Raw genomic sequence first — 57,293 nt, forward strand, 5'->3', positions numbered from 1 at the left:
GGCGCAGCCGCTCGTACTCCTCGACCGAGATCATCACCACGCGCGGACGGCCGCGGCTGGTGACGGCCACGGGCTGGGTGAGCGCCTTGTCCTGGTAGAGCGCGAAGCGGCGCTGCACCTCGGCCGCAGGCACGGCGAGCGGTTCAGCCATGAGAAATGCTCCTACTGAGCAATACCATATAATGCATATTACTCGATAAAGTCAAGTTTTATGTGTAATGCAGTTAACATGATCAAGCCACGGGGTGATGCAAACCATCAAACGACCGGACACTGTTGGCGAAATCGGCAGCTTGGTGGGTCAGCCCGCGTTGCAAGGTGTTTCCTGTCCGGAGACCGCCGATGTCGCTCCGCCCGCAGCTGCCGATCCCACCCGTGCCCGAGGACACCGCCCGCGTGGCCCGCGCCGCATGCCGGGTCGGTACCCCCTGCCTTGTCCTGCGCGATCAACTCGGGACGGTGCATCAGGCCGCCCACATCCTGGGCAACCACCAGGAAGAGGACGCCGCCAAGGTCCGGCGGCGCTGGGATGGCCTGCTGGCCGCCATGGCCCGCCACCATGCGCGCGCCGGCCGCCTGGCGCAGGCCGTGGACCACTTCCGCAAGGTCGCCCGCAGCTACCGGCCCGGACTGTTCCACTGCTACACCGTCGCGGACGTGCCGCGCACCAACAACGCCCTCGAGCAGTTGTTCGCATCCCAGCGCTACCATGAACGCCGCGCAACGGGACGCCGGGGCGCCTCGCCTGCCGCCGTGCTGCGCGGCGAGGTCCGGTTGATCGCGGCAACCGCGACACGGCTGCATCCACCCACATCGCGCACACTTGGCTAGGCCAGCCGAGAGCGATGGCGTGACCTCCGCCGCCAACTCGAGCCGCGACGCCAGGCACGTACCCTGCGCACCCGGTTCCGGCGCAACCCAGGCGCCTACCTCGCCGATCTCGAACAGCAGGCATGCCAGTCAACTTTGCCAGCCTAGAAAAAAACACCACGCCTGCGCCTCGTGAGCGACAGCGAGACCTCATCGATCATCACCGGCCCCAGGCCTGCTCCATCCGAAGGGGGTGCCAAGTGACCGGGTTGCCGCGCAGCACCTACTACTACCGGTCGCAGGAAGGATCCGCCGCACCGACGGATGGCGAACTGGAGGAGATCATCGGCAATGTGCAGGATGAGCTGCCCGGATACGGATACCGCAGAGTGACGCATGAACTCAGGTGCCGCGACCATCATATCAACCATAAGCGTGTTGCACGTGTCATGCGGGCGAAGGGCATGGGCATCAAGCCGCGGCGGCGCCATGTGCGCACCACCAACAGCAAGCATGACAGCCCGATCTTCCCGAAGCTGTACCGCAACGTCGTGCCTGCGCAGCCGAACCGGGTATGGGTCGGCGACTTCACTTACATCCGCCTCGCTCTGGGGTTCTGCTACCTGGCTGCCATCCTGGACGCGTGCTTGGCGCTGGCTGCTCTGCGATCGGCAGTGGAGACCCGCCATCCTCCTTCGGGATGCATCTTTCATACGGACCGAGGAGGGCAGTATGCGAGTGATGCCTATCGTCGGGCGCTGGCCAAAGCCGGACTGCGCGGCTCGATGAGCTCCGTCGGTAATCCGTATCACAATGCACAGGCCGAGAGCTTCATGAAGACACTGAAGGTCGAGGACATCTACATCGGCGGCTACGAGACGTTCCAGGACGTGGCGGAGCGTCCGCCAAGGTTCATCGAGGAGGTCTATAACGCCAAGCGCCTCCACTCGGCGCTTGGCTACCAGTCACCCGACGAGTTTGAACGCCAACTGGTCCCGCATGTGGCTCAGTTCTGACCCAGGGTGTCCAGCCCCAGGGGTTCACTCCACCTCCCTGCTCAGCTCTCAACGCAAATCAACAGACGTGCAATTTGGCGAGGTTCGCATCGACCGCTCCAGTGGCCCCCAAGTAGTAAGCATCCTGCTCGGCAGTGCAGGTTGCAATGTGATCTCCGTCAGCGACTGAGAGCAACAGCTTTGATGCTGTCTGCGGCCTCGAGACTTTCGCAACCAATGCTGGGATGTACGTCACACGGAAGCACCAATCGTCATTGCGAATGAGCAGCCTACCTGGCTCAGAGGTTCGTCGAGCAACGGCCCACCGTTTACATCGATTTGTTACGGCGCTCCTAGAAGTATTGCGCAGTTTTGCCATAATACCGAACGAATTCAAATAATTGAACCATATTGCGCATGGTCTACTCTCGTCCTGATCCGGGGCCAAAGCTTCGCGCTTCCATCGGCGGTAAACTCTCTCCCCGAAGAGATGTTGTCCGCTCTGCCGGGCGCTCAGCAGCGCGACCTGTTGCGTCTCGCCTGGTACTCGCCTCCAGACGACATGAAGGAGACAGGCTTATGCACGTACAAGCCATGATCAGCACGCACCCGCATGTGCAGGGTAGCACCAATGACGCGCTCATTCGCTGTATCGAAGAGTGCTATTCTTGTGCGCAAACATGCACCTCGTGCGCTGATGCCTGCCTCGGCGAGAAGATAGTAGAGCAGCTGACCCAGTGTATCCGTCTCAACCTGGACTGCGCCGATGTTTGCGCGGCGACCGGATCTATCGCCACGCGGCGGACTGGCTCCAACGAAGCGGTTATAAAGCATATGCTTATGGCTTGTGAGATGGCCTGCCGCCTTTGCGGTGAGGAATGCGCGCGCCACGCGAGCCATCATGAGCATTGCCGGATCTGTGCCGAGTCATGCGCCCGCTGTGCGCAGGCGTGCCAGGCGGCGGCCAGCAGCATCGCCGGATAACGGCTCGTCTAGCCGCGCAGAATGGCCCTCGGGCGGAGTAACGGCCGTGGCACACGACGCTGGCGAAGCAGCGGCTCAGGTACGCTGATCCAGCGGGAGGCGTGCTCCCGAGACACGCTCGCGGATCATCCTGCGCGGCACAAGGCGTCTATCCAGAACAGCGGGCCTGCCGCGTCTGAATGTGTCCACCCCATTCGGCGAGTGCAGGTGCGCTGTCTTCTGAGGAAGAAGCCATATTATTCTGCCGGCGAGCAACGCGCCAGAGAGAGAGAGAGAGAGAGTGTCGGCGCCGAGTGCAACAACTAAACCCGCCGTAGTCTTGCTGCCCTAATTCCAGCACGCGTTGCCTCGGCCATAGAGGCATACCGGCCGATCAAGCGTTCATTGAAGGAGGTTATGCGCAGTGTCCCACAAGGTTAGCCACTCCCGGAAATGGCATGAGATGCAGGCCGCAGATCTTGCCAGCGAGTACCTCGGCCAGGTCGGCCTGGCTTTCGACTTCCGAGCTGGAGAGAGGGAATATAGGGTCTCTATTGGCGGCGGACAGCCCAACGCCATCGGCGGCACCAATGCCCTCGACCACACATGGGGCCTCGGCGGAGACGACACGCTGGGCGGCAGCGCGGAGAACGATCTCCTCTACGGCGACGAGGGCAGCGACCTGCTGTCAGGCAACGACGGTCAGGACAGGCTGGACGGCGGAGCAGGCGGCGACACACTCTACGGCGGTGCCGACGGGGACAACTTGCTTGGTCGTGGGGGGGACGATTATCTCGACGAGGGTCCTGGCCATAGCAACGTAGATGGCGGAGAAGGCAACGACACGCTTGTCGGCGGCTTGGGACCCGACGCCTTCGTTGTCAGTCCGACGAGCGGTGATGATATCATCAAGGACTTCACCGCTGGCCCTGGGATGTTCGATCACATCGCGCTGATGGATCTGCGGTGGGAAGAACTTGCTTTCGCGGACACTGCGACCGGCGTTCGGGTCAGCTGGGAGGGCGGTTCCGTGTTGCTCGAGGGCGCCGACAAGGCGGACCTTGCGCAAGACGACTTTATGTTTGCCAACGCTCCGGACCTGCCGCCTGGTGTGCGCGATCCTGACGGCCCTGCGCCTGAGCGGCCGACGCCGAGCGTGGCGGGGCCCGAAGTCGAAGGTAGGGCGCCGGGGGCCTCTTTCGACGAGGCCGCCGACCGCGCAATCCGTACCGATAGTTTGGGCTTCAACTTCGACAAGTATGCGGTCTTTGTTGGCTCGAATGAAGCTAACTCGTTCAGCGGCAGTGCGGCTTGGGACAACGTCTTCGGCCGTGGTGGTAGGGACGTGATCTCCGGGGCCGAGGGCGACGATATCCTGTACGGCGACGGCGGCAGAGACATGCTGAACGGCGGCCCAGGTGCGGACCGCCTGAACGGCGGCAAGGGAAAGGACAGCCTCGTTGGCGCCGACCAAGCTGACGAGTTGATGGGCAGTGACGGTGACGACGTGCTCGACGAGGGCGCTGGCCACGGAATGCTTGAGGGCGGCCGCGGTGACGATTTGCTCACCGGCGGGTCCGGCGCAGACGCCTTCATTGTCTCGCAGGAGAGCGGCAACGACGTTATGACAGACTTCGAGGCTACTGGCCTAGCGCAGGGCGCCTTTGACCACATCGCCTTCCTCGACATCTTGCCCGAGCAGGTGATCGTCCACGACACCGATCAGGGTACCCTTGTTGCCTGGAACGTGGATGATGATAATCAGGTGGACGGCTCAATTCTGCTGGCCGGCATCGCGAAAGCCGACCTACGACAGAGCGACTTTATGTTTGTCGAAGAACCCGGCTTCGTTGAGGGCGTTAACGACTTCGGCTCCTGGTACATCTTCCCTGGGTCCACGGGTCCGATTGCCTGAAGCCCTCCGGCGTCGCCCCGATCAGCACCAGCATGCACTCGGCCTGCGACTCCATCCTGGCCTGCAGGTAGACGCCATCCGCGCGGATGTAGACGTAGCGCCGGGCCGACAGGTCGCGCCGCTTCCAGCGCGCATAGTCCGCCTCCCACTCGTCCCGCAGCCGCGCGATCGCTGAGGGCGACAGGTTCGGGGCGTCGCGGCCCAGCAAGGCCCCAAGCGCTTCCTGGAAGTCGCCCATCGAGACCCCGCGCTGGTAAAGGATCGGCAGCAACGCGTCCAAGCTCCGGCTCCGCCGCGCGCAGCGCGGCGGAAGGGCCGAGGTGAAGCGGATCCGTTCGCCGCCCGCCGTCTCGCCGGCGCCGCGGTCGCGCAGCTTCACCCGGCGCACGGCGACCGAGCCAATGCCGGTCTGCACCAGACGCTCTGGGCCATGCCCGTGCCGCACCAGGCGCTCGCGCCCATCCGGCAGCCGCTCCACCCTTCATCTCGGCCAGGAAGGCCTCCGCCTCGGCCTCGATGGCCTGGGCCAAAAGCCGGCGGGCGCCGCTTCTCAGGACCGCTGTCAGCGGATCGTCGATCGTCTCCGGCTGCCGCAGGGGGACGACAGTGGTACTGCTCATCTTGGCGTATCGCTCTTTCAGGAGGTTCAGGCAGGCTTGTCACCCAACTCGATACGCCGCCTTTCTCACACCGCCGTCACCCAGTTTCGGCGATAGCCCCACCGGTGCCGGCCTGCAGGCTAGTGCCGCTTGGCCTCTATAGGAGCTTCAACGCGGATGAGTGCTGGCAGCCTCCGCCGGAGACATAAAATGACACAAAACGGGCCGCGTTTGGTTTCGTTGGTCGATCTGGAACAGGGCCGACTCCCCTGGGCCAGTGTCTGCTCGTGCCGGTCTGCAGCACGGGGCGCACCGGGTTGTTCTGCAGATGGGAGGGCAGATCGATGTTCCACCACGCCAAGGAGCTGCAGTTCAATGCGCGCGTGACGCGTCCCGATCCGCGCTTTGCCCGCCTGCTGCTCGAGCAGTTCGGCGGCGGCAATGGCGAGCTGAAGGCAGCGATGCAGTATTTCGTGCAGGCCTTCGCCGCACGCCGACCTTATCCTGACAAGTACGACCTGCTGATGGACATCGCGACCGAGGAGCTATCTCATCTGGAGATCGTCGGTGCCACCATCACCATGCTGCTCGATGGCGTGAACGGCGAGCTGAAGGACGCGGCGGGCGTCGAGCCTATCTCGGCGCTGAAGGGGGCCGCCGAGGCGAACCCGATCACAAAGCTCATGAGCGGCGGCGCGGGCGAGAAGGAGGGGCTGATTCACGAGGCGCTGTTCAACCCGCAGTTCCTCGTAATGACTGGCGGCAGCCCGGCGCTGACCAATAGCCAGGGCGTGCCGTGGCAGGGCTCTTATGTGAACGCCAACGGCGACCTGACGGTGGACCTGCGTTCCGACATCGCCGCCGAGAGCCGGGCGAAGATCGTCTACGAATACCTGATGAAGTTCACAGACGACCCGGGCGTGCGCGATACTTTGGGCTTCCTGATGACGCGCGAGATCGCGCACTTCCAGATGTTCCAGGCCGCGCTGGACACCATCCAGCCGAACTTTCCGCCCGGCGTCCTGCAAGGCGACCCGCGTCACACCCACACCTACTTCAACATGTCGAATGGCGCGGATGCGCGCGGGCCCTGGAATCAGGGCCAGGGTCCCTGGGGCCAGGGCGAGCACTGGACCTACGTAGAGGATCCGCAACAACACGTACTGGAGACCAAGGGCGAGGTCGAGCACAAGCCCGAGGGTACGACGCACACCGTGGCGGAGATTCAGAAGAAGGAGGCCGAGCTCAGCCGCATCCGCAGCGGCGAGGTGAAGGCAGCGACGCCCTCGGGCGCGCAGCAATGGTCGGAGTACCCGCAGACCAGCCTCGCCGCGCCAGGCAGCGAGCCGGCGTAGCGGGCCCCGGATGCGGCCCTTGCCCGACCTATGGGCGGCGAAACGCGACGGAACGGCGCGCCGGTCCCCTGCCGTTTCCTGCTCGCTGGGTCGCCTTTGCGATCGGCTTTTTGCAGCCCCAGGTACCGCGTCAACACGCGCACGCGATCAAGCTTCGTTTCGGGGCTCCTGGGCCAATTCCGTGCTTAATCTTTATGTCGCCTGTACTAGCTGTGCCTCTTAGCTGGATCGGAGTGGTACCATGCCGGATGGGCACGGTCATGCCTAGGCGCCATGCGCGTTGGGGGGTTGGGGGGGGGGGGGGGGGGCCGGGGCCCCCCCCCGCCCCCCACCCGGAGCGGCGCCTCGCGCTCCGTCCGCCAACACCAACGCGCCATCTGAGCAAAACACCGTCTATGCATCAGCCATTTGCCGAGATACGGGCCTGCTTTGACGTTTGGCCGCACTGCCGCCGCGCCAACCTCAGCACGCGCACGGCCTGTCGCCTTCCGTACCTCCGGACGGCCGCGTCGGCCACATCTGCACGGCCCAAGCGCAATTGGCTCGCCGCGCCTCTCGACAGCCGGTGGCGCACGGTGGCTCACGCGCACCTGCAACGCTGCAGCGGGGTGGGGTGAACCGGATGGCCCAGAAAGACGTCGTTCTCCTCACCGGCGGCAGCGGTTTTATCGGGGGCGCGCTGATCCCCCGGCTTGCCGGCGCAGGTTTCCATGTCGTGGCACTCGACCGCGCCGGTCCGCCGCACCCGCCGCCACCGGCCGAGGCGGTAGACGCGGACCTCACCTCGGACGAAAGCATCGCCGCGGCGCTGCAGCGGGTGCGCGAGAGGCACGGGGGGCGCATCGCCGCCGTCGTCCACCTCGCCGCCTACTACGACCTCTCCGGCGAGCCGAGCCCGCTCTACAACAAGGTGACGGTGCAGGGCACCGCGCGGCTGCTGCGCGGCCTGCGTGACCTCGATTTGGAGGTGGAGCAGTTCGTCTTCTCCAGCACCATGCTCGTGCACGCACCGACCGAGCCGGGGCGGCCCATCACCGAGGACGCGCCGCTCGACCCGCGCTGGGCCTACCCGGAGTCAAAAGTGCGCACCGAGGCGCTGCTGCGTGCCGAGCACGGGACTATTCCGGTGGTCCTACTGCGCATCGCCGGCGTCTACGACGACCGCTGCCACAACGCCTTCCTGGCGCAGCAGATCGCCCGCATCTACGAGCACCAGCTGGTCTCGCGCGTGTTCCCAGGCGAGAGCGAGCATGGGCAGGCCTTCCTGCATCTCGACGACTTGGCCGAGGCGGTGCTGCGCGTCGTCCAGCGCCGCCGTGACCTGCCGCCCGAGCTGCCACTGCTGGTCGGCGAGCCGGAGACGCTCGGTTACAACGACGTCCAGCGCATTGTGGGCGAGACGCTGCACGACGAGCCCTGGCCGACGGCTGAGGTCCCGAAGCCGCTCGCCAAAGCCGGCGCCTGGGTACAGACCGAGGTGCTGGGCGAGGAGGGCTTCATCCGGCCCTGGATGATCGACTACGCCGACGACCACTACGAGATCAACGTCGGCCGGGCCCGAGCGCTGCTCGGCTGGTCGCCCCGCCGCAGGTTGCGCGAGGCGCTACCCGGCATGGTGCGCGCCCTGCGGGCGGACCCCACGGGCTGGTACCGCGAGAACAGGCTCGATCCCGCGGTCGTCGCGCAGGTGCCGGCACGGCGTGATCAGGCCGCCACACAGTCCGAGGCCGCACCCACCGAGGACACCGCCTCCGTGCACGCCGCGATGGGCCATGCTTCGGTGCCGGATCACGCTGCCACGGGCCACGCAAGCATGGACCACGCCGCGATGGGGCACGGGACCATGGAGGACCATGGCGGCACGATGGACGTCGAGCGCCGGCAGACGCGGTGGGCCCACTTCACCAACATCGCTCTCGGCGCTTGGCTGCTCAGCAGCCCGCTGGTCTTTGGCATCGAACAGGCCGACGAGGTGCCGGCCGCGGTCGCGCGCATCACCGCCGAGCGCGGCCTGCCCTCGATCGAGTGGCGTAGCGCCGCGCTGGCCTGGAGCGACGGCATCAGCGGCCTGCTGATCATGCTCTTCGCCGCGCTCTCGCTCTCCGCGCGCTTCGCCTGGGCGCAGTGGGCGAACACGGCGGTCGGCATCTGGCTGCTCTTCGCGCCGCTGCTGTTCTGGGCGCCGAGCGCGGCGATCTACGCCAACGACACGCTGGTCGGCTCCTTGGTCATTGCCTTCGCCGTGCTGGTGCCGATGATGCCCGGCATGAGCATGGCGGGGATGATGGATCCGGCCGGCATCCCACCGGGCTGGACCTACTCGCCTTCGACCTGGGCACAGCGGACGCCAGTGCTGGCCATGGGGCTGCTCGGCTTCGTCATCTCGCGCTACCTCACCGCCTACCAACTCGGCCACGTCGAGGCGGTCTGGGACCCGTTCTTCTCCGGCGAGGAGGGGCTGAACGGCACCGAGACGATCATCACCTCCGATGTCTCCAAGGCCTGGCCGATCCCGGACGGCGGCCTCGGCGCCATCGCCTACGTCCTCGAAATCCTGATGGCGGCGATGGGGGACAACAAGCGCTGGCGCACCATGCCCTGGATGGTCACCTTCTTCGGCATCCTGGTCGTCCCCCTCGGCGTCGTTAGCATCTACTTCGTCATCATCCAGCCGATTGTCATCGGCACCTGGTGCAGCCTGTGCCTGCTGGCCGCGTTGGCGATGCTGCTGATGATCCCTTTCGCGCTCGACGAGTTGGTGGCCATGGGCCAGTTCCTGCGCTGGAGCCACTGCACGGGACGGCCGCTGCTGCGCACCTTCCTGATGGGCGACGCGATGAAGGGCGGCCGGGCCGACGATGCGGACGACCTCGCCACCCCGGGCACCGCCTGGCGCGACCTGGTGCGCGGTGTCACCCTGCCCTGGACCCTGGCGGCGAGCGCGCTGGTTGGCCTCTGGCTGATGTTCACCCGGGCTATCTTGGGCAACGCCGGCGCGATGGCCAACAGCGACCACGTGGTGGGTGCGCTCGCGATCACGGTGGTGATCATCGCCACTGCCGAGGTCGCCCGGCCGCTGCGCTTCGTCAATGTCCTGTTCGGTGCCTGGCTGCTGGTCACGCCCTGGCTCCTGGAGGGCGTGGCCTCACCCGCCGCCGCCTGGGCCAGCGTCGCGGCAGGCGTGCTGCTGATCGGGCTCAGTCTGCCGCGCGGGCCGCGCACCGACGAGCACTACGCCGGCTGGGACCGGTACGTGGTTTAAGGCCCGAGGGAGAGATGGAGATGACCGAGGCGCATCGGCCCTTGTCCGGCCAGAAGGCCATCGTCACCGGGGCGAGCTCCGGCATCGGCGCCGGTATCGCCCGCGCCTTTGCACGGGCCGGCGCTGCGGTGGGGATCAACTACCGCTCCGGCCGCGACGCGGCGGACGCCATCGTCGAGGAGATCCACCGCGAGGGCGGTGAGGCAATCGCGCTCGGCGCCGATGTCTCGGACGAGGCGCAGGTGCAGGCGATGTTCGGCGCCTTCCTCGCCGCCTTCGGCCGGCTCGACGTCCTTGTTGCCAACTCCGGCATCCAGCAGGACGCGGCCTTCGCGGAAATGACCGCCGCGCAGTGGCACCACGTGATCGACGTCAACCTCACCGGCCAGTTCCTCTGCGCACGGGAAGCCGTGCGTGCCTTCCAGGCCCAGGAGGTGGCGCCCGGTGGCCCCTCGCGCGCGGCAGGCAAGATCGTCTGCATGAGCTCGGTGCACGACGTGATCCCCTGGGCGGGCCATGCCAACTACGCCGCCTCCAAGGGCGGCGTGGCGCTGCTCGTGAAGACCCTGGCGCAGGAGCTCGCAGAGAAGCGGATCCGCGTGAACGCGATCTCCCCCGGGGCCATCCGCACACCCATCAACCGCGAGGCATGGGAGACGGCGGAGGCTGAGGCAAAGCTGCTGGCGCTGATCCCCTATGGCCGCATCGGCGAACCGCAGGACGTGGCGGAGGCCGCGGTCTGGCTCGCCTCCGACTCCTCGGACTACGTGGTCGGCACGACGCTCTACGTGGATGGCGGTATGACCCTCTACGCCGCCTTCCGCGACAACGGCTAACGGCGGAGGAAATGAGGCTTGGCGGCACGCATCGAGGATTATGCCCTGATCGGCGACTGCGAGACGGCGGCGCTGGTGGCGCGCAACGGCTCGATCGACTGGCTGTGCTGGCCGCGCTTCGACAGCCCCGCCTGCTTCGCCGCCCTGCTTGGCGGGCCGGAGCACGGGCGCTGGCTGATCGCCCCGTCCGACCCGGCCCCGCACGTGACGCGCCGCTACCGCCCCGGCACGCTGATTCTTGAAACAGAATTCGAGACAACCGAGGGCGCCGTCACGCTTGTCGACTTTATGCCGCTGCGCGGCCAGGCCTCGGACCTGATCCGGCTTATCGTCGGCCGCCGCGGGCGCGTAGCGATGCGCACCGAGCTAATGCTCCGCTTCGGCTACGGTGCGGACGTGCCCTGGGTGACGCGGCTGCCGGAGGGGGGCGGCCTGCGCGCGGTCGCCGGCCCGGACATGGTCGAGCTGCACACGCCGGTGCCGCTGCACGGCGAGGATCTGGTTACCCGGGGCGAGTTCGCGGTGGAGGCGGGACAGGTTGTGCCCTTCGTGCTCACCTACGGCCCCTCCCACCTGCCTGCGCCCCCGCCCGCAGATCCCGATGCGGCCCTCGCGGACACCGAGGTGTTCTGGACCGGGTGGTCCGCGCGCTGCGGGCACACCGGCGACTGGCACGAGGCGGTGCTGCGCTCGCACATCACCCTCAAGGCGCTGACCTACGCGCCCACGGGGGGCATAGTCGCCGCGCCGACGACCTCGCTGCCCGAGTGGATCGGCGGGCCGCGCAATTGGGACTACCGCTTTTGCTGGCTGCGCGACGCCACCCTCGCGCTGATCTCCCTCATCGACGCGGGCTACCTCGAGGAGGCGCGGGCCTGGCGCGAATGGCTGCTGCGGGCCGCGGCCGGAAGCCCCTCGCAGACACAGATCATGTACGGCTTGGCCGGCGAGCGGTACCTGGGCGAGCGAGAGCTGGGCTGGCTACCGGGCTACGAGCGCTCGCTCCCCGTGCGTGTCGGCAACGCCGCCCACGCCCAGTTCCAGCTCGACGTCTACGGCGAGGTGGCCGATGCGCTGCACCAGGGGCGGCGCGCGGGGCTCGCCCCGAGCGCGGCAGGCTGGGCGCTGGAGCGGGCGCTGACCGAGCAGGTCGCCGCCGTATGGGACCGGCCAGACGAGGGCATCTGGGAGGTGCGCGGCGACCGCCGGCACTTCGTCCACTCGAAGATCATGGCCTGGGTGGCCCTCGACCGTGCCGTGCGCGGGGTGGAGGAGTTCGGACTGGACGGCCCGGTGGATCGCTGGCGCGCGCTGCGGCGGACTATCCACGAGGAGGTCTGCCGGCGGGGCTTCGACCCGGAGCTGAACAGCTTCGTCCAGTCCTACGGTGCCAAGACGCTCGACGCGAGCCTGCTGCTGATCCCGCAGGTGGGTTTCCTGCCGCCCGGCGACCCGCGCGTGCGCGGCACGGTGGAAGCGGTCGGGCGGCGCCTGATGGCCGATGGGCTGGTGCTGCGCTACGACACGGCCGAAGCGGGGGACGGGCTGCCGCCCGGCGAGGGCGCCTTCCTTGCCTGCAGCTTTTGGTACGCCGACGCGCTGGCCCTGCTCGGCCGCCGCGCCGAGGCGCGGGCGCTGTTCGAGCGCCTGCTTGGGCTGCGCAACGATGTCGGGCTGCTGGCCGAGGAGTACGACCCGCGCGCAGGACGCCAGCTCGGCAACTTCCCGCAGGCCTTCAGCCACCTTGCGCTGGCGAACACCGCGCGCAACCTCTCGGCGTCGGCGCAGCCGGCGGTCCAGCGCTCCGGTGACGGCCGAGGCCGGGACGACGGAGCGCTGACCGGCAGCCGCCGCATGGTCCGCCCAGGAAGGGGGCCGGGATGGCTTGGCTGATCCAGGCGGCCGGCCTGGCGTTGGTGGCGCTCGCGCTAGCCGACATCTTCCTCACCGTCCTCTATGCGCGCAGCGGGGTCGGCTTGCTGACGCTGCGGCTGAACCGGGGCACGTGGCGGCTCTTCCGGTGGGTGGCAGGCCTCGTCCTCGCCAGGCGCAACCGCGTCCTGTCCTTCGCCGGGCCGACCCTTGTGGCGCTCACCGTCGTGGTCTGGGTGGCGCTGCTGACCGTCGGCTTCGCGCTCGTGGTCTGGCCCCGGCTCGGGACCGGCATCCAGGCCAGCAGCGGGCCGACGCCAACCGACTTCGTGACCGCCCTCTACTACAGCGGCTACAACCTCACGACGCTCGGGCTCGGCGACCTCGCACCGCAAACCGCGTTCTTCCGCTTGCTGACGGTGCTAGAGGCCGCGGTCGGCTTCTCGGTGCTCACGCTGAGCCTCACCTATCTCGCCTCCGTCTACGGCGCCCTCGCGCGCCGCAACGCCTTCGCGCTTCTGCTACACCATCAGTCGGGGGGGACGGCCGACGCCGCCGAACTCCTCGAGCGGCTCGGACCGGGCGGCGACTTCACGGGGGCTCGGCAGGAGATTTCCCGGTTTGCAGCCGAACTGCTTGCCCTGCTTGAGGCGCACCACGCCTATCCGGTGCTGCACTACTTCCGGCGGAACGAGCCGGCCTACGCTATGGCGCGCATCGCCCTGACAGCGCTCGACGCGGCAAGCCTCGCCCGCACCGTCCTCGACAAAAAGCGCCACCACGCGTTCGCCGCCTCCGCCGCCGTCGAGGCCCTCTGGGGCGGCGGTCTCCGCCTCCTCCGGGAAACCGCGCGCGACTTCCTGCCTTCCGGGGCCGCCGCCGCGGGCGGCCATTCGGCGCTGGAGACTGATGAGCGCCGTTGGCGCCTCCGCTACGAGGCCGCGATACGGCGGATGGCAGCGACCGGCATCGGAGTTGCTGCCAACGCCGAATCTTACGTCGCGCTGCGGCGCTGGTGGGACGCGCAGGTCCGCGCCTTCGCGACCGACATGGCATACAGCTGGTCGGAGATCGCGCCGCACGAGGACGAGGGCGCCGCACCGGACGAGACGCGGTAGCAGCCTGCCGGAGCTGCTGCCGCCTCCCGGGGGGCTCGTGCCCGTTGCCGCCCGGAGGCGCGATGGGCGGCGGATCCGGTGTCTCCACGACGGGCACGGGTGTCTGTCCCCAAGGGGCGTAGGGGGACCACGCAGGCTGCCGAGAGTGGGCACGGCAGGCTCCTGGCCATTTTGCTGCTGCGCGTCCGTGGGCGACGGCTGCGAATGGATGGTGGCTTTGGGCTGCGGCACGGGTCTACTTCCTGTCTGGTCAGACGGCCGACTTCCAGCGCTCACCCCAGTTGTCAAAAATCCTCAACCGGGGTTCATATATTCGTTGGCAAATCATTTCCTTAGGAAGGCTGATTGTAAGAGGGGCAGAACCTGTGGCGTTCATGCGGTTTGGCAGCGCTCGTGGATCAGGTTCGGTAGATACGGGATGGCGTGCTGACCGGTGATGCCGAGCCGGGCCCCGAGATAGTACCAGAAGCTAAGGCCGAGCCTGGTGCAGGTATTGGCAAGACCGAGGAAGGCGTCACGGCAGTCACGGCCCTAGTTGCTGCGGGTGCCGCCGCTGACCTTGCGCCGGGTGACCTGGGCGCGGATGTCGTTCTCCGATCCATTGGTGTGCAGTGGGATCTCAGGGCGGTCTAGCACGCGCAGCAACTCCGCCCTGTTGGCGTACAGGCGCTCGAGCAATCGGTCGAGCACGACGAAGCCGGTGTTCCGCCTGAACAGCCGGTCGAAACGGGCGCGCAACTCGGCGCGACGGCGCCGACTGGGCTCCCGCCGGTAGGCCTTCAGGGCCGCAGCAGTCCTGTCAGCCGTGGGCCCGGTACCTGGTCATGCGATGTCGGGGATGCGCAGATCCTTTGCTTCATGCCGGTTCGGAGCTATATTTCGGCTATGTCGCTCCGCCTCGCCAGGCTGGTCATCGCTGCCATCACGATTTGCGCCCTCCTCGGTACTGGTCTGGTGCAGAATCTGCCATCCGCGAAGGCGGATGCGACGCGTACAGCCATGACGGCGGATACGACGCAGATGGCCATGAAGGCTGATGCGATGCGTATGGCTATGACGACTGACCAGGGCAGTCGGGACGGTGCCTCCGTGCCGTGTCATGACACCTCGGCGCCTCCGTGCAATGACCAGGTGCCCAACTGTGTGATTGACCTGGGCTGCATCTTCACGGTCGCTCTCCCCGCGTTTCCCACGCGCACGGCCGAGCGTTTGGTCTGGGACCGGATAGCCTACTGGATCATGTCTGGCCTCCCTGAGGGCATCTCGCCCGAACCTTTCATCGGTCCCCCTATCCACTTCGTCTGAGCCGAGCTGCGTGCGCGCCCTCTGAGTGAGCCGCGGCTTACACCCGCCCAACCGTGCACCCATTGCTCTGAGGCCGACCGCCTCGGCACTGCGGCTGCGACCGGAAGCGAGCGGGATTCCTCCGGACGAACCCCGCCGCTCGCCCACGGACGCGGGCGGCCTACGGAATGGGATACACCGATGCTCTCCAATTTCCTGCGCGTTGCAGTGCTAGGCACGAGCACAGCGCTCGCGACCGCTTTCCTTGCTCCCGGCGCCTTCTCCGCCGCCAGCGACTACCGCTTCGAGCTGGCCAATGCCCGGTCCGCCGGGCCAGGCAAGACGGACGTCACCGTCCGTCTCGTCCGCGCGTCGGACGGCAGGCCGGTGCCGGACGCCGTCATCTTCCAGACCAGGGCCGACATGGCGCCCGCGGGCATGCCCACCATGACGGGCAACGTCACCCCGCAGGCGGGTCAGCAGCCGGGCTCCTACCGGTTCCAGGTCGACACGGGCATGGCCGGAAACTGGGCGCTGACCCTGAGCGCCAAGGTCCAGGGTGAGCCGGAGACCGTGCGCGCCACGGTCACCTTCAGCGCGGCGCGATAAGATGCCGCACCAAGCCTGGGGGGGCTCCGCGCCCCCACGGCGTGCCGGGCGCAAGCCTGGCGCGGCCCTCGCGCTCGGCCTGACGCTCGCGCTCCTGACTGGGCCCGGCTACGGCCAGCCCACTTCGGCGCAGCGAACCCCGGGGGGAGCACTCCCCGGGGCCACGCTGGAGAGCGTCCTCGGCATCGCACGCCAACTCAGCCCCGAAATTACCGCCCGCACGCTCGACACCGCGGCTGCCCAAGCGCGGGTGCAGATCGCGGGGGCGTTCCCCGATCCGACGGTCCGGGTGATGTCGGACGAAATGCCCCGAAGCTCGGGGCCTCGGCAGAACATGATGATCTACAGCTTCGAGCAGGAGATCCCGCTCTGGGGCAGGCGCGACCTGCGGCGAGAGGTCGCCCGTGCCGAAGTCGGGCAAATGACGGCGCAGGCCCAGGCCGCAGAGGCCGAGTTGGTTGAGCGGGTCAAGGTCGCTTTCGCCCGGTACTACACGTCCCATCAGGCCGTCCGCCGGGCATCGCAGCAGCGCCGGGCGGTGCAGGGCATCGCTCAGGTCGCTCGCGAACGCTACGCCCAGGGCCGCGGGGAGCAGCAGGAGGTCTTCCGGGCCGAGGTCGAGGCCACGCGCGTAGCGGCCGAGATCCTTCGCCTCGATGCATCGCTCAGGAGCGCGCGGGGCCAGCTGAATGCGCTGCTGAACCGCCCCGCCGCCGCGCCGCTCGCGCCACCCGAACGGCTGCCGCCGCTCCCCGACGCCCGCGCGTTGGAGGTTACACGGTTGGTGGACCGCGCACGGCGTGCCAACCCGGCGCTGGCCGCTGACGCCGCAGCCGTCCAGGGAGCCGAGACCAGCCGGGCTCTGACGGAGAGAAACTGGTACCCGGACGTCACCTTTGGCGCCGCAGCCATCGACCGGGGGAGCTACGGACCGACCGGCTACCAGGCCTGGATCGGCATGAAGGTCCCGCTCCAGTGGGGCCTCCGCGAGGCGCAGCAGCGGGAGGCGAGGGCGCAGGCCGGGGCCGCCCGGGCGCGCCTCGAGGCCCGCGAACAGCAGATCCGGGGCGACCTGGCGGACGCCGTCGCGGGCACCGAGGGAAGTCGCCGGACCCTGGAGCTCATCCGCCGCCAACTCCTGCCGCAGACCGAGGCGCTCGTGCGCTCCGGGGTGGCCGGGTACGGCTTCGGCAGGGTGGATCTCGCTACCATCCTGCGGGCGCAGAACGACCTGACCGAGTCCCGCCTACAGCTTTTGTCCGCCGAGTTCGACGGACAGCGCCAGCGAGCGATGATCGAGCGCCTGGTTGGGGGTGACCTTTGACCGGGCGCCGGATTCTTCTGGCGACAGGAGTTGCCCTTGCAACGGTCACTGCCGGGGCGGGCGGACACTGGCTGGCCACCAGCCATCCGTCCGCGACTGTCTTCGCGCTCGCCGCGGCGCAGACGTCGTCCGCCGGGCGCCAGCCGCTCTATTACCGGGACCCCTCCGGCGGGTCGGACTTCTCCCTGGCGCCTAAGAAGGACGCGCAGGGACGCGATTACATCCCGGTCTACGACGAGGACGAGCAGGCGCCACCCGCGCCCGCATCGGCCTCCGCACCGGGACCGGCGCGGCAGCCGCTCTACTACCAAGACCCGTCCGGCAAGCCCGAGTACTCCGCCGCCTCAAGGAAAACCGCCGACGGGCGCGACTTCGTCCCGGTCTACGAGGACATCGGCGCGCCGTCCCAACCAGCGGCGGCGTCCGCCCCGGCCTCCCCGGGGGGGCGTGGCCGTATCCTCTACTACCGACACCCGATGGGCCTGCCGGACACTTCGCCGGTGCCCAAAAAGGACTCGATGGGCATGGACTACATCCCTGTCTACGAGGATGAGGCAAACCAGCCCGCCGGGACCGTCACCGTCAGCCCCGAACGCGTACAGATGCTCGGCGTCCGCACCGAGGCGGCGACCGAACGAACAATGACCCGCTCCATCCGGGCGGTCGGCACCATCGCCGTCGACGAGCGGCGCCTCGTGGTCGTTGCCCCGCGCTTCGAAGGTTGGATCCAGCGGCTGCTGGTCAACGAGACCGGGCAGCCGGTGCGCCGCGGCCAGCCGTTGTTCGAGGTCTACAGCCCCGATCTGGCGCTCGCTGAGCAGGAGTACGTCATCGCCCGTCGGATGGGCGGGGGCCTGGCCGCAGCCGCCCTGGAGCGGTTGCGCAACTTCGACCTGCCCGCGGACGAGATCGCCCGTCTCCAGCGCACCGGCACAGTTGGCCGCGCGCTGACGCTGACCTCGCCCATGGACGGCGTGGTCCTGGAGAAGGCCGCGCTGCAGGGCATGCGCTTCGCGCCCGGCGAGATGCTCTTCCGCATCGGCGACCTTTCGACCGTCTGGCTGCTCGCCGACGTCTTCGAGCAGGACCTGGGCCTCGTCGGGCCGGGACAGGAGGCCAGCATCGCCATGACGGCCTACCCGGACCGGCGGTTCACCGGGAAGGTCACCTTCGTCTACCCGACGGTGAACGCGGCCACCCGCACGGCCCGGGTGCGGATCGAAATCCCCAACCCGGACGGGCTGCTCAAGCCGGACATGTACGCGACCGTGGAGATCGCGGCCCCCGTCGGCACCGCGCCCACGGTCGCCGTGCCGGACTCCGCGGTGCTCGACAGCGGCACGCGTCAGGTCGTGCTCGTGGAGCGCGCCCCGGGCCGCTACGAGCCTCGCTCGGTTCAACTGGGCCGCCGGGCCGACGGCCAGGTCGAGATCAGGCAAGGAATCAAGGCGGGCGAACGCGTGGTCGTCGGCGCCAACTTCCTCATCGACGCGGAGAGCAACTTGCGGGCCGCACTGCAGTCCTTCGCGGCGCCCCCACCGCCCGCCCCGGGCCAGGAGCAACCCCGATGATCGCCCGTGTCATCCGCTGGTCGGCGGCAAACCCCTTCCTGGTGCTGCTCGCCACGCTGTTCGTCATCGGGACCGGGATCTGGGCGGTGCGCAACACGCCGCTCGACGCCGTCCCGGACCTCTCCGACGTGCAGGTCATCGTCTACACGGACTACCCGGGGCAGGCACCACAGGTGGTGGAGGACCAGGTCACCTATCCTTTGACCACGGCCCTCCTGACGGTCCCGCGGTCGAAGACGGTGCGCGGCTTCTCCTTCTTCGGGTCGTCTTTCGTCTATGTGGTGTTCGAAGACGGCACCGACCTTTACTGGGCCCGCAGCCGAGTGCTCGAATACCTCAGCCAAGCCGCGCGGCGCCTTCCCGAAGGGGTGACGCCATCGCTGGGGCCGGACGCGACCGGCGTGGGCTGGGTCTACCAGTATGTTGTCACCGGGGCGCAGCGGACGCTGGCGGAGCTGCGGTCGATCCAGGACTGGTTCCTGCGCTACCAGCTGGCCCGGGCCGAGGGCGTGGCCGAGGTGGCCAGCGTCGGCGGTTTCGTCCAGCAATACCAGGTCGTCGTCGACCCGCAGCGTCTCCAGGCCTACCGCATTCCCCTCTCACGGGTGACCGAGGCCATCCGGGGCAGCAACCGTGACGTGGGCGGCCGTTCGATCGAGATGTCGGAGACGGAGTACCTTGTCCGCGGGCACGGCTACCTGCGGGGCATCGCGGACATCGAGCAGATCGTCCTGACCATGCAGAACGGCGTGCCCGTGCTGCTGCGCGACGTCGCCCGGGTCGAGCTCGGCCCCGAGGAGCGCCGAGGAATCGCCGAGCTGAACGGCGAGGGCGAGGTGGTCAGCGGCATCGTGCTCCAGCGCGAGGGGCAGAACGCGCTCACCGTCATTGAGAGCGTCAAGCGGCGGATCGCCGAGATCGGGGGCAGCCTTCCAGAAGGGGTGACCGTCTCCTCGGTCTACGACCGCTCGGCTCTGATCGAGCGCGCCATCGAGACCCTGAAGTACACGCTCCTGGAGGAAAGCCTTATTGTCGCTGTGGTCTGCGTTGTCTTCCTTCTGCACGTCCGCAGCGCTCTCGTGGCCATCCTGATGCTGCCGGTCGGTGTGCTCATCGCCATGGCCCTGCTGCACCTGCTGGGGCTGAGCTCGAACATCATGTCCTTGGGTGGCATCGCCATCGCGCTCGGCGCCATGGTCGACGCGGCCATCGTGATGATCGAGAACGCCCACAAGCGGCTCGAGCAGGCGGGGCCGGGGGCGTCCCGCGTCCAAGTGCTGACGGAGGCGGCCGTCGAGGTCGGCCCGGCGCTGTTCTTCAGCTTGGCCATCATCACCGTCTCCTTCCTGCCGGTCTTCACGCTGGAGGACCAGGAGGGCCGCATGTTCCGGCCGCTCGCATTCACCAAGACCTTCGCCATGGCAGCGGGCGCGCTGCTGTCGGTGACCCTGGTGCCGGTGCTGATGGTGCTGTTCATCCGCGGCCGCATCATGCCGGAGCGACGCAACCCAGTGAATCGGCTGCTTATCTGGCTCTACCGGCCCCTGATCGCGGGTGTGCTCCGGGCCAAGACGTTGACCATCCTGGTGGCTCTTCTCGCAGTTGGGGCGACCGCCTGGCCCATGGCGCGGCTCGGCAGCGAGTTCATGCCGACACTGAACGAGGGGACGTTGATGTACATGCCGGTCAGCCTGCCCGGCATGTCAGTCACCAAGGCCGCCGAGCTGCTCCAGACCCAGAACCGAATAATCCGGAGCTTTCCTGAGGTAGCGAGCGTCTACGGCAAGGCGGGCCGCGCGGCGACGGCAACGGACCCGGCACCGACCGAGATGTTCGAGACCATCATCAACCTGAAGCCAGAGGCCGAGTGGCGCGCGGGGGTCACTCTGGACTCGCTCATCGCCGAGATGGACACAGCGCTGCGGATGCCGGGCGTCAGCAACGCCTGGACCATGCCCATCAAGGCCCGCACCGATATGCTCTCGACCGGCATCCGCACGCCGGTCGGCGTCAAGGTCTACGGTCCGGACCTCGCGGGTATCGACCGGCTGTCGCGCGAGGTGGAAACCGCCGTGCGGACGGTGCCCGGCACCACCAGCGCCTTCGCGGAGCGGGTTGAGGGCGGCTACTACCTCGAGGTCGAGCCGGACCGGGCGGCATTGGCGCGCTACGGCCTGACAGTCGGCGACCTCCAGGAAACCATCGCCACGGCGCTCGGCGGCGAGCCGGTCACCACCACGGTCGAGGGCCGCGCCCGCTACACGGTCAACGTCCGCTACCCGCGCGGCCTGCGCAGCGACCCGCAAGGGATCGCGACCCAGGTGCTGGTCCAAAGCATGCAGGGTGCCGCCATTCCCTTAGGCCAGCTGGCGGCCGTCCAGCTGCGGCGGGGCCCACCGACCATCCGGACCGAGAATGCCCAGCTGGTGAACTACGTATACGTTGACATGCACGGCCGCGACGTCGGCGGCTACGTCGCCGACGCGCAGCGGGCCGTCGCTGAGCAGGTGCGAATGCCGCCCGGCTACCACGTCGAGTGGAGCGGCCAGTTCGAGTACATGCAGCGGGCAAAGGCGAAGCTGGCCATCGTTGTACCGGTGACCCTGATCATCATCTTCGTGCTTCTCTACCTGAACTTCGGGGGGCTGACCGACGCGCTCATCGTGATGCTCTCGGTGCCCTTCGCGCTCGTCGGCGGCGTCTGGCTCATGTTTCTGATGCAATTCAACATGAGCGTGGCCGTCGCGGTCGGCTTCATCGCGCTGGCCGGGGTGGCGGCCGAAACCGGCGTCATCATGCTGATCTACCTGGACCACGCACTTGCAGAGGTTCGGGCGCGGTGTCGGGCCGAGGGGCGGACGCTGACGCAGGAGGATCTGCGCCACGCCATTATGGAGGGCGCTGTCGAGCGGGTGCGGCCCAAGATGATGACGGTGACCGCCATCATGGCAGGCCTGCTGCCGATCCTCTGGAGCACCGGCACCGGCTCGGAACTTATGCAGCGCATCGCCGTCCCCATGGTCGGCGGCATGGTGTCCTCGACCGTGCTGACGCTGCTCGTCATCCCGGCGATCTACGGCTTGGTCAAGGGATGGAGCCTGCCCCGGGCAGCGCAGGCGGCTGAGGAGACAAAGGCGTTGCTGGCGGCCGAATGATGGCCGGAATCAGCGGCGAACTAAGAGCCAGAGGAGGTCCGACGCATGATGCACGATGACGGCATGATGGGCGGCATGATGGGCTGGATGATGTGGGGCATGGGGTTGGTATGGCTCCTCCTCATTATCCTTCTGGTCCTCGGTGTCGCCGCCTTGGCGAAATACCTGTTCGCGCGAAAGCACTGACCCGGCAGTGCTGCTGGTGTGTCCAGGGATCTCGGGACCGCCGGGGCGAATTTTCCCGGTGGGCGTGGGCGAGGATCATGGCGTCCAGCGCCGAATCCGGCTCGGCCTTCGCCGGTTTCGGCGCCTACGACGTCGCGACGACGGTGCCGCGCCGGTCAGCCACGCGCTGGGTGCTTCAGACGGGACGGCGCCCCTTGACCTTACCGTCGTGGGAAGCCCCATCTGATCCGGCAGTCGGGAATATCAGGAGACGCGCGCCATGGACGCTCTGACTGCGGAAGCCGGGACTGCCGCGAAGGCCGGGGACGGTGCCGGGGTAGATATCGGCATCGAGGAAATGAGTTGCGCCTCCTGGGTCGGCCGGGTTGAGCAGGCTCTGAAGCGGGTACCCGGCGTCTCCGACGTTTCGGTGAACCTCTCCACGGAGCGGGCGCGCGTCGCCTTCAGTGGGCCGCCGGACACGGCGGCGGTGACCAAGGCTGTTGAGGGGGCGGGGTACGATGTACCCGTGGCCGAGTTTGACCTGAACGTTCGGGGCATGACCTGCGCCAGCTGCTCAGGCCGGGTCGAGAGGGCTCTGAAGCAGGTTCCGGGCGTCGTTGGGGCCGAGGTGAACCCGGCCACCGAGCGGGCCCGCGTCACCACCGCCATGGGCGCCGTCACGGTCGACCAGCTCGCCGCCGCCGTTCGGGACACGGGCTTCGATGCCAGTCCGGTCAAGCAGGTGGGCACCCGGCCTACCTCGCCAACAACGACCGGTTCGGCATTCCCCTCAACGCGGTCTACGGACCGGGTGCCCCACGGGGCATCGTCTTGTCCGAGGTCCTGACCCGCGCGGCGGTGCTGGACGCCCTCCGGCGCGCCTGCGGGGCCGACCTGATGTCAGTCCGGTGAGGAACGTCGGATGGGCATGACCTTGCATGGAAAACGCCGCGGTACATATCGTCTGACCATGGGCATGCCCGTCCTCCGACGCCTGCTGCTGGTCCTAACCGCCCTCGCCTTCGTGCTCGTGACGGCGCTGCCGGGGACCGCTTCGGCAATGCCCATGCCCGGCGGTGCCGTGATGGCCGCAGGCCTCCAACCGTGCGGCGACTGTTCGGCCTGGGCTCCTGCCAGCACCGGCGGCACCAAGATGGTGCCGTGCAGTGCCCTCGTCTGCTCGGGTGCTTTCTTCGGTCTACCGGCTTCGACAGTCCTGGGCATGTCCGTTGCTGTCACAGTCGAGTACGCGGTGGTGGCACCTGCGAGCCAGCGGGGCAGAGCGCTTCCGCCCGACCCCTTCCCACCCAGACCCATCCCCCTCGTCTAACCGTCGCCCGCCCACCGCGGGCGGCGGCCGGAGATTCTTGGGTCCGGCCCTAGCCGGATCCGCTGCCGTGCACCCGCTCTCCTGCGGGCTGTGTCGGCATGACGAGGATGGAAAACATGCGAATCACCACCCCGCCGAGCCTGACGCGGCGGCAACTCTGGAAGGCGGGCGGCGCCCTCGGGCTGGCGAGCACGCTTCCCGGCAGGGCACATGCCGCATCCGCCACCAGCGTGCCTGCTTCCCTACGGCTGACCGCCGCACCCGGCCGCGCATCTATCGTCGGCAATGACCATCCCACCACGGACGTCTGGTCCTACGGAGGCTCGGTCCCCGGGCCCGTGTTCCGGGTCCGACAGGGAGCGAGGTTCCGCGCCACCGTGGAGAACCGCCTCGACGAGAACACGACCGTGCATTGGCACGGCATCCGGCTGCCCAACGCCATGGACGGCGTGCCCGGGCTGACACAGCCGGCGATTAGGCCCGGCGAGAGCTTCGCCTACGAATTCACGCCGCCCGACGCCGGAACCTTTTGGTACCACCCCCACGACAACAGCCTAGTGCAGATGGGCCGCGGACTGGCCGGAGCGCTCATCGTCGAGGAGCGGGAGCCGCCCCGGGTGGATCGCGAGTTGGTTTGGGTCATCCAGGATTGGCGCCTGACGCGCGATGCCCAGGTCGCCCGTGGCTTCGGCAGCCGCATGGAGGTGGCGATGGCGGGCCGCCTCGGCAACACGGTCACCGTCAACGGGCGGGTGCCAGACGCACTCAGCGTCCGTGCGGGGGAGCGCGTGCGGCTCCGCATCATCAACGCGGCCACGGCGCGCATCGTGGCGCTGCGGTTCGAGGGACACCGGCCCGTCGTCGTCGCGTTCGACGGCCAGCCCTGCGAGCCGCACGAGCCTGTGGGCGGGCGACTGCTGCTCGGCCCCGCCATGCGGGCCGACATCATCCTGGACATGGCGGGCGCGCCTGGGCGCCGCTACGCCGTCATCGACGACTTCTACGGCCGCCTCGCCTACGAACTCGCCGCGCTCGCCTATGACGGCTCCGCGCCTCTGCGCGACCATCCGCTGAACGCCCCGGTCCGCCTGCCGCCGAACCCACTTCCCCAGCCGGATCTCGCCGCGGCCGAGCGGCACGAACTCGTGCTCCAGGGCGGGATGATGGGCGGCATGGGCATGATGGGCATGCGCGGGGCGGCATGGGCCATCAACGGCACGTCCATGACCGGCAAGGGAGACACGCACATGCCGCCGCTACTGACCCTCGCGCGCGGCCGGACCTGCGTCCTGTCTCTCCGGAACGAGACCGCTTGGTGGCACCCGATGCACCTGCACGGCCACAGCTTCCGCGTCCTGACCCGGAACGGCACGGCGGTGGCTGGGGCGGAATGGGGCGACACGGTGCTCGTCGAGCCGCGCCAGACCGTGGAGGTCGCCTTCGTCGCCGATAATCCCGGCAATTGGATGCTGCATTGCCACGTCATGGACCACGAAGTCAGCGGCCTGATGGGCGTGCTGCGGGTGGCCTGACCCAACCCGGAAACCGACAAGGAGAGCCAATGATGAGCTCAATTTCCCGCCGCGCCGCCCTCTTGGCGGCCGCCAGCATCCCGCTGCCCGCGCTAGCGGCCGCACCCATGCAGGTCACGCTCTACAAGAGCCCGCAATGCGGCTGCTGTGAGGACTACGCAGCCTACCTCCGGGGGAACGGCTTCGCCGTCGACGTGCGGCCGACCCACGATCTCTGGAAGATGAGCCGCGCCGCTGGCGTCCCCGAGGAACTGGACGGCTGCCACATCGCCACGGTCGACAGCTACGTCGTGGAAGGTCGCGTCCCCGTCGAGGCCATCCGCAAGCTCCTGGCCGAGCGGCCGCCGCTCAAGGCCATAACCCTACCGGGCATGCCGCCCGGCTCGCCGGGGATGACGGGGACCAAGCAGGAGCCCTTCCAGATCCTCGCCGTCGCCCGAGACGGCAGCACCAGTGTCTACGTGACTATTTGAGGAGGCCGCAGATGACGACCCAATCGAACCTTGCCGGAACGCGCGTGCCGTCCAGCGGCATCGGTGACCTCCTCCGCTCGGCATTGCGGGGGCGGCGCGCCCTGGTGTTGCTCGGGCTCGCTGCAATGGCCGCGGGCGTTTCCTGGCAGTGGACCTGGCTCACCGCGATCGGCGTTGCCCCGATCCTGGTCAGTGTGGCGCCGTGCGCCGTCATGTGCGCCCTGGGACTGTGCATGACCGGAAAGTCGGGCAGGTCGTGCCATGCAAGGGAACCCCAGGTGGAAGCGGGTTCGACCGCGTCCACTCCGAAGGCATCGGACCGGCCGCGTGAGGTCGAGGCGGCCGAAAGCTAAGGAGATATGGCGCTGACAAGGATCTCAGATCACCTGCTCAGCGCCTTCTCTGCTGGGAGCCGCCGCGCATGTTGTCCCGGCTCGTGATTCTTCTGGAGGTAAGTGGTGAGGCGACCAGACAAGGAACGATGGCGGCAGCGAAGACTGCTGGTCGCCGCGGCCATCACTCTGTCCGCGGCGGTTGGCAGCGTGACCTTGCTCACATGGCTCGGCAGATCTGGCCCAGGATCCAATGCGATTAATTCCAGCGATCCCGCGCAGGTCGCCCTCGGCCGCCGCATCTACGCCGAGCAGTGCGCGCAGTGCCACGGCGCGAATCTTGAAGGCCAGCCAAACTGGCGGTCGCGCAGGCCCGATGGAAGGCTGCCGGCGCCCCCGCATGACGCCTTAGGCCATACTTGGCACCACGCGGACGAGACGCTGTTCCGGATCGTCCGGGAGGGTACCCCCGCTGTCGTCGTCGGCGGCTACGAGAGCGACATGCCAGGCTTTGGAAACCTCCTTTCGGACGCCGAAATCCGTGCCGTCCTCTCATTCATTAAGAGCACGTGGCCGGATCGCGAGCGCAGCTTGCAGGAGCGGCAAAGCCGCATCCAGAGAGACGCAGGCAATCAGGGTGGCCAGGAGAATAGTGTGGTCCATGGGCAAGGGTGTTCAGGCTCTCTCGCCCACAAGCAAGTCCCCATGGGAATCGGCTGAGGGCCGCGGCCGATCATTTCTCAGAGCGACTGGTAAACTCAGACTCCGACGGATTCTGCTTGTGGCGACGCGGCGGCGTCTGATTCGATGTCCGGCATGGCTGGTGCAGTGCTGAGCCCTGCGGACCGCGCGTATTTCCTGGCGATGCTGCGGCGCCAGACGAACAGCGCCGTGCATCGCCGGATGAACGCGCTGTTGCCGCTCGACGATGGCTGGACGGCAGGGCGAGTGGCAGAGGCGCTGTTCATCGAGGCGGAGACGGTGCGTGAGCACAGCCGGCTCTACACCGCGGACGGCCGCGCGGGGGTCGAGCGTCTGGCTTATGCCGGGCACGCGCCGCTGCTGACGGAGGCGCAGAATGCGGCGCTGGTGGCCGAGTTGTCGGCGCGGCTCTACATGACGGCCAAGGCGGTCTGCGGCTTCGTGGCCGACCGCTTCGGGGTGGCCTACACGCCACACGCGATGGCCAAGCTGCTGGGCCGAATGGGCTTCGTCTGGAAGCGGCCGAAATGCATCCCGGCCGAGGCCGAGGCCGATGCCGCCGCGCAACGCGCCTTTCTGGAGACCACGCTGGCGCCCCTGATGGCGGCCGCCGAGGCCGATCCGGCGCGGCCGCTCTACTTCGTGGACGCGACGCATCCCGCCTACGACGCCCATCCCGCCTGCGGCTGGATCCGCCGCGGCGAGACGCGGACGCTGAAGAGCAACCACGGCCGCGTCAACGTGACCATGAACGGCGCGCTTAGTTGGCCCGGCCGCGAGGTGGTGACCCGCGAGGCGGACCGGATCACCGGTGCCGAGATGATCGCGCTCTTCCAGGACCTGGCGGCACGGCATCCGCAGGCCGAGGCGATCAGCGCCGTGGTCGACAACGCCACCTACAACCGCGCCGCCAGCGTCCGAGAATGGCTGGCAGCCGAGGGGGTGCCGCGTCAGGCTGGTCTACCTGCCGCCCTACGCTCCCAACCTCAATCTGATCGAGCGGCTGTGATGGTTCTTCAAGAAAAAGACGCTGTGGAATGCTCACTTCCCCACGCTTGCCGACTTCAAGACCGGCATCCGCAACTTCTTCAGCAACCTGACGCAGTGGAAGGCCGCCCTCGCCTCCCTCATCACCAACCGATTCCACCTCATCGGGGTGTAGCCAAGGCAGATTCCAACCGTGACGAGGTTTATCAGGAATGACCGAACCTGATTCGACTTCGGGCGGGCACTGCCGGTCGCATGGAAATCCGAAGCCGCGCAAGTGTTGACAAGGGAGAGGGCCGCTCAGCGGCGCCGAGGTCCGGGCGTCGCACCTGCCCCACCCCTTTCACTGGTGATCACGCGATTGACGACCCAGTCTGGTTGGCCCTGAGGTGGCCTCGGCGGAGTTGGATGACGCGGCCGCCACGGATCTTCCCGGTGATGGCGTTCCAGCCAACCGCACTGAGCGACCCGGTGGGCGCGTGGCCCGCTGGGGCACTAACGGCCTGAGGGTGGCGGCAGGTCGGCGACCGTCAGGCAAGCGGGCCCGCCGATGCATGCCCACGGACCGCAGCCAGGATAGGGGCCGGGCCACAGACCGGCACCGGCGGGCATTCAGCCCTCGTCCTGCGGGCTGGCCGAGGTCATCTCGGCGACCGCCCAGAACACCAGGACCATTACGACGATCTCCCAGCCGATTGAGGCCGCGAGGCGCTCCCCTGATCCAGGGGCGTTCGCCGCCGGGGCAGGCGTCAGCCGGAGCTTGTGCCAAGCCGCCAAGCCGAGCAGGACGCCGACGAGCGCCACCTTCGTCAGCAGAGCCCAGCCGTAAGCCGTGGTCACCAGCACTTCCAGGCGCCCGACCAGGAGCCACGCCAGCACCACCCCCGCGAGGACGAGGCCGCCCACGGCCCAAATGGCGACTCGTGTCCACCCCTCGACCATCCGAGCCGCCGCCGGGCCGCCACGCCTCGAGGCCAGTGCAAGCGGCCACAGGCTTCCAGCCCAGAAGGCAACCGCCAGGAGGTGGATCACCAGAGCGGCCGCGAGCAGCAGCCGTGGCTGGTGCTGCGTGGTGTGGCCGACGCCAGTGAAGCTGACGGCAACAGCCAAGATCCCTGCTGCCCCAACCACGATGGCGGCACGCCCGATCCAGGCAGCCAAGGCCACTGCGATCAAGCCTGCCCATGCGATCACGACGGAGACGCCGGGACGGGACGTCAGCATCATGTCCCAGACTTCTGTGTCGAGCGGGTCCCCATCTGACGCCAAGGCCACCTGGGCCGCCAACCAAGCGGGGCTGGAGGCCAGCCCCACCGCCACCATTGCCAGCGTCACGCGGCGGCAGGCTGCGGCGTCCCGCGGCTCCTGCAGTCGCCCGAAGCCGAAAGCGAAGATGCCCAACCCCGCCGCCCCGAGGCACGCCACGTAGCAGACGATACGCAGCGCCGCGGAGATCCCCCGGAGCCACTCCGGCTCCGGCCGCAGCAGCTCCAGGATCACCGGGTGGCGTTCACGGCGAAGCGCACCGCCCCACTCATGACGTGTCCGTCGTCGCCCATGGCGCGCCACTCAAGGCGGTAAGCGCTCGGCGGAAGCGTTGCGGTCGCCCGACTGGAAGCCGCACGCCCACCTTCACGACGCACCTAATGCTTGACGAGCGCAATCGTGCGGTCGACCTGTTGCCGAACCGGCAGGCGGACACCCTTGCGGCGTGGCTGCGCCAACACCCGGGCGTGGAGATCGTGGCGCGGGACCGGGCAGGCACCTACGCGGACGGGGTCGGGCAGGGCGCGCCCGGTGCAATCCAGGCGGCGGATCGCTGGCACCTGCTGCGCAACCTCGGCGATGCTGTCCGGACCCTCATTGAGCGGCACGGCAGCGCCACCCGCCGGGCGGCACAGCGGACCGCCGCCTGGATTGCACCGGGCGCGCCGCCGCCCCCGGCTCGCCCACCGAACGCGGCGCAGCGGGCGAGCCGGGCCTCACTCGATCGCCGTCATGCGCGCTACGAAGCGGCGGCGGATCTGCACGGCAGGGCATGTCGATCAGCCGCATCAAGATGATCAAGCGAACCATGTAAGGCCGAGCAGGCTCCGATCTCCTCCGCGCCCGCGTCCTCCATGCAGCGTGAGACCGCAACGACAGCACGGAAAGTGCGGGAGAACCTAATTTCTGCTGGCCTAGACAAGCACCGCGTGCAGTGTGCTCGGCGCTCGGTAGATGGGGACTGCCTTTTGGCAGTGGGACCGCGACAGCGGGCGGCCCGTCCCGCGAAATCCCGTCAGGACACGGTAAACTGTCCCATCATGCCGTTATCCTCGTGCTCGAGGACATGGCAGTGGTACATGAACGGCGCCGTCGAGGCTGGCTGGTCGAATCGAATCAGGAGTTCGACCGGCTCTTTCACCAGAACCGTATCTCTGGCTCCCTGATCGAGCAGGTCGGGCCTTCCGCCATCCCGACGCAGCACATCGAAATGCACACCATGGATGTGGATGGGGTGCTTCATCATCTGGCCTGAGACTTCCCAGATTTCCACGTTGCCAAGCCTCACCCGTTCGTCGACGCGGCCCATGTCGAACGGCTTGCCGTTGATCGTCAGGGCCATTCCGCCGCTAGCTCCCATCATGCCACCCATCCCCATGTTCAGAACCAGGCGGCGGCGCCGAACGGCCTTGGCGGGATCGGGACGAACACGCGGGACGAGGAAATCCGGTGCGGAGGTCCTGGCGCCGGAGTTGGCCATCGCCCGGGGCGCAAACCGCAGCACCGTCATTGTTGAGGTGGAACCCGCCGCGCCGGACCGGCCGCCCATCATCCCGGTGCTTCCCATCATGCCCATCATCGACGCATTGGCATCCGGGCCGGTCACCAAAGAGACCGTCCTGCCGTCGGCGAAATCCACGAGGATCTCGGCCCGTCGCCCGGGCGCCAAGGTGAGGCTTCGCAGTGCCACCGACCGTTCCAGCAGGCCGCCCTCGGTGCCTATCCAGTGGAAGCCGCGCCCGTCGCTGAAGGAAAGGTCGTAGATGCGGGCGTTGGAGCCGTTGACCAGGCGCAGCCTGACCAGGCGGTTCGGCACCGCGGCCAGGGGATTGGCCGCACCGTTCACCAGAATGGTGTCGCCCCGCCGGCCCTGCATGGCGGTCATCATCCCCGCAGGCATCACCAACCGCCCATCCTGGAACTGGCGGTCCTGGATCAGCAGCGGCAGGTCATCGACGCCGTAGTCAGACGGCAGCCCCAGGCCCTGCTCCTCCTGGTCGGTCACGATCAGCATCCCGGCCAAGCCGGAATAGACCTGCTCTGCCGTCAGGCCATGGACATGCGAATGATAGAGCAGCGTCGCCGCCGGTTGGCGGATCGGCAGGTTCGGGCGCCAAGTGGTACCGGGCGGGATCAGCTGGTGCGGACCGCCGTCCAACTCGCCGGGAACCAGCAGCCCGTGCCAATGCACCGTCGTGTCGGCCGACAGCCTGTTGGTGACGGCGACCTTCACCTCGTCGCCGCGGTGGACCCTGAGCGTTGGCCCGAGATAGCTGCCGTTGTACCCAAGCGTGTCGCTTGGCCGGCCTGGATAGAAGGAGGTCTTCCCGGCCTGGGCGCTCAGAGCGATGACCTGTCCCTGCTGGCGGGCGTCGAGCAAGGTCGGGATCGGGAGCGGACGGTCGGTTTCCGCAGCGCTGGCGGGAGTGGCAAACTGGCGCGAGCAGGTTGCGGAAAGCAGCAGCCCGCCGCCTACGAGCAGGGAGCGCCGGTCAAGCTTGGGCATCTCAGATCCGCTCCAGCGCGCTTTGGAGCTTTCCGGCGACCGCGGCGGCCTTTTGGGTGAGGCCAGGATTCTCGATCGCTTGCATCGAGGCGACCGGATCAATGGCCGCGATCTCGACGCGCCCTTCGGAGCGTTCCTGAACGACGACGTTGCACGGCAACATCGTGCCGACCTTGTCCTCCACCTGCAGCGCCTCGTGGGCCACTGCCGGATTGCAGGCGCCCAGGATGGGGTAGGGCCGGAAATCGACGCCGATCTTCGACTTGAAGGTCTTCTGCACGTCCATTTCCGGGATGACGCCGAAGCCCTCCAGCTTCAGCGCTTCACGCGTGCGGGCGACGGCATCTTCGAACCGCGCATCGACCGCCTTGGAAAAGTAGTAGCTCATGGCTGTCTCCTTTTATGAAACAAAAAGCGTGCCCACACTGCGGTAGAGCATGTACGCGGCAACGGCGAAGATGACGCCCGCGAAGACGCGGGTGAGCATCCCCTTCCGGCCCGCCAAGCGGACCGCCAGGCGCATGCCAAGCGTCCCACCGGCCACCCCACCGACGATGAACATGCCGGCCACCGGCCAATCGACGAGCCCGGAGGCCGCGTAGTTCACGGCGGTGGCGGTGCCGAAGGCTCCGACCGACAGCAGGGATGAACCCACGGCGTTCAGGATCGCCATGCCGCTGCCGAGCATGATGCCGGGCACGATCAGGAACCCGCCGCCGATGCCGAAGAAGCCGGAGAGCAGGCCGGTCAGGAAGCCAATCCCCGCCAGCCGAAGGCCGATGGCCGGCGTGATGCGCACAGACGGATCGCCCTCGCCGCCGCGCCGCAGCAGCATCGCCACGCCGACCGCGATCATCACCAGGGCAAACAGCAGCAGCAGCCAGTCACCCTGGACCGCCTTGCCGATGGTCGATCCCAGGAGCGCACCAAGCACGCCCGCGACAGCGAATACGGCCGCGCAGGGCCACTTCACCGTGCCATTGCGCGCATGCTGCGCCAGGTTGGCGAAGGCGTTGGCGGCGACCGCCAGAGCACTGGTCCCGATAGCCATGTGCGCGTTCGGCAGGCCGACGACATAGAGCAGCAGCGGCACCGCCAGGATCGAGCCGCCGCCGCCGATCAGCCCGAGCGCGAAGCCAACGACGGAGCCGGACAGCACGGAAAACCCAGCCTGCAAGAGCGAGAGGTCCATCATAGGTTCAACCTGCTCCCGCTTCAGCGCCCGGTGCTCGGGGCCGGCGAGGCTGGCGCGCCGGCTCGTGACCGCAGGCGGCCCATCAACTCAAACGCCGCCATGGCCACGAGCATCGCGATGACGAAGATCGCCACCGGCCGGAAGGCGAGCCCCAGGCCCGCCAGCGCCGGGCCGGGACAGAGCCCGACCAGACCCCAGCCGATGCCGAAGATCGCCGCGCCGACGATCAGGCGCGGGTCAATGTCGCGCGCGGTCGGCAGGCTGAAGGTTTCGGCGAAGAGCGGTGCGGACCGCTGGCCGAGGATGAGCCGGAAGCCGATGGCGGCTGTTCCCGTCGCGCCGACTAGAACCAGGGCAAGGCTCGGGTCCCAGTTTCCGGCGATATCGAGGAAGCCCAGCACCTTGGCCGGATCGACCATCCGCGAGAGCGTCAGGCCCAGGCCAAACAGCGTTCCGGCCGCAAGAGCGGCGATGGTCTGGCGCATCTCAGCCCCCCATCACATGGCGGGTGACGAACACGGTAACCATCCCGGCGGTCAGAAACACGCCCGTCGCCACGAAGGAGCGTGGTGACAGACGGGCGATGCCGGCGACGCCATGCCCGCTGGTGCAGCCGCTGCCGAGCCGCGCGCCGAAGCCGACCAGCAGGCCGGCGACGATGAGCAGCCCGGTCGATGAGGTCACCGCAATCGGCGGCACCCCTCCGGCCACGGCCGCATAGAGCAGCGGCGCGGCGATCAGGCCCAGGATGAAGGCCAGCCGCCATCCAGCATCGCGCACCCTGGACGCAAGCAGCCCGCCCACGACGCCGCTGACGCCGGCGATGCGGCCGTTCGTCAGCAGCAGCACCACCACCGACAGCCCGATCAGGACGCCGCCGAAGAAGGCGGAAACGGGAGTGAAATTCTCCATGGATACGGCTCAGCTTTTGGGGTTGCGGATGGCCGCGCATCCGGTTTCCTGGAAGTGGTTGAGCGGAATCTTCAGGTAGGAGACCCCGTTCGCCTCGGGCTCGGGCAAGCGGCCACCACGAATATTGATCTGCAATGCATCCAGCAGCAGGCCGGGGAAGGCCAGCGTCCGGTCGCGCTCCTGGCGCATCCGCAGGAACTCGTCCTCGCCCACGCCGTCATGGACGTGGATGTTGTGCTGGCGCTGTTCGGCCACGGTCGCTTCCCACTGCGGCGCGCGCCCGCCCGGCTGGTAGTCGTGGCCGGTGAAGAGGCGGGTTTCCGGCGGCAACGACAGGATGCGGCGGATGCTGCGGTAGAGTGCGCGGGCGTCACCGCCGGGGAAATCGGCCCGCGCCGTGCCACTGTCGGGCACGAACAGCGTGTCGTGGATGAAGGCGGCGTCGCCGATGACGTAGGTGATCGAGGCCGCCGTGTGGCCGGGCGAGAAGATGACCTCCGCCTCCAGCTCGCCGACGCGGAAGCGGTCGCCGTCCTTGAACAGGCGGTCCCACTGCGAGCCATCGGCCGGAAAATCGGGGAGGTGGTAAATCTCCTTCCAGATTTTCTGTACGGTGATGACATGCTCGCCAATGGCCGTCGGCGCGCCGAACACCTCCTTAAGGTAGGGCGCGGCGGAGAAGTGGTCGGCGTGCGGATGGGTGTCGAGAATCCACTCCACCGTCAGCCCCTGCTCGCGCACGAACGCCACCATCCGATCGGCAAGCTGCGTGTGGGTGCCCCGGCAGGCGCGGTCGAAGTCGAGCACCGGGTCGATCAGCGCGCAGCGCCGGGTCGCGGGGTCCGCGACCACGTAGGCGATGCTGTTGGTCTCCCCGTGGTAGAAGCCGGTCACTGCCGGACGATGGTCAGCCATGGTCACCTCCTTGCATGGGCATTCCGCCGCTGGGGCGGGGTTGGGCCGTTAATCGCGTGTCGCTTCACGCATCCGTCGTCGTGCCGTCCGCTGGCGGGGTGCCATCGGTGGCCAGGGCGGGTGCCGCGTCCCTGGCGCAGAACAGCTCGTAGAGCAGGCCGATCAGCCGCTCCGCCGGCTCGCTGCCCAGGCGGTAGTAGACGGTCCGCGACACGCGGCGGGTCATCACCAGCCCATCCGCGCGCAGCCGGGTCAGGTGCTGCGACAGATGCGGCTGGCGCATCTCCAGCAGTCGCTCCAGCTCCCCGACCGATTTTTCGCCCTCGGCCAGGGAACACAGGATCAGCAGCCGGTGCTCGTTGCAGAGGGACTTCAGGAACCGTCCCGCCTCGCCCGCCCGGCCGCGCATCTCCGATACATTCATGGTTGATAATCTATGAAGACAGAATATGTCTTCAAGGCCACCACAGCTAGGAAAGCTCACATGGCTAAGAGGATCAGGATCAACGACAGCCTGACGGTCGATACTGGCCAACCGACCCGGGAGGAGCTGGAACGCCTCCCCCGGGAGGGCTTCAAGGCCGTGGTCAACCTGCGGACAGCCGGGGAGCAGAACCAACCTCTCCCGCCGGATGCGGAGGGTGAGGTAGCCCGCAAAGCGGGCCTCGACTACGCCCACATCCCGGTCGCCCCCTCCGGACCGCAGCCCGAGCAGGTGGACCTGTTCCGGTCGCAGCTGTCCGAACTACCTGGACCGGTTCTTCTGCATTGCGCCTCGGGGAAGCGGTCAGGCGTTCTCGGCATCCTTGTGCTTGCGGCTCAGGAAGGACTGTCCGGCGAGGACGCCCTCGCCAGGGCGCGGGAACTCGGATTTGACTGGAGCAGCCCCGCCCTCGAAGACTTCGTGAGACGCTACCTGCAACACGAGTAGGCAGACCCACGAGCCTAGGCTTGGGCCAGACGGCAACGACTATCCTGGGAGGTGCCGCATTGCCTCGTCTGATTCGCTCCCAAGGTGGGGGTCATTGCCTCATCTGAGATGCTCCCGAGCGGCGATAGGCCGCGGAGGGAGCGATGAGGCGGGTGAGCATCATGACGTGGGATGAGCTGGTGGCGGCGGTGGCCGGCCGGTGTGCGGGCTCCGGGCGGGCGGAGAGCGGCCGGATCCTCGACGAGTTCGTCGCGATCACGGGGCACCACCGCAAGCACGCAGCGCGGCTACTGCGGGGTGGCGGGGCGGCGTCGCCCTCGGGGCAGCGGTCGCCGCGGCGGGTCGGCGGGCCGGTCCGCGAACTCGACCAGCCGCGCCTGTGCCGCCCGGATCTGCGCCAGCAGCCGCACCGGGTCGAGCCGCGCCACCATTGCCGTCACCCGGCTGCGCACCTCCTCCGGCACCCGTGCGTCCGCCAGCAACCGCTGGCATGGCGTCGCCGGCGCGTGATAACGCTTCCTCACCAACGCCCCGTCCCGCTCCTTCTCGGCCAGCTTGAACGACGGCTGGAAGAAGTTCACGAACAGCCACAGCGAGCGGTAGAGATCCGCCAGTGCTGCCGCGGCCTCGAGCCCCTCCAGCCGCCGATAACCTACAAACCGCCGCACCACGGCCCCGTTCTTCTGCTCCACGTGGGCCTGGTCATTCTTGCGGTATGGCCTGCAGCGCGTGAACTCCACCTTGGCGCCTTCGCAATAAGCCTTCACCGTCTCGTTCATAAAGACGCTGTCGTTGTCCGTGTCGAACCCCAACAGCGGGAACGGCAGCACCTTCCGCACCTCGCCCAGCACCTCGGTCATGAGCACCTGCTCCCGCACCAGCAGCGGCGCGCACTCCGTCCAGCCGGTCGCGATGTCCGTCAGCACCAGCGTCTGCACGTAGCTCCCCCGCGACGTCGGACCGCTATGCGCCACCAGATCGGCCTCCACGAAGCCCGGTGCCGGGTCGCCCCAGTCCGAGAAGGTCCGCACCGGCACCCTCCGCCGCACCGCCGCCGAGGGCGGGGATCGACTGCGCCGCCGTCCTACGGCTTTCTCCCTCACACCCGCCAATGCACGGTCGACCGTCGCCGCACTCATCGCGAGCAGCCCGATCCTGACCTCCGGCGCGAGCTGGAGATGCCCGTGCCGCTCCATCGCCTCGACCAGCCCAGGCAGCAGCACCCGTAGCCGCTTGCCGCAGATCCGGTCCGACGCCTCCCACAGCACAGAGGTGGCCCAGGGAATCTGAACAGGTTAGATGAGTGGAGTTTCTGCCTGACGGCGGCCAGGATGGCCGCAGCTTAGGAGAGACGATGAGCAAGCGACCTCGGCGGAACCATTCCCCGGCCTTCAAGGCGAAGGTGGCGCTGGCTGCCGTGAAGGGTGAGAAGACGCTGGCCGAGCTGGCCCAGCAGTTTGACGTGCACCCGAACCAGATCACGACCTGGAAGGCCCAGCTCCTGGAGGGAGCTGCCGGGGTGTTTGGTTCCGAGACGCGACCGGACCCGGCCACGCCGGCGGTGGACGTCAAGACACTTCACGCCAAGATTGGCGAGTTGACGCTCAGCAATGATTTTTTGTCCGGCGCGCTCAGCAAAGCCGGCCCGCTGAGCGCAAAGCGATGATCGACCGCGAGCACGCCCTTCCCATTACCAGGCAGGCGAGCCTCCTTGGGATCAGCCGGGGCAGCGTCTACGACCTGCCACAACCGGTGCCGGCGGCCGATCTTGCGGTGATGCGCCGGATGGATGAGCTGCACCTGGAGTTCCCTTTCGCGGGTAGCCGGATGCTGCGAGATCTCCTGAACAAGGAAAGCGTCGAGATTGGCCGATGCCATGTTGCGACGCTGATGAAGCGCATGGGCATCGAGGCGATCTACCGCAAGCCGAACACGTCAAAGCCGGCGCCGGGCCACAAGATCTACCCGTATCTGCTGCGCGGGATGAGGATCGAGCGCCCGAACCAGGTCTGGGCCATGGACATCACCGACGTGCCCATGGCTCGCGGCTTCGTCTATCTCGCCGCCGTGCCGTGCCGCGCGCCGATCAGGATGAGAATGCGTATTGCCTCATCCAGGACTGCTCCCGAGCGGGCGTCCGTTGCCTCATCCGATTGCTCCCGGGGCCGAGCCACTGCCTCACTTCCGATTGGCCGTTGCCGCACGCCCTGCTCCCGTTGCCTCGTCGCCTCGCTCCCGTGCGCCCGTGTCACCGTCCCCGCCGAATACCATCTGCCGTGCCAGCTCCGCCCTCCAGGTCTTCACCCGCCTCTGCAAGGTCCGCAGCAATTTCGTCGCTTGCCGCAGATCCGGTCGGACGCCTCCCAGAGCACGGTCAGGGCCTCCCGGACGGCGTCATCGTAGACCCGCCGCGACCGACTTTGCCCTGGCCGCGCCGGTCCTCCCCGCAGCAGCCGCCCAGCATGTTTCCGATGATGGCCCGTGATCGCCACGAACTCATCCAGGATCAGGCCCCGCTCCGCCCGGCCCGAGCCGGCGTACCGGGCCGCCACCGCCGCCACCAACTCGTCACGCGTCGCCATGCTCACCCGCCTCATCCTCGCCTCCGCAGCTCGTCGCCGCTCGGGAGCATCTCAGATGAGGCAACAGTCCTGCGCTGGGGTACAATTCAGGTGAGGCAATGCGCGCCCGCATCCAGATTGTCGCGCCATAACGGCGCCCGTGCCGCATTGCCGACGTTGTTCAAAGGAGAAAACCGGCTCGGCGGGTGGCTACGAGGTCTCGCCGCCCGAGCGCATGTCAACACCGTGGTGGTGGCACTCGCGGCCAAGCTGGCACGGATCATCTGCGCGGTCCTGCGGAGTGGGCAGCGGTTCGAGATGAGGGCAGCGGCAGTGTCGTAGCCCGAGGATCAGCCGTTCGCGCTCACCCGGCGCGGGCGGCTGGATGAGGTCTGCGGGTGGTGGAAGCGAGATGGCCTGACAGTCGACCGGCGTTCCCGATACCTGGCGCAAAAAATGGCGCTCTGACGCCGTTAGTTGTTGATTGCCACTGAGATCTGACCCGGTTTGGGGTGAAGTTGCCACTGAGAGTTGACCCATGTTCGGACGCTAGCCTCGGCCTTTCAGGCGGGGGCGGCGGGAGTGTTGGACATGGCGTTATTGAGCGTTATCCGGCGCTGGCATTTCCGGGAGCACCTGTCGATCCGCTTGATAGCTCGCCGGACCGGCCTGTCGCGGAACACCATCCGTAAGTACCTGCGGGCCGAGGCGGTGGAGCCTGTTTTCAGGACCCCTGATCGCCCCAGCAAGCTGGATCCCTTTGCTGAGCGGCTGGCAGTCTGGCTGCGGGCGGATGCCCGCAGGCCGCGCAAACAGAAACGCACGGCCCGGCAGTTCCACGCGGAGTTGGTCGGGCTCGGCTATGATGGCTCATACCGACGTGTCGCGGCCTTTGTGCGGGCGTGGCAGGACGACTGGCTCCGCCAGCAGCAGACCACCGGCCGCGGCGTCTTCGTGCCTTTGATTTTCGGTCCGGGTGAGGCGTTCCAGTTCGACTGGAGCGAGGAGCACGCCCTCCTCGGTGGCGAGCGCACCAAGCTGCAGGTTGCTCATCTCAAGCTCTGCCACAGCCGAGCTTTCCTGGTGCGGGCCTACCTGCTGCAGACGCACGAGATGCTGTTCGACGCCCACAACCATGGCTTTCGTGTGCTGGGTGGCGTGCCGCGGCGGGGCATCTACGACAACATGCGCACTGCCGTGGACCGGATCGGCCCGAGCCGTGAGCGGCAGGTCAATGCCCGCTTCCTGGCCATGGCGAGCCACTATCTGTTCGAGCCCGAGTTCTGCAATCCAGCATCGGGTTGGGAGAAAGGTCAGGTCGAGAAAAACGTTCAGGACGCGCGGCACCGGCTGTGGCAGCCCATGCCCCAGCTCGCTAGCCTGGAGGCGCTGAACGCCTGGCTGGAACAACGATGCCTCACCCTCTGGGAGGAAATCCCGCACGGGACCGAGCCCGGCAGTATCGCGGCCGTCTGGCGGCAGGAGGTGGGCTGCCTGATGCCGGTTCCGCGGTTCTTCGACGGCTTCGTGGATGAGACCAAGCGGGTCTCGCCGACCTGCCTCGTGCACTTTGACCGCAATCGCTACAGCGTGCCCGCCTCCTTCGCCAACCGCCCGGTCAGCCTGCGGGTTTATCCCGACCGCATCGTGGTGGTAGCCGAGGGCGCTGTCCTCTGCGAGCACCGGCGGGTCATTGAGCGGTCGCATCACGGGCAGGGACGGACGATCTATGACTGGCGCCACTACCTGGCCGTGATCCAGCGCAAGCCCGGCGCCCTACGCAACGGCGCGCCTTTCGCCGAGCTGCCCGAGGCCTTCCGGCAACTTCAGCGCCACCTGCACGGCCGGTCCGGCGGCGACCGGGAGATGGTCGAGATCCTCTCCCTGGTCCTCCAGCACGATGAGCAGGCCGTGCTCGTCGCCGTGGAGATGGCCTTGCAGGACGGCGTCTCCACCAAGACCCACATCCTGAACCTGCTGCACCGGCTCACCGATGGAGCAACCTCTCAGGTGCCGCCGATCGAGGCGCCCCAGGCCCTGGTGCTGGCGCAGGAGCCCAAGGCCAACGTCGCCCGCTATGACAGCCTGCGCCCGAGGCAGGGAGGCCGTCATGCGTCATGACCCGGCGGCGGCCGCCATCACCATCATGCTGCGCAGCCTCAAGATGCACGGCATGGCGCAGGCCGCGGCCGAACTGACCGAGCAGGGCGCGCCCGCCTTCCAGAGTGCGCTCCCCATCCTGTCGCAGCTGCTCAAGGCGGAGATCGCCGAACGGGAGGTCCGTTCCATCGCCTACCAGCTCAAGGCCGCACGGTTCCCGACCTACAAGGACCTGGCGGGCTTTGACTTTGCCAGCAGCCAGATCAACGAAGCCCTGGTCCGCCAGCTTCATACCGGTGCCTTCATGGAGAAAGCCGATAACATCGTGCTGGTCGGTGGGCCCGGCACAGGAAAGACCCACATCGCCACCGCGCTCGGCGTCCAGGCCGTCGAGCACCACCGCAAGCGCGTGCGGTTCTTCTCCACGGTGGAACTGGTCAATATCCTCGAGCAGGAGAAAGCGGCGGGTAGGACCGGGCAGGTCGCCGCCCGCCTGCTCCACGCCGACCTGCTGATCCTCGACGAGCTGGGATACCTGCCGTTCAGCCCCTCAGGGGGTGCCCTGCTGTTTCACCTGCTCAGTAAGCTCTACGAGCAGACCAGCGTCGTCATCACCACTAATCTCAGCTTCAGTGAGTGGGCGGCGATCTTCGGAGATGCCAAGATGACCACCGCTCTCCTCGACCGGCTCACCCACCATTGCCACATCCTGGAGACCGGAAACGACAGCTTCCGCTTCAGGAACAGCTCCGCAACCCAAGCCCAGCGTGAAAGGAAGTCACCGCCAAACTGACGGGATCCGAAAACCCCGCACACATCCACAACCCGGGTCAGATCCTCGTGGCAACCCCGGGTCAGATCTCAGTGGCAATCAACAGCCATAGGGCTCGTGCAGATCGCGACCTATGGCCTGTAGTCGATGAACTCCAGCGTGGTGGACACGCTCAAGCGGCGCAATCGCAGTGATCTTCCCCTGCTCGGATGCCACGAAGATCATCGGCGTTCGGTCTCGTAGATTCATCCCGAGGCAGGCAGAGAAGAACTCGTGGCGGAGCAGAGGGGAACGCGAGCACGCTGCGAGCTGGTTCCACTCGCTCTGCAGGGACTCGAACTCGCTAACTGTGTCAATCACTCTGATGGTCATTAAGCCCTCCCCTTTGTTCTTGAAGGTCCTCCACTGCATGACCCGCTTAATTGGGCGTCCCAGACATCGCAGTCCTCATCGCCAAACACAGATCAAGCGGCCCCAGATTGAGGCAATGGAGAACTTTTTTATTGTTGCTAATGTGCAGCTTCTGCAGCAGTACGCGGAGCGTTTCCTCGATCGCTCTTCCTGATGGCGTACTAGGCGGTGTGGACGGATTCCGGAGAGTTGAATCTGGGCTGGATTCACTGGCTGCCTGATCGGTGATTCATAGCGGGTCGGTTCCGGGGAGGCCGACCATGCTGACGAGGATGACAGAGCAGGACTGGGCGGTGGTGCTGGAGGTGTTCCGGGCGGCTCGCTCGCGTCGTGGCGACAAAGGGCGTGACGACCGGAGGTTCCTGGAGGCGCTGCACTACTTCACGGTCCACAACATCACTTGGCGGGCGCTGCCGGCCGAGTTCGGGCCGTGGAACAGTGTCTGGAAGCGCTTTTGGCGCCTGAGCCGCACCGGCGTGTTCGAGGCCTTCTTCCAGCTCCTGGCTGAGGCCAGCCCGACCGCGCACCTGGTTCAGATGTTCGACAGCACCGTGGTGCGGGCGCATGTCTCGGCCGCGGGTGCCAAAGGGGGCAGGACGGCCAGGCGCTCGGCCGCTCACGCGGTGGTTTCGGGACCAAGATCCACCTCAAGGCCGACTTCCAGGGCCAGCCGCTCGCCTTCGACCTCACGGGCGGGGAGGCCAGCGACAGCCGCCACTTTGAGATCCTCCTCGACATCGGCCCAGACATCGCGCCGCGCGCCGCCCTGACCGATAAGGGCTATGATGCGGAGCGCAATCGCGATGCAGCAAGGGCGCGCCGCATCTGTCCCATCATTCCCCACCGCTCCAACGCGAGCCACAGACCGGCCTTCTTCCCAAAGCAGCTCTACAAAACCCGCGCCCGCATCGAGCAGACCATCGGTAAACTGAAGCGCTTCAAGCGGATCGCGCTCCGCTGTGAGAAAACGGCGATGAACTACGCCGCCTTACTCGCCTTCGCCTGCGGCCTTATCTTGGCCAAATCCGTCCACACGGCCTAAGATCGGCTCCAAGCCTATTCATTGTTCATGCGGAATGGAACGCGTCAGACGCCCTGCATTTACATCATTTTGTTTCAAGCCAATCCACGACTTTCCTGGCCCGTTTTCCGTGGCCGGCCGCCGTGGCGAGAACTTGGGATTCTGCCTTTCAGGCCGGCGCGCTTCCATCGCACAGGAAAACCGTCATGGCGCATAATCCAAAGCACTACGGGCTGAGCAGCGGCCGCGACTTCCAGAAGGCGTTCGGTGACTACGACCTGCGCATTGGACAGGCGCACTTCGACTTTTTCTCCGGGTCGGACGCGATGGACGTTCAGTTCGGCCGGGCGAACACGGACGTTCTTCTCGGGAATACCCAGAACGATGACCTGCTCGGAGGACGTGGAAGTGACATCCTCGTCGGTGGTGCGGGTATGGATCACATGGATGGAGGCAAGGGCAACGACGTCCTGATCGGCGGCGATGACGCCGACGGGCTCCACGGCTCGGACGGCCGTGACTACCTCAGCGAAGGGGTAGGCCACGGCGATCTTGAGGGCGGCAAAGGCAATGACGTGCTCTCTGGTGGGCTGGGCGGCGACGCGTTCATCGTTGACCCCACCAGCGGCCACGACATCGTCGTAGACTTCCAGGCTGGGCCTGGCATGCTCGATCACATCGCATTCCGCGATATCATGCCGGAAGAACTGACGTTCCAGGACACAGAGGCTGGCGTGAAGATCAGCTGGAACGACGGAAAGGGCTCGGTGCTGCTGGCGGGTATCCAGAAGGCAGATCTCGCCCAGGACGACTTCATGTTCGCGGACGACCGTTACCTGCTTCAGCCCACCAGTGCCGATGCGAACCATGTCTCCGCGACCAGCTTCGCCAAGGATGAGGGCTTCAACCTCTCCGCGCCGGACATTAATGACGGCACGATGCCCACCACTACCATCCACTTCGACGAATTCAATGTGCAGATCGGATCCGCGCAGGCGGATGCCTTCGCGGGCACGGACGCGCGCGACTTCTACTTCGGCCTCGAAGGGGACGACCGGCTTTCAGGCGACGCTGAGGACGACAACCTGACCGGCGATGCCGGAAACGACACCCTGGATGGTGGTATGGGCCAGGACCACCTGGTGGGCGGTGCCGGGGATGATGAACTCTTCGGAGGTGACCAGGCCGACAACCTCATGGGCGAGGACGGGAAGGACACTCTGTACGCTGGTGCCGGTCACGACATGCTCGAAGGCGGTGGCGGTGACGATGTCCTGAACGGCGGTGACGGGGCCGACGCGTTCATCGTGTCGCCCGACAGCGGCAACGACGTGGTCACAGGTGGCTTCGATGCGGGCCCGGGGGCGTTCGACCACATCGCCCTCCGGGACATCACGCCCGATGAGGTCAAAGTGGACGATACGGCTGGCGGAGTGATGGTTAGCTGGACCACGGATCAGGGGACCGGGTCCCTGTTGCTCGAAGGCCTGACGAAGAGCGAAATGGCGCAGGACGACTTCATGTTCAATGCGGATGCGGGCGCAAGCGGGGCTTTCGTGAACGATCCCGCCATCACGGATGAGGGCTCGCTGTACCTCTTCCGGAACGGAACCACGATCGCTGACGCGCAGCAGGATTACCTGCTGACCTAGGGTCTGTGACTGGACTGCCTGGCAGGCCCTTTCGGCGCTGATCTGGTCTGCGGACGCGCCAGCTTGGACGTTCTCAGGGCTTTCAGGGTGGCACGGTCATGACCAGGACGAGCCTGGACGACGCCCAATGGGTGGCGCTGATGCTTGTGGTGCAGCGGATCCCGTTCGCGTGGAAGCATGACGAAGGAGCGCTGCGCCGCTTTGTGGAAGCCGCGCTCTGGATCGGCCGGACCGGGGCGCCGTGGCGTGACCTGCCCGAAGCGCTGGGCCTCTGGTCCAGCGTCTACCACCGCTGGCGGCGCTGGTGCCTGCGCGGCTGGTGGGAGTTGGTTTTCGAGGCGCTCCGCCCAAGCCTGCCCGAGGACGGTTTGCTGCTCCTGGACAGCACCACCTGCAAGGCCCACCGCGCCGCGAGTGGAGCCGTGGGCAGCACGCCTTCGGCCGAGGCGCTTGGCCGCAGTCGTGGCGGGCTCTGCTCCAAGCTGCACGCCTGCGCCGATGGTGCAGGCCGGGTCCTGCGGCTGATCGCCAGCCCTGGACACCACGCGGACCTGCGCTACGCCAGCGCACTCGCCTCGGGCATTCCGGCCTGCAACGCCGCACTCGACCGGGGTTACGTCTCGGCCGCCCTGCGCGCCACCTTCGCCGCTGAAGGCTGCACGGTCCACACGCCGCCCAAGCGGGGCATGGTCGATCCGCCGGCCTGGGATCCCGAACTGTATGCCCGGCGTCATCAGGTCGAGAACCTCTTCTCCAGCCTCAAAGACTGGGCTCGCATCGCCCTCCGGCGCGACAAGACCCGCCGCAGCTGGATGGGCTTCGCCCACCTCGCCGCCACGATGATCAACCTACGCATCGCCGAATCCGGTCACAGACCCTAAAACCGTTCGAGATCGACCTCTCGGGAATCGAGCGCACATAGCAAAGCGCAGCAGCAACCCTTATCCAACGCTGACGCGAGCCATGTTGTCCATCGGTTTCTCCAACCCGACATTCAGAGCACTTTCGTGTCCTGCACCCATCAAGAGAACGGCGTCACACGGAGTTACAGCCGACCAGTGGATGTCTCACGAAGTTGCGGATCCTCCCGCTTGTCTGGAGCCCCTCTTCTCGGAGTTCAACACATCTGAGTGCTTCTCAACGTAGGAACCGTTGCGGACATGCCAACACAGTGTGGTCCAACATGGAGCTGTCAGCAGAATTAGGAATACACTCGCCCAGTTAAGCCTTTCTCATGCGCATAATGACTTAATCAGGGCCGGATTGCTCTTGCGGTCGTGGCTCTCCTTGCAAGGGTTTCATCTCTCTCGATAACAGAAGCGCGACTGCAGAGCACTCCCGCGACTGCAGAGCACTCCGCAGTGCTTCGAATCTGACTTGAGAGGGATTTATCTTGGCTTCAGATAAGGCAAGCGGATTCGCGTCGATGAACGGCGGCACCACTGGCGGAGCGGGCGGCTCATCTGTCACGGTGTCGACGGGAAAGGAGCTGTTGGCGGCCATTGAGAAGGCGGCAGATTCGCCGCTGACGATCTACGTGAAGGGCGAGATCACCACCGCCAACACCGGCGCCGACGTGATAGACATCGCCGGTGTGAGTAATCTCTCTATCATCGGCGCTGAGAATGGCGCGGAGTTTGACGGGATCGGCATCCGGGTGAAGGGCGGGTCATCCAACCTGATCTTCCAGAACCTCTCAATCCACGATGTAAACAGTGGCCCTAAGGATGCGATCGGCATCGAGGGTGGATCAAGCAACATCTGGATCGATAACAACGAATTCTACAGCAGTACGGATAAGGGCAAGGACTACTACGACGGCCTGATCGACATGAAGCGCGGTGTGGAATACGTCACTGTTTCTGACAACGTCTTCCGCGACCACTACAAGGTTTCGCTGAACGGCTTCTCCGACAGCGATGAGGGGGGGCGCTACGTTACCTACAACGGCAACTTGTTCGAGAACGTAGGATCCCGCGCGCCAAGTGTCCGCGATGGCGTCGCCCATGTTTATGACAACTACTACAAGGATGTTGAGACGTCTGCAATCAACATGCGTATGGGTGCAGTCGGCCTGATCGAGAACAACGTCTTCGAGAACGTGAAGGACCCAATCGTCAGCCTCGATAGCGAGAAGATCGGCTTCTGGGAACTCAAGGGCAACGAGTTCACCAACGTCACCTGGGGCAAGGTCGGCAGCGGCGAGGCCAGTGCAGCCGACGGCAAGTCAACCGGAAGCTACGACGCACCCTACGCCTACACTCTGGAGGACACGTCCAAGGTGAAGGCGCTCGTCACGAGCAAGGCAGGTGTAGGCAAGCTCGGGTCGAAAGCCGACACTGGCACAGACACGGCCATTGATGTTGACGTCGGCATTGATAAGGGTGGGGACCCTGGCACGGGCGCCGACGTTGATACCAGCCCGGATACGAATGCCACCCCGGCCGACCCGACTGGCGATGCCGCGGCCGTGGCCGGAACCCGCGACGCCGATGTGCTGAAGGGCGGAGCGACCAACGATGTGCTGAGTGGTCGTGGCGGGACCGATGATCTGAGCGGAGGTGCAGGTGATGACAAGCTTGCTGGCGGGACGAGCGACGATGTCCTGTCGGGCGGGAGCGGCAATGACACGCTCGAGGGGAACTCCGGCAACGATCTGCTGGCTGGGGGGATCGGGGCAGACGTTCTCACCGGCGGTGGCGGGAGGGACCTCTTTGTCTTCATGAGCTTCGAGGACAGCCTCGACGGCAGCGGCCGCGACGTTATCACCGACTTCGCTTCGAACGATACGATCGATCTCAGCGCGATCGACGCTCAGGCGAGCGATGACGGCGACCAAGCCTTCGCCTTCATCGGGTCTGAGGCATTCACCGGCGAAGCGGGTGAGCTTCACGTTGTCCGCGACGGGGACTATTTCATAGCTGAAGGCGATGTGGATGGCGACAAGGCGGCCGACTTCCAGATTGCGTTGGCGGGTAACCCGAGCCTCGCGGCCAGCGACTTCATTCTCTGAGACAACACCGTGGGGCGCGGAGGGGTCCGCGCCCCATCAAGCTGATAGCTCAAGCACACTGGACCGGCTTCCTGATCGATGATGACCGTTTGATACAGCCAGCCCTCCGCGTCCAAATGTGCAAGAGATACTGCCGGCAAATTCTCAGCCGACCTTTTGGTGTACGAGGCGCCTGCATGAGCCCCGTCCAGCGCCAACAGACGGTATCCCGCCCGGAGACCGTCCGTACTTGCCGGATAAGCCACTTCCTGATTACGCGGAAACTTCAGCTAGTGTCGCGATCGTGAAATTCCTACGATCACGTGGTTGATCGTAGGGGACAGTGATGGGCAGGCCTGCAGTGCCGATCGTGCTGGATGCGGCCGAGTGGCGGGAGTTGGAGACGGCCGCCCGAGCCCACAAGACTGGTCAGGCGATGGCACGGCGAGCACGGATCGTGCTGGCTGCTGCGGCAGGGCTAGAGAACAGGGCGATCTGCGCCGAGGTGGGCGCCGACGCAAACACGGTAGGCAAGTGGCGCCGCCGATTTGCGGCATATCGTCTGGACGGGCTGTTGGACGAACCAAGGCCGGGCACGCCGCGCAAGATCGGCGATGACGAGATCGCCGACACCATCCGCCGGACGCTGGAGACAACGCCCTCTGGAGCGACCTACTGGTCACTGCGCTCCATGGCCGAGGCGGTCGGCTATGCACCCTCCACCATCCACCGGATCTGGCGAGCCTTCGGACTACAGCCGCACCGGTCCGAGACCTTCAAGCTTTCGGCCGCCCCGCTCTTCGTCGAAAAGCTGCGCGACATCGTCGGGCTGTACATGGCTCCGCCCGAACGCGCCCTGGTGCTGTGTGTGGATGAGAAGTCTCAGATCCAGGCGCTCGACCGCACGCAGCCTCTGCTGCCTATGCGTCCTGGCCAGGCCGAGCGCCGCACCCACGACTACACCCGCCACGGCACCACCTCGCTGTTCGCCGCCCTCGACATCGCGACAGGCGCGGTTATTGGCGCTGTTACCCAAAGCACCGCTCCAGCGAGTTCCGGAGGTTCCTCGATCAGGTCGAAGCCGCCGTGCCTGCTGACCTCGATCCACCTCGTGATGGACAACGACGCCACCCACAAAACCAAGCCGGTGCGTGACTGGCTTGCCAAGCGTCCGCGCTGGCACGTCCACTTCACGCCCACCGGCGCGTCTTGGATCAACCAGGTCGAGCGCTTCTTCGCGCACCTTACCGAGCGCCAACTCCGGCGCGGTGTCTACCGATCCACAGCCCAGCTTGAGGCCAACGTCCGGACCTTCATCGACGCCCACAACGCCGACCCCAAGCCCTTCCGCTGGACCAAGTCCGCCGACGACATCCTCGCCGCCATCCAGCGCTTCTGCCTCCGATCCCAGCAGATCGGAGGAACTACGGAATCAGGACACTAGTTTGAGCAGGCGATCAGACCTTGGCAGTTTCTACAATGCGGCTGTGGCGAGGCGCGGCGGCATGGCGGCATGGCGGCATGGCGGCATGGCGGCATGGCGGCGGCTGAAGCAGTATTCAACTCGGCGAGATAGCGCGGCACGTGCCTCGGCGCGATCGACCGACAGGTGCCGCTGATCGCGGCCTTGATGTTGCCAGGCGCGGTGTTGACCCATTTGAAGGCCCGAGTGCGCGCCGCGCGAGGGGATCAGAAGCGATGCCCGTGGAGGGGACCGAGTGACGACAGGCGCGCAACATCGAGCCGCAGCAGGCGCTCCGAGTAGTCCCGGGTGCCGGGCTGAAAGCCAAATCCGACACAGTCCTGCCGGTCCCGTTTGAGCAATATTTCGCGCGAATTCCCGCAGGAAGGAAGAAGACCGACCAACAGCACCACAACGAAGAACCGGCAGTACATCATGGCCGCGCTCCTCCCTGTCCCGCCAGATCACGAAGCTTAGAGGTCGTTTGGCAATTTTATTGCGTGCTGTCGTGGGCGGGCTTGTAGTCGGGCGAGCGACCATCTGGGCCGGATGTGCACCTTACCCTATCCCTCTGATCTGAGCGACGCCGAGTGGGCAATCTTGTGTCCTCTCATCACCGGAGCACAGCAAGCGGGCCACCGCCAGGTGCTCGACCTGCGGCGGATCGTGGAGGCGGTGTTCTACCTCCTGCGCACCGGCTGCCAGTGGCGGGCAATCCCGCATGAGTTCCCGCCCTGGCCAGCGGTGTACTGGCACTATGCCAAGTGGAGGCGCGCTGGCACCTGGGAGGAGGTCAACGCTGCCCTTCGCGAGCGCCAGCGGATCGCAGTTGGGCGGGCGGCCCAGCCAACAGCCGCGATCATCGACAGCCAGTCGGTTCGGACCACCGAGGCGGGTGGCCCACGCGGCTATGACGGAGGAAAGAAGGTTACCGGTCGCAAGCGGCACGTGTTGGTGGATACGCAGGGCAACCTGCTCAAGGTCCGCGTCCACCCCGGAGACCTGCACGATCGCCGTGGCGCCGAAGTGCTGCTCCAGGGCCTGGCCGCTCAGTTTCCGCTGATTGCCCTCATCTGGGCCGACACGGCCTATCGCGGCCTGACGGGCTGGCTGGCTTCCACGCTCGGCTGGAAGCTCTCCATCGTGAAGCACTGGTGGACCGGGCTGCAGGGCGTCTGGGTTGGTCCAGGCCAGTTGCCACCAGAGGTTCCGCAGGGCTTCCACGTGTTGCCGCGCAGGTGGGTGGTTGAGCGAACATTCGCCTGGATCGGCCGCAACCGGCGAATGGCCAAGGACTACGAACACCTCATGCAGACCGGCGAGATGCTCACCTACATGGCCATGTCACGCGTCATGCTCCGGAGGCTCGCGAAAGCCGCGACATAAAATTGCCAAACGACCTCTTAGTGCTCACAAGAACTGGTGGAACTTCGTAGTAGATCGGCTCTGCCGTTGGTCGCTCTGGCGTTGCTCTCCGCCAGAGCGAAGGAGGGCTTGCCCCGTAAGTGCCGAGGCAAGCCCTCTCGCGTCACGGGCGTTTGAGGACCAGGTCAGCGACCGCCCAGTTGCGAGGGGTCCTGCGTGCCGGGCACCCCCGACTGCGGACTGTCCGGTCCGTGCGGGTGTGGGGTGGACGGGTGGGGAGCGATCGGAACTGCCGACGGACCCAGAGCAAAACCCTGGTCGCCGCCGCCCCCACTGGGCTGCGCGCTCGTCGTTGGCGCGGTGGGCGCGCGGCTCGGCGCGGTCGTCATTGGAGCGGTGCTCGCGCTGCTTGGCACGCTAGTGGTCGGCGCAGTCCGCACATTGCCGGTCTCGTGTGCGAAAGCGCTGCCAGCCGCCAGGATCATCGCGAACGCGAGGTAGACGGGCGTTCTCATATGCTGTTCTCGTGCTGTTGTTTGCTAAAGGAGGACGATAGAGCATGGCTCCATGACTAAGCCTCAGCCCGTTCACGCGCCTATTGCGCGTGTCAGCAGCCGCCAGTCAGGGAAGTACGCAACTATCAAATCCTCCATTTTGAGCAGTCAGCATAGCTTGCCAACACAGCCCAAATAGAGTGCGCGCATTGCAAGCGTTTTGCCGCAGCACAACAAGATATTTCAGCAGGATGTGGCCCTCGTTGTAGCGGACGCTCCAGGGGGCTGCCACCTCCCGGTGACACCTGCTCGGTGCGCCACCTTCAGCACGGGCAGCCGTTCGGCTGAAAGCATGATGATGTTGGCCCGCTGCACATGCTTAATCGGGCGGTTCCGGCTGCCAAGAATCACGGCCAGCCGCGCGGTCCTCCGGGCTGCTAAGGACGCTGACGGTCTGGCCATGCCGCTAGACTTCAACAACAGTGGCCCCTTGCGAATCCTATGTCTGCGCCAATGCACTAGCGGCGCAGCCCTGGCCCATGCTGATCGGAGGCGGTGCCTGCCGCTCAGCCCGCAGCTCGTCGACTGCATTCGCCCACTGAAATTGCAAGCGCAAACGAAAATCCCAGCTCCCCCACGATATCGCAATCGCGCGATAATATCAATTTAGTCCTATAACCTGTGGTTGCGGTGGCGAGATTTAAGCAATCTGTGCGTGCTTTCACGGAAACGTGAGATCGCCATTGCGGAGGCGCCCGCTGGGCTGATACCCGGTTGTTCAGCGGAGGGAACTTGGGCCCCCGAATACAATATCCCGGCTCTTAGCGGGAGCATCAGAATAGAGAAATGGGCACTAAGTTTGAGGTCAGTACAGCATCATTCCTTTACTTGTAGATTATAGTAATTCAGAGGCGCGAGCCTCTGTCTTTGCAATCGCACGGGATAGCCGGTGCAGACGGAGATTGTATTTAACATGGCTACTCAGGCCAACGGCTTCGCCTCCATGAACGGCGGTACCACCGGCGGCGCCGGCGGAGCGACCGTCACCGTCACCACCGGCAAGGAACTACTGGCAGCCGTGGCCAAGGCAGCGGACGCGCCGCTGACCATCGTCGTCAAGGGCGAGATCACCACCGCCAACACCGGCGCCGACGTCATCACGCTCAACGACGTCCACAATCTCTCCATCATCGGTGCCGGTAGTGGCGCGGAGTTCGACGGCATCGGCTTCCAGGTGAAGGGCGCCTCCTCCAACCTGATTTTCCAAAACCTCTCTATCCACGACGTGGCGAGCGGCCCGAAAGATGCCCTCGGCATCGAGGGCGGATCCCACAACATCTGGATCGATAACAACGAATTCTATAGCAGCACGGATAAGGGCAAGGACTACTACGACGGCCTGCTCGACATGAAGCGCGGTGTGGAATACGTCACTGTCTCCGACAATGTCTTTCGTGATCACTACAAGGTTTCGCTGAACGGCTACTCCGACACCGACGAGGGTGCCCGTTATGTCACCTACGAGGGCAACCTGTTCGAGAACATCGGCTCTCGCGCGCCGAGCGTTCGTGACGGCTATGTTCACGTTTATGGAAACTACTACAAGGACGTTGAGACTTCCGCGATCAACCTTCGCATGGGCGCTGAAGGTCTGATCCAGAACAATGTCTTCGAGAACGCCAACAACCCGATCGTCAGCCTCGATAGCAAGGAGATCGGCTACTGGAATCTCAGCGGCAACGAGTTCGACAACGTCACCTGGGGTAAGGTCGGTAGCGGGGAGGCGAGCGCGCAGGACGGCAAGTCCACCTCAGACTACACCGTTCCCTACAACTACGATCTGGACGCCACCTCCACGGTCAGGGCCAGTGTCCTAAGCCGCGCTGGCGTGGGCAAGCTTGACCTCCCGACCGACACGGTCGGCTCCCCCGACCCTGTCAAGATCACGCCGCCCATCGCGCCTACCCCGCCCATCAAGGTCACCGAGCCCAGCACTCCCTCCAACCCGAACTTGGCGAGCGACACCCCGTCGGCCTTCAAGGGCACCGGCTCGGCCGACAAGCTGACAGGCACCGCCGGGAACGACACCATCGACGGCGCCGGCGGCAAGGACGTGCTGTCGGGCGGCGACGGCCATGACAAGCTCATCGGCGGCAGCGGCGACGACACGCTCGATGGCGGCAATGGCAACGACACCCTGTTCGGCGACAACGGCAACGACAAGCTGAACGGCGGTGCCGGCGATGACCGGCTCGAGGGTGGCGAGGGCAAGGACACGCTCGACGGCGGCACGGGGAATGACATCCTCCTCGGCGACGCTGGCGACGACAAGCTGTCCGGCGGCGACGGCAACGACCAGCTCGACGGCGGCGAGGGCAAGGACACGCTCGATGGCGGCGCCGGGAACGACACGCTCCTGGGCGGCGCCGGCAAGGACACGCTGATCGGCGGTGCCGGCAACGACCGCCTGGTCGGCGGGCTGGACAACGATGTCCTGACCGGCGGCGCCGGGAACGACACCTTCGTCTTCAGCCAGCTCCTCGACAGCAAGGTGGGCAGCGGCCGCGATGTCGTCACCGACTTCGCCAAGGGCGACGTGATCGACCTCTTCGCGATCGATGCCATGACCAAGCTGGGCGGTGACCAGTCCTTCAGCTTCATCGGCAGCGGGAAGTTCACCGGCGCGGCGGGCGAGCTGCACGCCATCCAGTCCGGCGGCGACACGCTGATCGAGGGTGATATCAACGGCGACGCCAAGGCCGACTTCCAGATCGAGCTGGCCGGCTTCCATAACCTGGCGGCGAGCGACTTCATCCTCTGACGCCGGAGAATGGCCCGGCCCAGCTGCCCTAGAGCGCGGGCCTGGTAGAGGCTTTATCCAAATGAATGAGGACTACGAGCGCGCCGTTGGTGCGGCTGTCGTGCTGCCAGATGTCAATGTGGATGCCATGAACACCCACCTGGCCGAGATCAGCCGCTGCGTCACCCAGGGCGCTCACGCCGTCCTCCTGCTCGACAGCGCGGGCTGGCACACCTCACCCAGGCTGCGCCTGCCCGGGAACATCAGCTTGCTCCCGTTGCCCCGCTACGAGCCGGAACTGAGCCCCGTCGAGAACATCTGGGCGTTCCTGCGCCAGAACCTGCTCAGCCATCGCGTATGGGACAGCTACGACGCGATTGTGGATGCCTGCTGCCACGCCTGGTCCACGCTGATGAGCCCACCCGAGCAGATCGCCTCCATCACGCGCCGCTCCTCGGCGCAGGTCAAAGTCTAAGGCGACTGGTATCAGTTCATCGGCCGACCGGCATTAGAGGACCAGCACGCCGCGGTGCTGGGCCTCCTCTTCGGGGCCCATGTGGATGGTGACCACCATGCGCTCGGCCTCTTCACGAAGCGCTTGCTCAATGCGCTCGGAGATGAGGTGCGCTTCCCGCAGCGGCATTTCGTCTGGCATCACGACATGGCACTCGAGGAAGCCGGATCCTGTCCGAAGATGTGCCACGGCGGGCATACTCGCGGCAGTACCAGTACGCTGTGCGCGACGCCCAGGCCTGCGCCAGCTTTGCGTTACTGCTGCTGGCGGAGCCCAGCGTAGAAAACCAGACGCGTTCCTGGCGCGGCTCAGGTGCAAGCACGGGCGTAAGGCCGGGTTCTGGGCTCTGTGGAGAGGCGAGGTTGATGGGAACCAGCTGCGCTGGTCTACCCGCAGCCACGTCACGGAGCCGGTCTCATCCAGTTCTACCTCGACCAGCCGGAGCATCCAGTTGATAACTTCGGCCGCTTCGATGGCGAGATATATGCGCTGGCCATGACAGATGAGAGCCCTGCCTCCACCGAGTCCCCTGCCCCACGCCGTCTGCCCTGGGAGTTGCACCCCTCCCTGACCGAAGAGCGGCTCACAGCCGCAGCCCGCCTTCTGGCCCGTGGCCGGGCGGACGCGATTGCCTTCGCAACCCCCTGGGCCGGTGATGACGCCTGGTCAATTGGCTGTCGGGCCTATGCCTTCTCCAAGCACCAGCTCTCACGCGCGGCGGAGGGTGGCCGCTACTCCTGGCTCGGGGCGCTGGACGAGACCCACCACTTCGTTTGCCTGATCGAGGGCGTGCTGGTCCGCTTCTACCGGGGCGATGCCGAGGGTCCCTCGAAGCGGATCCTGCGCCAGCAGGAGAGCTAGGCCGAGCAGCTCGCCCTGGCACTGGGGAGCGATGAGGCGGAAGGGCTGATGTTCCGCTTCGCGGCGGAGACAGAGCCGGACGGGGCGGTGCGCCGCATCGTCTTCCTGGCGCTGAGGGGCGAGGTCGAGCGGGTGGAGTGCTTTTGGCTCGCGCCCCCGGAGAATCGTTCCAAAGAACGCCGCAACAGCAGAGGTCTAATGCAGCTGCCCCTCAGCGCCGGAGCGAAGCACCCTACTCGTTCCGCCCGGCCCCGAAAGCGTGCGGGCACCATAAAGCCGTCGCAGCGCCATGATCGGCCAGAAGCGGTTTCAGTTCAGACGTCATCACCGCCTTCCGGGCGGCCGTAGAGCCTCCTCGATCTCGGGCAGCGGTGGAATCGCGGCGGCCACGGCCGATGGTGCCCAGAGATGCGGGAAAAGACGTTCAGTCTCGCCCAGAGGGAACGCTATCCGCAGGGGCGAGTCCTTGGCGCCGGTCAGCATGCCACGCTCGGCAAGCGGCTTCACGAAGCGTCGCGCCTGCCGGTCGCTTGTGCCGACCAGGGCCGGCAGATCTCCCCTCGCCACCTCGCCGAACAGCACGGCCCGTTCCAGCAAGGGGGCGATGTGCGGATCCAGCCGCCCGCCGGCGACCTCCGCCGCCACGAACTCCCGCACCCGGCTGGACATGGCCTCGGGGGCCAGCAAAATATTCATGAAGCGGACCTGATCGAGGCACGCGGCTATGAAGAAGCGGCAGAACTCCGCCAGTCGGCCGTCGGACAGGACACCTCGGCCGTCGAGGGCACCCTGGGGCGGCGCGTCGGCACGGGCGAGGAAGGCCTTGTAGGCCTCCACATTGCGCGCGAGGCCCGTGACACCGGCCACGGTGCCGAGCCAACCCCGGCACGCCGCAGCAACGCATGAGACAGCAGCCTGGCCGTTCGCCCGTTGCCGTCCGCGAAGGGATGGATCCAGAGTAGGCGATGGTGGAGGGCAGCGACGGCGACGGGCCGCTCGGCACGACCGAAGCGCTCCGGCGCCCCCTCATCAAACCGCGCTAACCAGCCCGGCAAATCCTCTGGCGGGAGCGCGACGTGGTGTCCGACCTCGACGTCGTCCGTCCGCAGTTGTCGGTTTTCCTTATCGAGGATAATGGCCCCGATAAGCTGCCTCGTCTTCTTTAACCATGAGAATGGCGCGCTGGACCGGTCCGGTCGGTGCCGGAAGAGAGCCCTGCCAGGCGCTCGACCATTTCCGTTTCTTATAGGCGAGCGCTCTTCGGTCGTCGTCCCCGAGCCGCCGACCCAGCGTTTCCAGATCCGCTTGCCAGTTCCCGGGCGATGGCAGGAACGCTTGGCGCAGGGATGATGGCCCGGTGAGGACCGAGGCCGTTGCCATGAGCAGATGGCGTTCGGTGACATGCAAGCGCCTGAAGGCAGCCGGACCGGGCCGGCGCCGCTGGGCCAGGATCCAGGGGTTGTCCGGAAGTGGTGAGGCGAAGGCCTCGTAGAGCAGCCGGTCACGGTATGGATGGTCGGTGCGGGTGAAAGCCCAGACCAAGTCCGACACGATGAGCGCCCGCTCCTCCAAGGCGCTGTATCTCCAGTTCGCCTGATTTCCGGCTGCCAGGGCCAGGATCCCGTCCTGGAGCTCCGCCATTTGCTGGTGGAGGGCCGCAGCTGCGGCGGTGTCCGGAGCCCAATGTGCATGGTGGGCCACGGCATCGACGCCAGGAGGGAGATGGCAGAGAGGGTTGTCGGAGCGCTGGTGCCGACGAAGGCACGCGGCCAGCGCGGGATGCAGCAGCGTGCCGGGCCGCCCCTCCACAAGCGTCACGCGGTGCAGGGAACAGACGGTCCGCGGTGCCATGACCCAGGCCCGCCGGAGGTAACAGATCCCCCGGTCGGCCCGCTGCTGCTCCAGGCAGTGCGGACAGGCCGCGTAGCGCAGCCTTGGACGGCCGAAGCCGTCCGGGCGGGCGGCACCGAAGGCGATGAGCTCCCCCGCCCGAGGATAGGCGGCAGCCACGGTATGTGGGAGCAAGCCGTCCAGGGAGAGCCCGAGCAGCTTCGCGACCGGTGAGAGCGCCCTCCGTGGGTGGCCAAGATCAACCGCGGCGAGGTCGATCGGCTTTCCGGCCGGGGCGATCCGGTTCAGAAGCGCCTGCAGTGGCTGCCCATAGAAGCGGGCGGTTCGATCGAGCCAGGAGGAGATGAGCTCATCGTCCTCTGGCGGCGGCACGATGGGCAGGGTCGATCCTGGCTGGAATGTCCCCTGCCCTGCCCTCACGCGGACGCCTCCGGCCGGCGCCTGTGCTCCATAGAAAGCAAGGGCGCCCGCGCTGGCATGGAGGCCAGGCTGTCGAGGCTGATGCACTCGGAGCCGTTTCGGATCGCCTCCACGGCAAGGCTCTCGAGCAGTCGGACGATGCGCACCGTGATCCCCTCCGACGCCTTGAGGAGCGCAGCGCGCAGTTTCTCCTGGTCCAGATCCGAGGGACGCCGCAGCGGCAGGATGGCATTGTAGCTCGCCAGAAGGCGGCGGAACGCGACGCCATTCGTCCAGCGCGGCAGCTCGACGGACTCGAACCGGTCCGCGAGGCCGTTATCGGTGAGCAGGGCTCGCCGAGCCTCCGGCGTACCGGCGCAGACCAGCGGCATCTCGAGTTCGTTAGCGAGCAGCCGGATCACGTTGAGGAAGATACGCTGCTGGCGGTCACCTCCGACCAGGAGGGCGTGGATCTCGTCGATGACCAGGATGCGGGCGCCGACGATGCGGAGCGCGTCACGGGCCATGCGCCGAGCCCGGATGCGGCTGACCTCGCCCACAAGCGGCAGGCCCAGGGCCCCAAGCAGCTCCTCGTAGAAGGGCACCTCCGCCGGCTCGGGTGGGAGCTGCATGAGCACGACCGGCATCTGGGTCAGCCCCAGCCGGGGGTCCACCACCTTGGGATGGGCGCGGCTGAACTTCCGCAGGATCATGGTCTTGCCCATGCCGGTACGGCCGTGCACGAGAAGGCAGGGCATGCGGTTGCGCTGCGGGTAGGTCAGCAGGTCGCCCATGGCCTCCAGCGCGAGCTCGGCCGCCGGATGGCTGATCCATCGCTCAGCCCGGATCCACTGGATGCGCTCGTCATCGGGCAGGCTGGCGATGGCCCCGTGCTCGGCCGTGAGATGGCCGTAGGTGCTCACGACCACTCCTCGACCGGGAAGGGCAGGATGGGTCCGCCATCCGGATCATCGGCTGGCCCGGCTGCCCGTGTTTCGCCGGCCACCCGGCGGTGCGGCTCGCTCCGGAGCGCCCGCATGCTGCGCTCCTGCTCGCGCCGAGCCAGCCTGGTATGGCTGCGGGCCTGAGTGACGATTGCCCGCTGATCCTCGATGGCCTCG

The 57,293-nt window shown here is 66.8% G+C and carries 51 protein-coding genes and 8 pseudogenes (1 of these 59 running past the window's edge); 38 read left to right on the top strand and 21 right to left on the bottom strand.

The genetic code is table 11. The features are described from left to right. On the bottom strand, positions 1-151 hold a 151-nt coding region (locus ACO1BU_RS22545), incomplete at its 3' end, for a type II toxin-antitoxin system prevent-host-death family antitoxin (RefSeq protein ID WP_424138266.1). Between the two features lie 191 nt (positions 152-342). Here ACO1BU_RS22545 and ACO1BU_RS22550 point away from each other — a divergent pair. The 4 genes from ACO1BU_RS22550 to ACO1BU_RS22560 all read left to right on the top strand — a co-directional run bounded on the left by ACO1BU_RS22550 (position 343) and on the right by ACO1BU_RS22560 (position 4,683). Further along, entirely contained in the window at positions 343-831 is a 489-nt protein-coding gene (locus ACO1BU_RS22550) for a hypothetical protein (protein WP_424138270.1), read from the top strand. A 239-nt stretch (positions 832-1,070) separates the two neighbouring features. After that, positions 1,071-1,826: an IS3 family transposase gene (locus ACO1BU_RS22555; RefSeq protein ID WP_424138220.1), complete on the top strand. Its 756-nt coding sequence runs from the start codon at positions 1,071-1,073 to the stop codon at positions 1,824-1,826. Positions 1,827-2,399: 573 nt separating this feature from the next. Beyond that, entirely contained in the window at positions 2,400-2,789 is a 390-nt protein-coding gene (locus ACO1BU_RS37755; protein WP_481133233.1) for a four-helix bundle copper-binding protein, read from the top strand. Positions 2,790-3,231: 442 nt separating this feature from the next. Beyond that, on the top strand, positions 3,232-4,683 hold the full coding sequence (locus ACO1BU_RS22560) for a calcium-binding protein (protein ID WP_424138221.1): 1,452 nt from the start codon (positions 3,232-3,234) through the stop codon (positions 4,681-4,683). Here ACO1BU_RS22560 and ACO1BU_RS22565 read toward each other — a convergent pair. Further along, positions 4,676-5,303 (bottom strand): annotated as a pseudogene (locus ACO1BU_RS22565) (transposase); the annotation flags it as partial. The gene ACO1BU_RS22560 and the pseudogene ACO1BU_RS22565 sit on opposite strands and share 8 nt — an antisense overlap. Positions 5,304-5,626: 323 nt before the next feature. Between ACO1BU_RS22565 and ACO1BU_RS22570 the strand changes: the two are divergent. The 5 genes from ACO1BU_RS22570 (at position 5,627) to ACO1BU_RS22590 (ending at position 13,725) form a co-directional block, all read left to right on the top strand. Next, on the top strand, positions 5,627-6,637 hold the full coding sequence (locus tag ACO1BU_RS22570) for a manganese catalase family protein (RefSeq protein WP_424138222.1): 1,011 nt from the start codon (positions 5,627-5,629) through the stop codon (positions 6,635-6,637). A gap of 622 nt (positions 6,638-7,259) precedes the next feature. Then, positions 7,260-9,899: an NAD-dependent epimerase/dehydratase family protein gene (locus ACO1BU_RS22575; protein ID WP_424138223.1), complete on the top strand. Its 2,640-nt coding sequence runs from the start codon at positions 7,260-7,262 to the stop codon at positions 9,897-9,899. A gap of 20 nt (positions 9,900-9,919) precedes the next feature. Next, positions 9,920-10,735 (top strand): glucose 1-dehydrogenase, encoded by an 816-nt coding sequence (locus ACO1BU_RS22580; protein WP_424138224.1) that lies wholly within the window; start codon positions 9,920-9,922, stop codon positions 10,733-10,735. 18 nt (positions 10,736-10,753) lie between these two features. Next, positions 10,754-12,628, top strand: coding sequence for a glycoside hydrolase family 15 protein (locus ACO1BU_RS22585; RefSeq protein WP_424138225.1), 1,875 nt, complete (start codon positions 10,754-10,756; stop codon positions 12,626-12,628). Beyond that, positions 12,616-13,725, top strand: coding sequence for a potassium channel family protein (locus ACO1BU_RS22590; protein WP_424138226.1), 1,110 nt, complete (start codon positions 12,616-12,618; stop codon positions 13,723-13,725). Before ACO1BU_RS22585 ends, ACO1BU_RS22590 begins: the two co-directional genes overlap by 13 nt. 531 nt (positions 13,726-14,256) lie before the next feature. Here the strand turns inward: ACO1BU_RS22590 and ACO1BU_RS22595 are convergent. Continuing rightward, the gene (locus ACO1BU_RS22595) at positions 14,257-14,508 is read right to left on the bottom strand and encodes an IS66 family transposase (RefSeq protein WP_424138267.1); all 252 of its coding nucleotides are present in this window, start codon (positions 14,506-14,508) and stop codon (positions 14,257-14,259) included. A 102-nt stretch (positions 14,509-14,610) separates the two neighbouring features. On the opposite strand from ACO1BU_RS22595, the gene ACO1BU_RS22600 reads away from it, so the two are divergent. The 13 genes from ACO1BU_RS22600 to ACO1BU_RS22660 all read left to right on the top strand — a co-directional run bounded on the left by ACO1BU_RS22600 (position 14,611) and on the right by ACO1BU_RS22660 (position 27,408). Then, the gene (locus ACO1BU_RS22600) at positions 14,611-15,030 is read left to right on the top strand and encodes a hypothetical protein (RefSeq protein WP_424138227.1); all 420 of its coding nucleotides are present in this window, start codon (positions 14,611-14,613) and stop codon (positions 15,028-15,030) included. Between the two features lie 180 nt (positions 15,031-15,210). After that, positions 15,211-15,618, top strand: a complete 408-nt coding sequence (locus ACO1BU_RS22605; protein ID WP_424138228.1) for a FixH family protein — start codon at positions 15,211-15,213, stop codon at positions 15,616-15,618. 1 nt (position 15,619) lies between these two features. After that, positions 15,620-16,942 (top strand): TolC family protein, encoded by a 1,323-nt coding sequence (locus tag ACO1BU_RS22610; protein ID WP_424138229.1) that lies wholly within the window; start codon positions 15,620-15,622, stop codon positions 16,940-16,942. Next, the gene (locus ACO1BU_RS22615) at positions 16,939-18,513 is read left to right on the top strand and encodes an efflux RND transporter periplasmic adaptor subunit (RefSeq protein ID WP_424138230.1); all 1,575 of its coding nucleotides are present in this window, start codon (positions 16,939-16,941) and stop codon (positions 18,511-18,513) included. Before ACO1BU_RS22610 ends, ACO1BU_RS22615 begins: the two co-directional genes overlap by 4 nt. Continuing rightward, positions 18,510-21,668, top strand: coding sequence for an efflux RND transporter permease subunit (locus ACO1BU_RS22620; RefSeq protein WP_424138231.1), 3,159 nt, complete (start codon positions 18,510-18,512; stop codon positions 21,666-21,668). Before ACO1BU_RS22615 ends, ACO1BU_RS22620 begins: the two co-directional genes overlap by 4 nt. A 45-nt stretch (positions 21,669-21,713) precedes the next feature. Next, positions 21,714-21,854: a hypothetical protein gene (locus ACO1BU_RS22625; RefSeq protein ID WP_181378288.1), complete on the top strand. Its 141-nt coding sequence runs from the start codon at positions 21,714-21,716 to the stop codon at positions 21,852-21,854. 259 nt (positions 21,855-22,113) lie between these two features. Then, the gene (locus tag ACO1BU_RS22630; protein ID WP_424138232.1) at positions 22,114-22,683 is read left to right on the top strand and encodes a heavy-metal-associated domain-containing protein; all 570 of its coding nucleotides are present in this window, start codon (positions 22,114-22,116) and stop codon (positions 22,681-22,683) included. Between the two features lie 129 nt (positions 22,684-22,812). Next, a complete protein-coding gene (locus tag ACO1BU_RS22635; RefSeq protein ID WP_424138233.1) occupies positions 22,813-23,166 on the top strand; it encodes a hypothetical protein in 354 nt (117 codons plus the stop codon). Between the two features lie 116 nt (positions 23,167-23,282). Further along, the gene (locus ACO1BU_RS22640; protein WP_424138234.1) at positions 23,283-24,698 is read left to right on the top strand and encodes a multicopper oxidase family protein; all 1,416 of its coding nucleotides are present in this window, start codon (positions 23,283-23,285) and stop codon (positions 24,696-24,698) included. 32 nt (positions 24,699-24,730) lie between these two features. After that, complete coding sequence (locus tag ACO1BU_RS22645) at positions 24,731-25,171, top strand: DUF411 domain-containing protein (protein ID WP_424138235.1); 441 nt, start codon at positions 24,731-24,733, stop codon at positions 25,169-25,171. A gap of 11 nt (positions 25,172-25,182) precedes the next feature. Next, entirely contained in the window at positions 25,183-25,524 is a 342-nt protein-coding gene (locus tag ACO1BU_RS22650; RefSeq protein ID WP_424138236.1) for a hypothetical protein, read from the top strand. Positions 25,525-25,713: 189 nt separating this feature from the next. Further along, positions 25,714-26,223 (top strand): c-type cytochrome, encoded by a 510-nt coding sequence (locus tag ACO1BU_RS22655; RefSeq protein ID WP_424138268.1) that lies wholly within the window; start codon positions 25,714-25,716, stop codon positions 26,221-26,223. A gap of 87 nt (positions 26,224-26,310) precedes the next feature. Beyond that, positions 26,311-27,408, top strand: a complete 1,098-nt coding sequence (locus ACO1BU_RS22660; RefSeq protein ID WP_424138237.1) for an IS630 family transposase — start codon at positions 26,311-26,313, stop codon at positions 27,406-27,408. A 396-nt stretch (positions 27,409-27,804) separates the two neighbouring features. Here the strand turns inward: ACO1BU_RS22660 and ACO1BU_RS22665 are convergent, their stop codons facing one another. Together ACO1BU_RS22665 and ACO1BU_RS22670 are read right to left on the bottom strand one after the other, a co-directional pair. Further along, positions 27,805-28,692, bottom strand: a complete 888-nt coding sequence (locus ACO1BU_RS22665) for a copper resistance D family protein (protein WP_424138238.1) — start codon at positions 28,690-28,692, stop codon at positions 27,805-27,807. Beyond that, a complete protein-coding gene (locus ACO1BU_RS22670) occupies positions 28,689-28,835 on the bottom strand; it encodes a copper resistance protein CopC (protein WP_424138239.1) in 147 nt (48 codons plus the stop codon). The genes ACO1BU_RS22665 and ACO1BU_RS22670 overlap by 4 nt, the downstream gene beginning before the upstream one ends. A gap of 3 nt (positions 28,836-28,838) precedes the next feature. On the opposite strand from ACO1BU_RS22670, the gene ACO1BU_RS22675 reads away from it, so the two are divergent. Next, entirely contained in the window at positions 28,839-29,255 is a 417-nt protein-coding gene (locus ACO1BU_RS22675) for a transposase (RefSeq protein ID WP_424138240.1), read from the top strand. 218 nt (positions 29,256-29,473) lie between these two features. Here the strand turns inward: ACO1BU_RS22675 and ACO1BU_RS22680 are convergent, their stop codons facing one another. From ACO1BU_RS22680 to ACO1BU_RS22710, 7 genes are all read right to left on the bottom strand, one after another. Beyond that, positions 29,474-30,964 (bottom strand): multicopper oxidase family protein, encoded by a 1,491-nt coding sequence (locus tag ACO1BU_RS22680; RefSeq protein WP_424138241.1) that lies wholly within the window; start codon positions 30,962-30,964, stop codon positions 29,474-29,476. A 1-nt stretch (position 30,965) separates the two neighbouring features. Beyond that, the gene (locus tag ACO1BU_RS22685) at positions 30,966-31,352 is read right to left on the bottom strand and encodes a DUF302 domain-containing protein (protein WP_424138242.1); all 387 of its coding nucleotides are present in this window, start codon (positions 31,350-31,352) and stop codon (positions 30,966-30,968) included. Positions 31,353-31,364: 12 nt separating this feature from the next. Next, a complete protein-coding gene (locus ACO1BU_RS22690; protein WP_481133234.1) occupies positions 31,365-32,159 on the bottom strand; it encodes a sulfite exporter TauE/SafE family protein in 795 nt (264 codons plus the stop codon). Positions 32,160-32,179: 20 nt separating this feature from the next. Then, entirely contained in the window at positions 32,180-32,644 is a 465-nt protein-coding gene (locus tag ACO1BU_RS22695; protein ID WP_424138244.1) for a DUF6691 family protein, read from the bottom strand. A gap of 1 nt (position 32,645) precedes the next feature. After that, positions 32,646-33,071: a YeeE/YedE family protein gene (locus tag ACO1BU_RS22700; RefSeq protein ID WP_424138245.1), complete on the bottom strand. Its 426-nt coding sequence runs from the start codon at positions 33,069-33,071 to the stop codon at positions 32,646-32,648. Positions 33,072-33,080: 9 nt separating this feature from the next. Next, entirely contained in the window at positions 33,081-33,986 is a 906-nt protein-coding gene (locus ACO1BU_RS22705) for an MBL fold metallo-hydrolase (protein ID WP_424138246.1), read from the bottom strand. 64 nt (positions 33,987-34,050) lie between these two features. Then, complete coding sequence (locus tag ACO1BU_RS22710) at positions 34,051-34,410, bottom strand: metalloregulator ArsR/SmtB family transcription factor (protein ID WP_424138247.1); 360 nt, start codon at positions 34,408-34,410, stop codon at positions 34,051-34,053. Between the two features lie 60 nt (positions 34,411-34,470). Between ACO1BU_RS22710 and ACO1BU_RS22715 the strand changes: the two genes are divergently transcribed. Next, on the top strand, positions 34,471-34,917 hold the full coding sequence (locus ACO1BU_RS22715) for a protein tyrosine phosphatase family protein (protein WP_424138248.1): 447 nt from the start codon (positions 34,471-34,473) through the stop codon (positions 34,915-34,917). 302 nt (positions 34,918-35,219) lie between these two features. Here ACO1BU_RS22715 and ACO1BU_RS22720 read toward each other — a convergent pair. Next, positions 35,220-36,194, bottom strand: a pseudogene (locus ACO1BU_RS22720) (ISNCY family transposase); the annotation flags it as partial. A gap of 77 nt (positions 36,195-36,271) precedes the next feature. Here ACO1BU_RS22720 and ACO1BU_RS22725 point away from each other — a divergent pair. The 10 genes and pseudogenes from ACO1BU_RS22725 to ACO1BU_RS22770 all read left to right on the top strand — a co-directional run. Beyond that, positions 36,272-36,987 (top strand): annotated as a pseudogene (locus ACO1BU_RS22725) (IS3 family transposase); the annotation flags it as partial. A gap of 644 nt (positions 36,988-37,631) precedes the next feature. Next, positions 37,632-37,820 (top strand): annotated as a pseudogene (locus tag ACO1BU_RS22730) (IS110-like element ISMmg1 family transposase); the annotation flags it as partial. Between the two features lie 249 nt (positions 37,821-38,069). Next, positions 38,070-39,599: an IS21 family transposase gene (gene istA / locus ACO1BU_RS22735; protein ID WP_424138249.1), complete on the top strand. Its 1,530-nt coding sequence runs from the start codon at positions 38,070-38,072 to the stop codon at positions 39,597-39,599. Next, a complete protein-coding gene (gene istB / locus ACO1BU_RS22740) occupies positions 39,589-40,371 on the top strand; it encodes an IS21-like element helper ATPase IstB (protein WP_424138250.1) in 783 nt (260 codons plus the stop codon). Before istA ends, istB begins: the two co-directional genes overlap by 11 nt. A 662-nt stretch (positions 40,372-41,033) precedes the next feature. Beyond that, a pseudogene (locus ACO1BU_RS22745) lies at positions 41,034-41,240 on the top strand (transposase); the annotation flags it as partial. Positions 41,241-41,401: 161 nt separating this feature from the next. Next, on the top strand, positions 41,402-41,803 hold the full coding sequence (locus ACO1BU_RS22750; protein ID WP_424138269.1) for a transposase: 402 nt from the start codon (positions 41,402-41,404) through the stop codon (positions 41,801-41,803). A gap of 185 nt (positions 41,804-41,988) precedes the next feature. After that, positions 41,989-43,434 carry a calcium-binding protein gene (locus ACO1BU_RS22755; protein ID WP_424138251.1) on the top strand — a complete coding sequence of 482 codons (1,446 nt, stop codon included), beginning with the start codon at positions 41,989-41,991 and terminating at the stop codon, positions 43,432-43,434. A 98-nt stretch (positions 43,435-43,532) separates the two neighbouring features. Then, a complete protein-coding gene (locus ACO1BU_RS22760; protein WP_424138252.1) occupies positions 43,533-44,315 on the top strand; it encodes an IS5 family transposase in 783 nt (260 codons plus the stop codon). Positions 44,316-44,827: 512 nt separating this feature from the next. Beyond that, positions 44,828-46,447, top strand: a complete 1,620-nt coding sequence (locus ACO1BU_RS22765; protein WP_481133235.1) for a pectate lyase family protein — start codon at positions 44,828-44,830, stop codon at positions 46,445-46,447. A gap of 325 nt (positions 46,448-46,772) precedes the next feature. Next, complete coding sequence (locus tag ACO1BU_RS22770) at positions 46,773-47,870, top strand: IS630 family transposase (protein ID WP_424138254.1); 1,098 nt, start codon at positions 46,773-46,775, stop codon at positions 47,868-47,870. 245 nt (positions 47,871-48,115) lie between these two features. Here the strand turns inward: ACO1BU_RS22770 and ACO1BU_RS22775 are convergent, their stop codons facing one another. Next, complete coding sequence (locus ACO1BU_RS22775; RefSeq protein ID WP_424138255.1) at positions 48,116-48,325, bottom strand: hypothetical protein; 210 nt, start codon at positions 48,323-48,325, stop codon at positions 48,116-48,118. Between the two features lie 112 nt (positions 48,326-48,437). Between ACO1BU_RS22775 and ACO1BU_RS22780 the strand changes: the two genes are divergently transcribed. Then, positions 48,438-49,274 carry an IS5 family transposase gene (locus ACO1BU_RS22780; RefSeq protein ID WP_424138256.1) on the top strand — a complete coding sequence of 279 codons (837 nt, stop codon included), beginning with the start codon at positions 48,438-48,440 and terminating at the stop codon, positions 49,272-49,274. 732 nt (positions 49,275-50,006) lie between these two features. Here ACO1BU_RS22780 and ACO1BU_RS22785 read toward each other — a convergent pair. Beyond that, positions 50,007-50,204: pseudogene (locus ACO1BU_RS22785) on the bottom strand (IS630 family transposase); the annotation flags it as partial. A gap of 516 nt (positions 50,205-50,720) precedes the next feature. On the opposite strand from ACO1BU_RS22785, the gene ACO1BU_RS22790 reads away from it, so the two are divergent. Together ACO1BU_RS22790 and ACO1BU_RS22795 are read left to right on the top strand one after the other, a co-directional pair. Further along, the gene (locus ACO1BU_RS22790) at positions 50,721-52,568 is read left to right on the top strand and encodes a pectate lyase family protein (protein ID WP_424138257.1); all 1,848 of its coding nucleotides are present in this window, start codon (positions 50,721-50,723) and stop codon (positions 52,566-52,568) included. 79 nt (positions 52,569-52,647) lie between these two features. Beyond that, positions 52,648-53,022: pseudogene (locus ACO1BU_RS22795) on the top strand (transposase); the annotation flags it as partial. Positions 53,023-53,055: 33 nt separating this feature from the next. Here ACO1BU_RS22795 and ACO1BU_RS22800 read toward each other — a convergent pair. After that, positions 53,056-53,508 carry a cation transporter dimerization domain-containing protein gene (locus tag ACO1BU_RS22800; protein ID WP_424138258.1) on the bottom strand — a complete coding sequence of 151 codons (453 nt, stop codon included), beginning with the start codon at positions 53,506-53,508 and terminating at the stop codon, positions 53,056-53,058. A 48-nt stretch (positions 53,509-53,556) separates the two neighbouring features. Here ACO1BU_RS22800 and ACO1BU_RS22805 point away from each other — a divergent pair, with 48 nt between their 5' ends. Beyond that, positions 53,557-53,922, top strand: coding sequence for a hypothetical protein (locus ACO1BU_RS22805; RefSeq protein ID WP_424138259.1), 366 nt, complete (start codon positions 53,557-53,559; stop codon positions 53,920-53,922). A 324-nt stretch (positions 53,923-54,246) separates the two neighbouring features. Here the strand turns inward: ACO1BU_RS22805 and ACO1BU_RS22810 are convergent, their stop codons facing one another. From ACO1BU_RS22810 to ACO1BU_RS22830, 5 genes and pseudogenes are all read right to left on the bottom strand, one after another. Beyond that, a complete protein-coding gene (locus tag ACO1BU_RS22810; protein WP_424138260.1) occupies positions 54,247-54,789 on the bottom strand; it encodes a hypothetical protein in 543 nt (180 codons plus the stop codon). Positions 54,790-54,875: 86 nt separating this feature from the next. After that, a pseudogene (locus ACO1BU_RS22815) lies at positions 54,876-55,067 on the bottom strand (hypothetical protein); the annotation flags it as partial. Beyond that, positions 55,045-56,193: a TniQ family protein gene (locus ACO1BU_RS22820; protein ID WP_424138261.1), complete on the bottom strand. Its 1,149-nt coding sequence runs from the start codon at positions 56,191-56,193 to the stop codon at positions 55,045-55,047. The gene ACO1BU_RS22820 and the pseudogene ACO1BU_RS22815, both read right to left, overlap by 23 nt. Then, the gene (locus tag ACO1BU_RS22825; protein WP_424138262.1) at positions 56,190-57,095 is read right to left on the bottom strand and encodes a TniB family NTP-binding protein; all 906 of its coding nucleotides are present in this window, start codon (positions 57,093-57,095) and stop codon (positions 56,190-56,192) included. The genes ACO1BU_RS22820 and ACO1BU_RS22825 overlap by 4 nt, the downstream gene beginning before the upstream one ends. Continuing rightward, positions 57,092-57,293, bottom strand: the 3' end of a protein-coding gene (locus ACO1BU_RS22830) for a Mu transposase C-terminal domain-containing protein (RefSeq protein ID WP_424138263.1). The gene runs 605 nt beyond the window's last position; 202 of the gene's 807 nt are visible here — the last part of the coding sequence; the start codon falls outside the window, past its right edge — the gene reads right to left on this strand; the stop codon is at positions 57,092-57,094. Before ACO1BU_RS22830 ends, ACO1BU_RS22825 begins: the two co-directional genes overlap by 4 nt.

This window comes from Roseomonas chloroacetimidivorans, from assembly GCF_049629625.1.
GTDB classification, from domain to species: domain Bacteria; phylum Pseudomonadota; class Alphaproteobacteria; order Acetobacterales; family Acetobacteraceae; genus Roseomonas; species Roseomonas chloroacetimidivorans.

Coding starts and splice junctions, on each gene's coding strand:
- ACO1BU_RS22560 (WP_424138221.1), top strand. CDS start 3,232: ATGCAGGCCGCAGATCTTGCCAGCGAGTACCTCGGCCAGGTCGGCCTG.
- ACO1BU_RS22650 (WP_424138236.1), top strand. CDS start 25,183: ATGACGACCCAATCGAACCTTGCCGGAACGCGCGTGCCGTCCAGCGGC.
- ACO1BU_RS22680 (WP_424138241.1), bottom strand. CDS start 30,964: ATGCCCAAGCTTGACCGGCGCTCCCTGCTCGTAGGCGGCGGGCTGCTG.
- ACO1BU_RS22690 (WP_481133234.1), bottom strand. CDS start 32,159: ATGATGGACCTCTCGCTCTTGCAGGCTGGGTTTTCCGTGCTGTCCGGC.
- istA (WP_424138249.1), top strand. CDS start 38,070: ATGGCGTTATTGAGCGTTATCCGGCGCTGGCATTTCCGGGAGCACCTG.
- ACO1BU_RS22635 (WP_424138233.1), top strand. CDS start 22,813: ATGCCCGTCCTCCGACGCCTGCTGCTGGTCCTAACCGCCCTCGCCTTC.
- ACO1BU_RS22700 (WP_424138245.1), bottom strand. CDS start 33,071: ATGGAGAATTTCACTCCCGTTTCCGCCTTCTTCGGCGGCGTCCTGATC.
- ACO1BU_RS22675 (WP_424138240.1), top strand. CDS start 28,839: ATGCTTGACGAGCGCAATCGTGCGGTCGACCTGTTGCCGAACCGGCAG.
- ACO1BU_RS22685 (WP_424138242.1), bottom strand. CDS start 31,352: ATGAGCTACTACTTTTCCAAGGCGGTCGATGCGCGGTTCGAAGATGCC.
- ACO1BU_RS22715 (WP_424138248.1), top strand. CDS start 34,471: ATGGCTAAGAGGATCAGGATCAACGACAGCCTGACGGTCGATACTGGC.
- ACO1BU_RS22705 (WP_424138246.1), bottom strand. CDS start 33,986: ATGGCTGACCATCGTCCGGCAGTGACCGGCTTCTACCACGGGGAGACC.
- ACO1BU_RS22625 (WP_181378288.1), top strand. CDS start 21,714: ATGATGCACGATGACGGCATGATGGGCGGCATGATGGGCTGGATGATG.
- ACO1BU_RS22600 (WP_424138227.1), top strand. CDS start 14,611: ATGTCGCTCCGCCTCGCCAGGCTGGTCATCGCTGCCATCACGATTTGC.
- ACO1BU_RS22575 (WP_424138223.1), top strand. CDS start 7,260: ATGGCCCAGAAAGACGTCGTTCTCCTCACCGGCGGCAGCGGTTTTATC.
- ACO1BU_RS22710 (WP_424138247.1), bottom strand. CDS start 34,410: ATGAATGTATCGGAGATGCGCGGCCGGGCGGGCGAGGCGGGACGGTTC.
- ACO1BU_RS22580 (WP_424138224.1), top strand. CDS start 9,920: ATGACCGAGGCGCATCGGCCCTTGTCCGGCCAGAAGGCCATCGTCACC.
- ACO1BU_RS22755 (WP_424138251.1), top strand. CDS start 41,989: ATGGCGCATAATCCAAAGCACTACGGGCTGAGCAGCGGCCGCGACTTC.
- ACO1BU_RS22660 (WP_424138237.1), top strand. CDS start 26,311: ATGTCCGGCATGGCTGGTGCAGTGCTGAGCCCTGCGGACCGCGCGTAT.
- ACO1BU_RS22640 (WP_424138234.1), top strand. CDS start 23,283: ATGCGAATCACCACCCCGCCGAGCCTGACGCGGCGGCAACTCTGGAAG.
- ACO1BU_RS22800 (WP_424138258.1), bottom strand. CDS start 53,508: ATGCTCCGGCTGGTCGAGGTAGAACTGGATGAGACCGGCTCCGTGACG.
- ACO1BU_RS22630 (WP_424138232.1), top strand. CDS start 22,114: ATGGACGCTCTGACTGCGGAAGCCGGGACTGCCGCGAAGGCCGGGGAC.
- ACO1BU_RS22805 (WP_424138259.1), top strand. CDS start 53,557: ATGACAGATGAGAGCCCTGCCTCCACCGAGTCCCCTGCCCCACGCCGT.
- ACO1BU_RS22550 (WP_424138270.1), top strand. CDS start 343: ATGTCGCTCCGCCCGCAGCTGCCGATCCCACCCGTGCCCGAGGACACC.
- ACO1BU_RS22610 (WP_424138229.1), top strand. CDS start 15,620: ATGCCGCACCAAGCCTGGGGGGGCTCCGCGCCCCCACGGCGTGCCGGG.
- ACO1BU_RS22570 (WP_424138222.1), top strand. CDS start 5,627: ATGTTCCACCACGCCAAGGAGCTGCAGTTCAATGCGCGCGTGACGCGT.
- ACO1BU_RS22760 (WP_424138252.1), top strand. CDS start 43,533: ATGACCAGGACGAGCCTGGACGACGCCCAATGGGTGGCGCTGATGCTT.
- ACO1BU_RS22790 (WP_424138257.1), top strand. CDS start 50,721: ATGGCTACTCAGGCCAACGGCTTCGCCTCCATGAACGGCGGTACCACC.
- ACO1BU_RS22695 (WP_424138244.1), bottom strand. CDS start 32,644: ATGCGCCAGACCATCGCCGCTCTTGCGGCCGGAACGCTGTTTGGCCTG.
- ACO1BU_RS22605 (WP_424138228.1), top strand. CDS start 15,211: ATGCTCTCCAATTTCCTGCGCGTTGCAGTGCTAGGCACGAGCACAGCG.
- ACO1BU_RS22590 (WP_424138226.1), top strand. CDS start 12,616: ATGGCTTGGCTGATCCAGGCGGCCGGCCTGGCGTTGGTGGCGCTCGCG.
- ACO1BU_RS22770 (WP_424138254.1), top strand. CDS start 46,773: ATGGGCAGGCCTGCAGTGCCGATCGTGCTGGATGCGGCCGAGTGGCGG.
- ACO1BU_RS22775 (WP_424138255.1), bottom strand. CDS start 48,325: ATGATGTACTGCCGGTTCTTCGTTGTGGTGCTGTTGGTCGGTCTTCTT.
- ACO1BU_RS37755 (WP_481133233.1), top strand. CDS start 2,400: ATGATCAGCACGCACCCGCATGTGCAGGGTAGCACCAATGACGCGCTC.
- ACO1BU_RS22620 (WP_424138231.1), top strand. CDS start 18,510: ATGATCGCCCGTGTCATCCGCTGGTCGGCGGCAAACCCCTTCCTGGTG.
- istB (WP_424138250.1), top strand. CDS start 39,589: ATGCGTCATGACCCGGCGGCGGCCGCCATCACCATCATGCTGCGCAGC.
- ACO1BU_RS22780 (WP_424138256.1), top strand. CDS start 48,438: ATGTGCACCTTACCCTATCCCTCTGATCTGAGCGACGCCGAGTGGGCA.
- ACO1BU_RS22645 (WP_424138235.1), top strand. CDS start 24,731: ATGAGCTCAATTTCCCGCCGCGCCGCCCTCTTGGCGGCCGCCAGCATC.